Source organism: Vineibacter terrae (assembly GCF_008039615.1).
GTDB classification, from domain to species: Bacteria; Pseudomonadota; Alphaproteobacteria; order Reyranellales; family Reyranellaceae; genus Vineibacter; species Vineibacter terrae.
In genome coordinates, this window is sequence record NZ_VDUZ01000050.1 from 1 (window position 1) to 55797 (window position 55797).

The following is a 55797-nucleotide window of genomic DNA, read 5'->3' on the forward strand; positions in this document are numbered from 1 at the left end:
CGCCGCTCGCCGCGATGCGCCACCGGCTGGCCACGCCCGACGGCAAGCGGCTCTATGCCCTGCGCAAGCAGACCCCTGAGCCGGTGTTCGGCATCATCAAATCGGTCATGGGATTCCGCCAATTCTCGTTGCGTGGCCTCGAAAAGGTCAAAGCCGAGTGGCGCCTCGTCACCATGGCCTGGAACATCAAGCGGATGTTCACCCTCGCACACGCCTGACGGGGAAAGTACCACCAAAAATCGCGACCCATGACCTCGGTGCTTTCAAAATCACTCAATCAACTACCCAATAACCTCAGTCCGACAGGCTGCTAGGCTGATCGCCGCTATGCCTCGGTCGCTCATAGCGACATGAAGCCGCCATCGGCATTCAGGACATGTCCGACGATGAACGGAGCCGCATCCGAGGCGAGCCAGGCCACGGCCTCGGCGACCTCCTCGGGGCGGCCCATGCGCCGCAATGGGAGACCCGCTGCAACCGCGCCCATGTCCATGATCCTGGAGGCCAGCATCATGTCGGTGACGACCCGGCCGGGCGCCACGGCATTGATGCGCACGCCCTTTTCCGCGTATTCCATCGCCGCTGAACGCGTCAGCGAGATCGTGGCGGCCTTGGATGCGGCGTAGAGGGCAAGGCCGGGATTGGGATTGCGCAGGCCGCTGACCGACGCGTTGACAATGATCGCGCCGCTGCCGCGCGCCGCCATGTGACGGATCTGGTGCTGCAGGCAAAGGTAGACCGACCGCACGTTCGTATCGAACACGGTATCGTAGAGGCCGGGATCCTGCTCGGCCACAGGCGCGCGTGGCTCCTGATAGCCGGCATTGTTGAAGGCGACGTCGAGCTTGCCGTGATCCGCGATGATGGTGCGATGCAGCGCCTCGATCTCGACCGGCCGCGTGACGTCGGCTGCGATGAAGCGGCCCGCGGCGCCGATGCCGGTGAGCGCCTTGACCGCCTGTTCGCCTTCGGCGCGGCGGCGGCCGGCGATCACGACCAGCGCGCCGCGGCGCCCGAAGGCAAGCGCGCTGGCGCGGCCGATGCCCGTCGCTCCGCCGGTCACGAGGACCACCTTGCCGGCAAAGTCACGCATCACGAACTCCGGCAGCGCCGGTCAGGCATGCGCGTTCGACGATGGCTCGTTGATCGAGGCCCGCCGGAAGGGATCCGTATACGGAGCCGCCATCGCCCCCAAGACGCGTCGCGCAGAAGGCGTCGGCGAGCGCATGCGGCGATTGGCGAATGAGCAGGCTGGCCTGCAGCGCGATCGCCATGCGCTCGACGAGGCGGCGTGCGCGCGCCTCGTGCTCCTGAGGAGCGCTCAGCTCGTCTTGGAGACGCTCGGTCATCCGGTCGAGATGCTTGTCGCCGCCCTTTGCCTTGCGTACTTCATCGATGAAGACAGGCACGCTGTGCGGCGAGCGCGCTGCGGCGCGCAGCACGTCGAGCGCGATGACGTTGCCGCTGCCCTCCCAGATGCCGTTCAGGGGCGCCTCGCGGTAGAGGCGGGCCATCGGTCCGTCCTCGACGAACCCGTTGCCGCCGTGACATTCCAGCGCTTCATGGACGACACCGACGGCGCGCTTGCAGTTCCAGAACTTGCCGACCGGCGTGCCGATCCGTGCCAGCAGTCCCGCGTCGCTGTCGCCGGCCTGCTCGTCGTCGACCGCTCTGGCCAGCCGAAACGCCAGCAGGGTGGCGGCTTCGACCTCCAGCGCCAGGTCGGCGATCACGTTCTGCATCAGTGGCTGGTCGATCAGCCGCTTCTGAAAGGCACGGCGGGACGTCACGTGATGGATTGCTTCCGACAATGCCCGGCGCATCAGTCCGGCTGACCCTATGGCGAAATCGAGCCGCGTCAGGTGCGTCATGGCCAGCGCCACCTTGATGCCCTGGCCTTCTTCGCCGACCAGCCAGCCAAGGGCGCCGCGATACTCGATCTCGCTCGAGGCGTTGGACCTGTTGCCGCACTTGTCCTTCAAGCGCTGGATCAGCAGGCGATTGCGGGTGCCGTCCGCCAGCCAGCCCGGCAGGAGGAAGCAGGAAAGTCCCCGGTCGGTGCGGGCCAGCGTGACGAAGAGATCGCTTTGCGGGGCCGAGAAGAACCATTTGTGGCCGTCGATGATGTAGGCTTCGCCCGGTCCGCGCCTGGGCCCGGCCGGCCGGGCCGTCGTCTGCGTCGCGCGCAGGTCGGAACCGGCTTGCTTCTCGGTCAATGTCATCCCGACGGTTCCGCCGGTCTTGCGCTGCATCGGAGCGGACGACGCATCATAGCGGCTCGAGACGATGAACGGCTCCCAGACGGCCGCGAGATCCGGCTGCAGCCGCAGAGCCGGGATCGCGGAGTACGTCATGCCCAGAGGGCAGCAGATGCCGCTTTCACCCTGGTTCCAGAGATAGGAGAGGATGCCGCGCGCCACGTGCGCGCCCGGCCTGCCGGCGGTCCATGCCAGCGAATGCGTGCCATGGCCGATCGCCAGCGACATCAGCTCATGCCATGCCGGGTGGAAGGCGATCTCGTCGATGCGATGGCCGAAGCGGTCGTGCGTGCGCAGCTCGGGGGCATGGCGATTCGCATCCCGCGCCAGCGCCGCGACATGGGCGCTCGCCACCGTCGTGCCGGCTTCGGCGAGCAGCGCGGCCGCCCACCCGATCGGCTCGCGCGCGGCGATCTCTGTCAGCAGGCGATCGCCCGTGAAGGCGTTGTGGCCTGTGAGCGGCGTCGCCTGGTTCATCACCTCGTGGGTCGCATAGCCGTCGGCCGGCAGGGACGGCAAGCGGGCGAATGGATCGGTGCCAGTGTCGGCCATCTGTTCGCTCATGCCTTGCCCTCTCCGCCAACGCTGGCGCGCAGGCAAAACGCGGTGATCTGGTCGATGAGGTGGCGATCGGCACGCGCGCCGGTTCCCTTGGAAGGCGCAAGTGGTCCGACCAGGGCTTCCATGAAAGCACCGACGATGCAGGCTGCCGCCACTGCAGGGTCCAGCCGGGGAAACGTGCCGCGCATGATTCCCTCGCGCAGGATGCGTTCGAGGCAGTGCGCGAGCCTCGCGCGATAGTCGAGGCGTACCATCTCGACCTCCGGGTCGACCGGCTCGGCGATGAGGGCGTAGGCGAGCCGACGGCCACGCAGGGCGCGGCTGGCGAACGTGCGGATAGCCGCTTCCAATTTCTCCAGCGGCGAGCCGTCGGCATCGGCCACCGCCTTCACGATTCCCACCTCGCGGGCGGAAACGGTGGCCACGATCTCCGCGCACAGCTCGGCCTTGGCGGCCCAGTGACGGTACACCGTGCCGGTGGCGACACCGGCCCTCTCGGCGACGCTGTCGACCTGGGCGGCCGACCAGCCGCCATCCGCCACAAGCTCCCGCGCTGCCTTCAGGATCCGCGCGCGCTTCTCGGCAAGCCGCTTCGCCGTGTTCTCGGTCTGACGGTAAGCCATGACGGTCGCAGCCCAAGCTATGAACCCAGGTTCATCTATAAGGTATGAACCAGGATTCATATCTTCATGTCAAGCCTCTTCCTGGACTCACACACTGTCATCCCGAGCGCAGCGAGGGATCTCCCGCGAATGGCGCACGGTGCGTCTTTCGCAGGAGATCCCTCGCTGCGCTCGGGATGACAGCCCTGCGCCCCCTGCCGACTTTGTCGCAGGCCGCGCGGCGCCCCATGCCTTGACCTCAACTGGACTTGAAATTCTAGAAGCCACGTCGGCTGGCGACACGGCGTCGCGTGAAGGAGGACCGACATGCAGGGTCAGATCAGAGGAACAATCACCCGAGCCGGCCCGGCGCGCCGACACGCCGCGCACCGTCACCGCCATCCTGGAGGCGCGCGCGTTCGGCATCCTGGCCCGGGTTCTGCTTACCTTCGTCTTCTGGACCAGCGGCCTCGCCAAGCTGCTCGAGTTCACGGCCAACGCCGCCATGATGGCGGAGCTCGACCTTCATCCCGGCTGGGCATTCAATGCCGCGACCCTCGTCGTGCAGATCGGGGCGTCCCTTCTGATCATCATCGGCCACTGGACCTGGCTGGCAGCCGGCGCGCTCGCCGTCTTCACCGTCCTCACCATCCCGATCGCGCATCCATTCTGGATCAAGGAGGGCGAGGCGGCATTCCGCGACATGACCGTCGCCCTGGAGCATGTCTCGGTGATCGGCGGCCTGCTGCTCGCCGCGATCCTGTCGCGACGCAGTCTGCGCTGAATATCGGCGGCGAAACGGTTGAAGCTGTGGCGTGGCCGCAAGTCTCTTGTTGCTTCTCAGAGATCGTCGAGGTGCCCTTGCAGATGCTTTTCAAGCCGGAAGAGCTTCTGATTCTTCAACAGGTCGAGGAAACCTTGAGCAGAAACACCCGACTTCGAGAGATTGCGTCGGGCATTCGCCAGCGATGCTACAACAAGCTGCGGTGCCTGGCCGTAAAGGCCAGTGAGGAAGGCATCCGGTGTCTGGCGCATCAGGCCGTGCCTTTTCAGCGTAGTGGCCGGGAAATCGCGCAGGTTCCAGGTCAGGATGAGGGACGCCTTCGCTTCGATCGCAGCAGCGAGGACATGCCGGTCACCGGGATCGGGCAGGCTCAGCTTGTCGATATGATGATGGAAGTTGGCAACCCGCGCACCTGGGAGCACCGTCTCCATCAACTGCCGGGCGATCTGGAGTCGCCCGGGCGGGATCGCCGGGGCATTGGCGAGGAGATTGCGCGTCCATTCGTCATGAATCTCGTCCGTCCATCGTGCTTCATAGAGGCCATCCACCGATGCCTGGACGAGGATGTTGCGCTGATGGAAGGGGTAGAGAGTGCAGGCGTCGCATATGGCAGCAACTCGCTCAGGCGCCATAGCGAACGCGCAAGTCCTCGGCGTCGTCGGCGAGCGCTTCCATCGCGCGACGTTGGGCGTCGAGCTTGGCCTTCAGTGCCAGGACATCTCTGAGCGACGTACGGCGGTGCTTGCCGACATAGCGGAACGGCAGGTCGCCGCGATCCATCCGCAGCACGACGAGGGGCCGTGAGATGCCGAGGATCCCAGATGCTTCCGCGGGGCTCAGTTCTTGATCCTCTGCCAGGACCGCCACGCGCTCGCCGCTGAGCAAGCGGGTGATGAGCGTCTCGACAATGCTGATCGCCGCCGGGGGGAGCGCAACGGTCTGGTCTTGCCCGTTGCGGCGGCGGACGCGCAGCTCGAAGCGGTCGCCCGCCGCCAGCCTGGGCAGCGACGACACCTTCTTGCGGTCCCGATCCGACAGACCGGCAAACTTCACGGCTTGGCTCGCCATGGCAGGGCTCCTCGCCGGTGAATATGGGTGTAATTTGCGATATCTGCAATAACTGAAAGACCTGTGGCCGTGCCACAGGATCACTGCGCTTGCGCCGCGGCCGCCATTCGTTGCGCCGGCTGGGCCTCGCGCTCGACCAGCTCCGCCAGGATGCGGCGGAACTGGGTCGGGCCGGCATCGAAGCTGGTGGGCAGCATGCGCCTTGTCGGGTCGCGGTCGATCACGACCTGCTGCGCCTCGATGATCGCCTTGTCCTCGTGGAAGGCGGCCTCGACGACGGCGAACATCCGGTCGAGCTGGCGCTGATCGATGTCGGCGGCGCGCGCGCCCGTGGCATAGAAATAGCGTGCGGCGCGCGCCGTCATCGGCGTCACGGCCTGCTCGTCGCAGCGCAGGAAGAGCGGCGCCGCGGTGGGCGGCTTGAGCTGCAGGCCGTCGGCGGTGCCCGGCGGATACCAGGCCGTGCGCAGCAGGAAGATGCCGGGCACCAGGAAATCGTAGGTGCTCCACATGTCGAAGGTCGCGTCGCGGCGCAGATAGCCGCGCACCTGGTTGCGCAGCCAGCGCTGCACGCGCAGGCCGCGCTCCAGGCGGATGATGCGCGGCCGCTCGTCGGCCCATTGCGGCGCGCCCAGCCCCAGCGTCTTCTCGTGCGCGTAGCTGAGATGCGACAGGTCCAGCAGGTTGTCGTCGATGAGCTGGTAGTCGGCGGCGAAGTCGAGCCGGCCGCAGCGCAGGCGGTAGCCGGGATCATCGAGCGCGATCGACGGCGGGACCAGCGCCGGGTCGGCGGCCGCGGCGTCGCCCATCCACACCCACAGCCAGCTGCCGCTCTCGATGGTGGGATAGCGCCGCACCGCGGCGCTGTGCGGGATCAGGGGCTGGCCGGGGATCTCGATACAGCGTCCGTCCGGCGCGAACTTCAGGCCGTGATACATGCAGCGCAGGTCGTCCTGCTCCACCCGGCCCTTGGACAGCGGCGCGAAGCGGTGGCAGCAGCGATCCTCGAAGGCCACCGCCGTGCCGTCCTGCTTGCGATAGAGCGCCAGCGGCTCGTCGATGATGCTGCGCGCCAGGATCTGGCCGGCCTCGAGCTCGTGCGACCAGCAGGCGACATACCACGCGTTGCGCACCCACATCGCTTCCTCCTGCCGTCTGCCGTTTGTGTCCTGCGGCTTGGCCTCCAGGCGCGCACGCCGGGGCATCGGCACACTATGGCATCGCCGCCGGCGCCTGAATGGTAAAAATGTTCCCTCTATGTTCTTGTTCCTGAAGAGAGAATATGATAGGTTGGCGCCAACGTAGCCGAAGTGTGGGGGAAGCCATGGTGGCCTGGTCCAGGTGCGATCCGACAACGCCGTCGAGGCGAGCGGACCGTATCGGCATCGGGCGCCATGATCTTCCACGCACCAATGGTGCCAGCGCAACTTCCGAATATTCCCGTCGTTTTCGACGTTTGCGTCACGCGATTCTGGGACGCGATTTTGCTTTCGCCGAAGATATCGCCCGACCCCGACCCCGACCCCGACCCCGACCCCGGGCCTGCCGGCTGGTGGATCGCGGAACCAGACATGGCGGGCTTTCGCCGTTCGGGGCTATGATGCCGCGGCAAAAACGGGCCGCGGCATCGACCGGCCGGTCCGACAGGGAAGAGGACGTGCCATGGACAACACCGCAGCAGACCCGTCCGCGCCGCGCCAGGCGGTGACCCCGTGCGGGATCAACCATCTCGTGCTCAACGTCCGCGACATCGAGGAGTCGCACCGGTTCTGGACCGAGCTTCTCGGCTTCAGGCAGGTCGGCGAGCTGAAGGCGACGCCGCAGCGTCCCAACCCGCCGAAGATGCGCTTCTACAGCGGCGAGCGCGGCGGCCACACGCACCATCATGACGTCGCCCTGGTCGAGAACCGCGACCTGCCGGCGCCGTCCAGGGAATGGAGCATGTATGGCGGCGCGCCGATGGCCGTGAACCATATCGCCATCACCTTGCCCGACCGCGAGGCCTGGCTGCAGCAGCTGGCGTTCCTGCAGGCGCGCGGCGTGAAGTTCAACCGCCGCGTCGACCACGGCATGACCCACAGCCTCTACATCAACGACCCCAACGGCTACGGCATCGAGCTGCTCTACGAGCTGCCGCGCGAGGTCTGGCAGGGCGACATCGATGCCGCCTTGAACTTCGCCCGCATCCTGCCGACCGAGGGCGCGGATGCGCTGGTCGACGAGGCGGACAAGAACCCGGTCTTCACCCGCCCCGAACCCGCGACACCCTAGTGAAAGGGGGCAGAGCCCCAATAGCCTTCATGGTGAGCTCAGGTGAATGCTCCGCATTCAACGAGTCGAACCATGAAGGCGACGCACGAGCCGCGGTGCGGACCGCTCCATGGTTCGACAAGCTCACCATGAAGCGGTCATCGGCCGTCTTCGTGAAGGCTTTTGACTCGCAACGCTCCACATCTGTTCGGATCGCACCATGGCCAAGCGCAAGAGCATCGAGATCCCGGGGTTCAAGCACCAGAACCCGATCCCCGTCGCCAGCCGGATCGGCAACCTGCTGATGTCGAGCGTCACCAGCGGCGTCGACCCGGGGACCCGCAACCTGCCGCCGGAGCTGCCCCGGCAGATCGCCAACCTGTTCGCGCACATCAAGGCCACGGTCGAGGCGGCTGGCGGCACGCCCGACGACATCATCAAGATCACGTTCTGGATGAAGGATCCCGCCAACGGCCGCGCGGCGATCAACGAGGAATGGGTGAAGATGTTCCCCGATCCCGACTCGCGCCCGGCGCGCCACACCCAGCACCTCGCCGGCGACGGCCCGTCGCAGATTTCCTGCGATTTCGTGGCGGTGCTGGGTTAGTTCTCCTCTCCCCGCGAGAGCGGGAGAGGAAGGGGCCCATGCCGCAGGCATGGGAAGGTGAGGGGTAGGAACGGTCAAATCATGTGCGAGACGCCGAGGCTGGACGTTCGTACCCCTCACCGTCCCATCGCTGCGCGGTGGGCCCCTCCCTCTCCCCGCTCTCGCGGGGAGAGGTGTTAGGGTAGAGAGGACCCACACCATGGCACACGAGAAGATCGAGATCGCCTATGGCCGTGGCGCCCTGCCGCTGGACCTCCCCGAGGCGGCGCAGCCGACCGTGATCCGCAAGGCGCGGCTGCGCAAGCTGCCCGATCAGCACGGCGCCATCCGCCAGGCCTTCGACAACCCGGTCGGGTCGCGGCCGCTGCGCGAGCTTGCGCGCGGCCGCGCCAGCGCCTGCATCCTGATCTGCGACATCACCCGGCCGGTGCCCAACCGGCTGTTCCTGCGGCCGATGATCGAGACCATGGTGCAGGGCGGCATCCCGATCGAGCGCATCGTGGTACTGGTGGCCACCGGCCTGCACCGTCCCAATCTCGGCGACGAGCTCGCGGAGCTGGTGGGCGATCCCTGGGTGATAGAGAACGTGCGGGTCGAGAACCACTACGCCCGCAACACCCAGGACCATGTCGATTTCGGCGTCACGGCCACGCGCGGCACGCCGGTGCGCCTCAACCGGCTGCTCGTCGAGGCCGACCTGCGCATCGCCACCGGCCTGGTCGAGCCGCATTTCATGGCCGGCTGGTCGGGTGGCCGCAAGGTGGTGGCGCCGGGCGTGGCCGGCCACGAGACCATCCGCACCTTCCACTCAGCGCGCTTCATGGAGGATCCGCTGGCGGTGCAGTGCAACCTCACGGGCAATCCGTTGCATGAGGAGCAGCTGCAGATCGTGCGCATGCTGGGCGAGGTCCATGCGCTCAACACCGTGATCGACGACGACCGCGACCTGGTGCACGTCACCTTCGGCGAGATCATCGCCTCGCACCTGGCGGCGGTCGACTTCATCCAGGACGCCACGCGCATCCCGGTCGGGCGCAAATTCAGGACCATCGTGACGTCGTCGGCCGGCTATCCGCTGGACAAGACCTACTACCAGACCATCAAGGGCATGGTGACGCCACTGGACATCCTGGAGCCGGGCGGCACGCTGATCATCGCCTCGCAATGCTCCGAAGGCTTCGGCTCGGCCGAGTTCCGGGAGGCGCAGGCGCGGCTGGTGGCGCTCGGCCCCGAGCGCTTCCTCGCCACCCTGACGGCCAAGTCCCTGGCCGAGATCGACGAGTGGCAGACCGAGATGCAGCTGAAGCCGATGCGCCTGGGCCGCGTGCAGCTCTACACCGAAGGCCTCGATGCCGAGGAACGGCGCATCACCGGTGTCGAGCTCGTCGCCTCGCTCGAGGCGGCGATCGCCCGCAGCGTGGCCGACAGCGGCGATCCCGCGGTCGCAGTGATCCCCGAAGGCCCCTACGTGGTGCCCGTGCACCGGCCTTGAAGACCGCTTCATGGTGAGCTCAGGTGAATGCTTCGCATTCAACGAGTCGAACCATGAAGCGGCCTGCACGATGGCTGTGCGAGGCTTCATGGTTCGACAAGCTCACCATGAAGCACAACTGCAGCATACTGCTTGAGGCAAACTCCCAGGTGACGCACACCATCCATCTTGACGCGGTCGGCGGCGTCGCCGGCGACATGTTCGTGGCGGCCATGCTGGATGCGCGGCCGGACCTGTGCGCGCGCGTGCTGGCCGACGCCGCTGCCGTGCTGCCCGCCTCGGCGGGCCAGCCCGAGCTGGTCGAGGCGGCAAGCGGCGCGCTGCGGGCACGACGCTTCGGGCTCGCTGCGCCGCAGGTCCATCATCACGCCCCGGCCGACGGCCACGGCCATCGCCACGATGGCGACGCCGGCAGCTTCCGTGACATGGTGGCGCGTATCCGGGCGGCGTCCCTGCACGCCGGCACCGCAGAGCACGCCATCGCCATCCTCACCCATCTCGCCGAGGCCGAGGCGGTCCTGCATGGCGTGCCCGTGTCCGACGTGCATTTCCACGAGATCGCCGACTGGGACTCGCTGCTCGATGTGGTCGCGGCCGGCAGCATCGCGGCCGCCCTGGCGGGCGCGCGCTGGACGGCGTCGCCGCTGCCGCGCGGCGGCGGGCTGGTGAAGACAAGGCACGGCCTGCTGCCGGTGCCGGCCCCGGCCACGGCGGCGATCCTGCGCGGGTTCGCCTGGCGCGACGACGGCGTGAGCGGCGAGCGCGTCACGCCCACCGGCGCAGCGATCCTGCGCCACCTCGTCGATCCGGCGGCGCCCGCCGTCGCGTCCGGCCGGCTGGAGGCGGTCGGCACCGGCGCCGGCACCCGCGTCCTGCCCGGGATCCCCAACGTGCTGCGCGCGCTGGTCTTCGATGCCGCCGAGGCCGCGCGGCCGGACCATATCAGCGTGCTCAGCTTCGAGATCGACGACATGACCGGCGAGGAGGTCGCCATGGCGGCCGATCGCCTGCGGGCGGTCGATGGCGTGGTCGACCTGTCCATCGGCCAGCGCCTGGGCAAGAAGGGGCGGGCCATGCAGTCGTTCCGCCTGCTGGTGCGGCCGGACGCGGCCCAGGCTGTGGCCGATCGCTGCTTCGCCGAGACCTCGACCATCGGCCTGCGCCTGCGCGAGGAGCGCCGGCTGGTGCTGCCGCGGCGGCTGTCGCGCACGGCGTGCGAGGGCCAGGACGTGAGCGTGAAGTCGGTGCGGCGTCCGGGCGGCATCGCGACGGCCAAGGCCGAGAGCGACGACCTCGCGGGCGACACCCTGGCCGCGCGCCGCCGCCTCAAGCAGCGCGCCGAGGACGGGAGCGTCTGATGCGCCGGCAGAACACGTTGACTCTTCCCCCGGAGGGGCAGGGCGATCGCATATGGCCCTCCTGTCATCCCGAACGCGGCGAGGGATCTCCTGCGGCAAGACGCACGGTGCGCTATTCGCAGGAGATCCCTCGCTGCGCTCGGGATGACGGGAAGGGCACCAGCGCGGCGTCGCGCCATATGCGATCGCCTTGCCCTCCGGGGGAAGGACACAAGCGGATGCGACGACAGGAACGTCGGACATGATCGCGGCTCATGATCGACTCGCCGACGCCATCGCGCGCCATGACGGGCTTGCCATCGCCGTCAGCGGCGGTGTCGACAGCATGACGCTGGCCACGTTCGCGCATCGTCTGGCGGCGGCGCCGGTTGCCGTCATCCATGCCGTGTCGCCGGCCGTGCCGCCGGCCGCCACGGCGCGGGTGCGGGCGCGTGCCGCGGCCGACGGCTGGGACCTCGTGGTGACCGGCACCGGCGAGTTCGACGATCCGCGCTATCGCGACAACCCCGTCAACCGCTGCTACTTCTGCAAGACCAATCTCTACGACCGCATCCGCACCCTCTCGCCGCATCCCATCGCGTCGGGCGCCAATCTCGACGACCTGGGCGACTACCGGCCCGGCCTGCTGGCGGCGGCCGAGCGCGCCGTGGTCCATCCCTATATCGAGGCCGGCATGGACAAGGCGGCCGTGCGGGCGCTGGCCCGTGACCTGGGTGCCGACGACGTGGCCGAGCTGCCGGCGCAGCCGTGCCTGGCCAGCCGGGTCGAGACCGGCATCGCCATCGACGCCGCCGACCTCGCCTTCGTCGACCGCGTCGAGACCACCCTGGCCCGCGCCCTGCCGCCGGCCGCGACCGTGCGCTGCCGCATCACCAAGACGGGTGTCGCGATCGAGGTCGGCGAGGAGGTCGCGCAGATCGACGGCCTGGCCCAGGCAGCGGCCCGGCTGTGCCGGGACGACGGCCGGGCCTTCGCCGGCGTGCGTCGCTACCGGCGCGGCGCCATGTTCGTCAGGACCTGAGGAGCGCGGGGCATGGACTTCGAGCTCGACCGCGATCGTGAGCGGCGCACCGGCGTGCCGGAGGCGGTGTTCTGCACCCACAAGAGCGCGGCGCAGGTCAACGCCATCCTTGCGGCGGCGCGCGCCGAGGGCCGGCGCCTGCTGCTGACGCGCCTTGATGCCGTCGCGCATGCCGCCCTGGCGGCGGCGGACCTCGACTACGATCCGCTGTCGGGCACGGCAGTGCTGGGGCCGCCGGTCGCGCTGGCGCCGGCCGGCGTCGGCATCGTCGCCGCCGGCACCTCGGATCTGCCGGTGGCGCGCGAGGCGGCGCGGGCGCTGGCGTTCAGCGGCATCGATGCCGCCATCATCGCCGATGTCGGCGTCGCCGGCCTGTGGCGCCTGACCAGCCGCCTGGACGAGCTGCGCCGCTTCAAGGTGGTGATCGCGGTGGCCGGCATGGAAGGTGCGCTGTTCAGCGTCCTGGCCGGCCTGATCGCCGCGCCGGTGATCGCGGTGCCGACCTCGGTCGGCTATGGCGTGGCGCAGGGCGGCATGACGGCGCTGCATGCGGCGCTGGCCAGCTGCGCGCCCGGCGTCGTGGTGGTCAACATCGACAACGGCTTCGGCGCCGCCGCCGCCGCCATCAAGATGCTGAACGCCGCGGCGGCTTCCATGCCAGGAACGCCGGGCAACCTATCCTTCGGGGGGATCGCGCGATGATGAAGTTCGGCGTCGGCCAGCCGGTGCGGCGGTTCGAGGACACACGGCTGCTGCGGGGCAAGGGCCGCTTCCAGGACGACATCCATCTGCCGGGGCAGCTCTACACGGTCTTCGTGCGCTCGCAGCATGCCCATGCCCGCATCCGTTCGATCGACACCGCGGCCGCCCAGGCGATACCCGGCGTCGTCGCCATCTACACCGGCGCCGACTACGCGGCCGACGGGCTGGGCATGCCCAAGGCGACCATGCCGCGCAAGAAGGCCGACGGATCACCAATGTTCGCGCCGCAGCGGCCGGCGCTGGTCGTCGACCGCGCACGCTATGTCGGCGATCCACTGGCAATGGTCATCGCCCAGACGCTGGCGCAGGCGAAGGACGCGGCCGAGCTGGTGGCGGTCGACTACGAGGCGCTGCCGTCGGTCACGTCGACGGCGCTGGCGGCGCAGCCCGATGCGCCGCGCGTGTGGGACGAGAACCCCGACAACATCTCGCACACCTACGAGCGCGGCGACCGCGCCGCCACCGAGGCGGCCTTTGCGCGCGCCCACCGTATCGTGCGCCGGCGCTACGTGATCAGCCGCGTGCATGCGCAGTACATGGAGCCGCGCGGCGCGCTGGGCACCTACGACGCGGGCGAGGACCGCCTGACGCTCTACGCCGACGTGAACTACCCCCACCGCGTGCGCAACATGCTGGCCAACCAGGTGTTCAAGGTGCCGGAAAGCAAGGTGCGGGTGGTCAGCCAGGACGTCGGCGGCGGCTTCGGGCTCAAGGGCTGGCAATATGTCGAGCACCGCCTGACCTTGTGGGCGGCGCGCAAGCTGGAACGCCCGGTGCGCTGGACCTGCGAGCGCTCCGAGACGCTGATGGCCGACGAGCACGGCCGCGACAACATCGGCGATATCGAGCTGGCGCTGGACGCGGACGGCACCATCATCGGCCTGCGGCTGGCCATGCTGGCCAATATCGGCGCCTATATCGGCTCGGACCGCCAGCTGCTGACGCCGTTCGGCATGATCGGCACGGTGGTCGGCGTCTACCGCATCCCCGCCGCCTATGTCCGCATCGATGCGGTGCTGTCGAACACCAACCCGACGGCGCCTTATCGCGGCGCCGGACGGCCGGAGGCGATCTATCTCATCGAGCGCGCCATGGAAGCGGCGGCGGCCGAGATGGGCATCGATCCCATCGCGCTGCGCCGGCGCAACATCATCCCGCCGGCGATGATGCCGTACAAGAACCCGCTCGGTCCGCTCTACGACTGCGGCGCGTTCGAGAAGAACATGGACATGGCGCTGCAGGCCGCCGACCAGGCCGGCTTCGCGGCCCGGCGCGCTGAGGCCGCGCGGCGCGGCCGGTTGCGCGGCTTCGGCCTCGCCAACGCCATCGAGCAGGCGGCCGGCCCGCAACCCGAGTACGCCGAGATCCGCTTCAATCCCGGCGGCACGGCGATGCTGATGCTGGGCACCAAGACGCACGGGCAGGGGCATGAGACGGCGTTCAAGCAGATCCTGCACGAGCGGCTGGGCATCGATCCGCGCGACGTGCAGTACATCGAGGGCGACACCGACCGGGTCGCCTTCGGCATGGGCTCGGCCGGCTCGCGCTCGATGGTGATCGGCGGCGCGGCGCTGGTGCTGGCGTCGGACAAGATCGTGGCCAAGGGCAAGACCATCGCGGCCCACATGCTGGAGGCCGCGGTCGCCGACATCGTCTTCGCCGAGAACAAGTTCACGGTCGCCGGCACCGACCGCGCCGTCAGCCTCAAGCAGGTGGCGATGGCGGCGTTCCAGCCGGCCCGCCTGCCGACGGGCACCGAGCCCGGCTTCTACGAGCACGCCACGTTCTCGCCCACGCACGACACCTATCCCAACAGCTGCCATGTCTGCGAGGTCGAGGTCGACCCCGAGACCGGGAATGTGCAGCTGATGTCCTATGCCGTGGTCGACGATGTCGGCACGGTCATCAACCCGCTGACGCTGAAGGGCCAGATCCATGGCGGCGTCGCGCAGGGCGTCGGCCAGGTGCTGATGGAGCAGGTGGTCTTCGATCCCGACTCGGGACAGCTGCTCACCGGCAGCTTCATGGACTACGCCATGCCGCGCGCCGACACGATGTGCGACATCGCCGTGACCAGCCAGCCGGTGCCGACCAGGCACAACCCGCTGGGCGCCAAGGGCGCGGGCGAGGCGGGCTGCGTCGGCGCCCTGCCGGCGGTGATGATCGCGGTCATGAACGCGCTGGCGCCGCTGGGGGTGACCGAGCTCGACATGCCGGCCACGGGCGACCGGGTCTGGCAGGCGATCCGGGCGGCGCGGGCGGGCGCCGCGCCGCCGGCATGACGGGCTGACGCCAGCGCGGTATGATCCATCCAAAGGGCGCCGTTCCAGAGCGCCCCGGGAGGAGCGACCATGGCGCGCATGCTTTGCTGTGCGGCCGCGGTGCTTGGGCTCATCGCCATGGCGGCGGGTTCGGCGAGCGGCAAGGAGTATGGTCCCGGCGTCAGCGATACCGAGATCAAGATCGGCCAGACGGCGCCGCTGAGCGGTCCCGGCTCCGCCTTCAGCGTCTTTCCCAAGGCCGCGTCGGCCTATTTCCGCATGCTCAACGAGCAGGGCGGCGTCAACGGCCGCAAGATCAACCTGATCATCGCCGATGACGGCTACAGCCCGCCCAAGACGGTCGACCAGACGCGGCGGCTGGTGGAGGACGAGAACGTCTTCGCCGTGTTCATGGCCGTGGGCACCGCCAACAGCATCGCGGTGCGCAAGTACATGAACCTCAGGAAGGTGCCGCAGCTCTTCGTGACCAGCGGCGCCTCGGCCTTCGGCAACTACAAGGAGTATCCCTGGTCGATCGGCTGGGGGCCGACCTTCATGATCGAGGGCACGGCGTTCGCGACCTACATCCTGAAGCACACGCCCAACGCCAGGATCGCGCTGCTCTACCAGAACGACGACTTCGGCAAGGAGTACCTGATGGGCCTGCAGAAGGGCCTGGGCGATCGGGCCGGCAGCATGATCATCAAGACGCAGTCCTATGAGCTCACGGATCCGACCATCGATTCGCAGATCATCGCGCTCAAGGCATCCGGCGCCGACACGCTGGTCCTGGCCACGACGCCCAAGTTCGGCGCCCAGGCCATCCGCCAGGTGAGCGATATCGGCTGGAAGCCGGCGACCTACATGTCCTACGCGTCGGCGTCGGTGACGCAGGTGATGCAGCCGGCCGGAGTCGAGCGCGGCATCGGCGTGGTCTCGTCGGTGTTCCACAAGGATCCGTCCGATCCGCTGTGGCACGACGACAAGGGCTACAAGGACTGGATCGCCTTCATGGACAAGTACTATCCCGAGGGCAGCAAGGTCGATGTGCTGAATGTCGTCGGCTACAACATGGCCATGACCCTGGTGCAGGTGCTGCGCCAGTGCGGCGACATCCTGACGCGCGAGAACGTCATGCGCGAGGCGGCGCGGCTGGACGTGCAGCTGCCGATGGTCGTCGATGGCATCCGGGTGCGGACCAGCCCCACCAACTTCTATCCGATCCGCTCGCTGCGGCTGGCGCGCTTCGACGGCAAGTCGTTCCGCCTGTTCGGCGAGATGGTGAGCGTGCCGGAGGACAAGTAGAACGCAACCGGCCGCGCGGCGGTGCCGCGCGGCCGGCAATCACACTGCCGTAGGATCGGCCGGCGCTACATCGGCGACTGCACCACGCATGGCGCGTTGTCGACGAAGGTGGTGACCGGCGGGCCGCTGACGGTGGCGCCGACCCGGTCGCCGGGTCCGACACCGCGCATCAGCACGATGACATCGGCCGTGACGCGTTCGCCATTGCGGAAGGTGCACATGACCTGCGGGTCGAGCACGCGCGGGCTGTTGTTGGCCAGCGTCAGCATCAGCTGCCAGCGGCCGCCGGGCTGCGGCGTCAGCGACGCCACGTTGATCGCCACGAGCGGGATGGTCGAGCCGGGGCCGGCGGTGATGGGAACGGTGCCGACCCGGTTCAGCGGTGGTGTCACCTGGCCGATATGCTCGACCGGCACCTGCTGGGCATAGGGATCAAACGCGCGGTCGCTGGCTGGCACCGGCGCCTGGGCATAGGCGACGCCTGCGCTCAGGGCGGCGATTGCGATACCAGCGGTAGTCAATAGACGAATCATCGGACCCTCTCTCCCGAACGAACGGCGCCTGGCGCCGAACAACGGCCTTGGCCCATCGCCGCGATGACCGGCGGGACCTGTTGAATGACCCCGTGGCGCTGGTGCCAACCGGGGCGTGCATAGCGTGACATGTCGCGCTCTGTTTATTCAAGCGGTGACAATACCCGGCACGGGGTGCTGTCGACGAAGTCGGTGACCGGCGGGCCGGCAACGTCCGTGGCGACCTTCTCGCCTGGCCGTATGTCGCGCATCAGCACTGCGACGTCGCCGACATGGCGGTTGCCGTTGCGGAAGGTGCAGAGGACCCGCGCACTGATGTCGCGTGCGCTGTTGTTGGCCAGCGTCAGCGTCAGCATCCAGCGATCGCCCGGCACCGGCCGCAGCGACGTCGCGTCCAGCGACACGACCGGGACGCTGGAACCCGGGCCGGACCGGACGGGCACGATGCCGACCCGGCGCAGCGGCGGCACGACCAGCCCGAGGTTGTTCGGCGCCACGTGCTGCGCGCCGGGATCGAATGCCCGATCCTCCGGTGGCACCGGGACCTGATCCTTGCCCACGGTCGCCGGATCCGGCAGGCGGGGAGCGGGAGCGGGAGGCGGTGCCGCCTTCGGGCGAGGGGCGCCGAGGCGGTCGTAGCAGATCAATCGTGCTGCCGGGTCGGCGATATCGGCACAGTTCTGCGCATAGGCCGCGCCGGCGGCGCCCATGACCATCAGAACAGCACCTGTTTTCTTTAGGATCCGCATCTCGAGCCTTCCCGTTAGGACATTGACAACGCGGTAGCCGGGGGCGGGGTTCCGTATCGCGGACCTGGCGCGCCGCATGCATAGCTCAGCGGCGCGGATGGCCTACCAGGCCTGTGAACAGCGGTTTATCGTTGCTACGACGAGACATGAGGAGATTGCCTGATGGCGAAGACCGCCACCGCAGCCGAGGTTCTGGCGCCGGACGCGCCGGCGCTGAAGGTCGGCCAGGAGCGTCCGGTCGACGCGACCTATGACGGGCAGAAGGCACCGGCGATGAAGCCGCGGGATGCGGCCACGCTGATCATCGTGCGCAAGCCGCAGAACCCCGACGGCATGCCCGAGGTGCTGCTGGGCTGCCGCGACGCCGGCCATGCCTTCATGCCCAACCGCTATGTGTTCCCCGGCGGCCGGGTCGATCCAGCCGACGCGCGGGTGCCGGTGGCGACGCCGCTGCGCTCGGAGGTCGATGAGCGCCTGCGCCGGGCGGCAAGCGCGCAGAAGGCGCGCGCGCTGGCCATCGCCGCCATCCGCGAGACGTTCGAGGAGACCGGCCTGATCATCGGCGAGCCGTGGGACGGCAAGGCCGGCGAGGTCGCGGGTCACTGGCACGGCTTCCTGGACCAGGGTCTGGCGCCGGCTCTGCACCACCTCGACTACATCGCGCGCGCCGTGACGCCGCCGGGGCGGCCGCGCCGGTTCAACGCCCGCTTCCTGATGACCGATGCCGAGGTGCTGAAGGGCTCGATCAAGGACAGCAGCGAGCTGGGCGACATCCGTTGGGTGAGGCTGGACGAGGCGCAGAAGCTGCCGCTGCCGACCATCACAGGCCTGATCCTGGGCGAGGTCGGCCGCCTGCTGCGCGAGCCGCCGATCTCGGGCGTGCCGCGCAAGATCCCGCTGTTCAAGACCGTCCACCGCAAGCACATGCTGCTGGAGGAATAGCGCCGCGGCACCTTCCCTGCGAGCAGGTAAGGGAATACAACGCCGCCGATGCCGCCCGCCCCGAATTCGGTCCTGTTGTTGACCCTGCCGCCGATTCTGGGTGGCGTCACGTCCCAAGGACGGCTGGTCGCCGACCTGCTGCAGCGGGAGGGCCACGACGTCACGATCGCCTGGCGTGCGTACTATCAGGACCAGCCCGAGCTGTCGGCGCCAAGCTGGACAGTGCCGGTCGGCCGCAGGCCTGCGGCCCGCGATGTGTCCGGCTGGCCGTGGCGGCGGGTGGCGGTAGGAACCTGGCTGCCCGAGCTCGAATGGGCGCATCACCAGCCATGGGCGCCGTGGCGGGTGCTGCTGGAGAGCCATGCCCGTCACGTCGTGGTGTCGGGCAACAACCTCGCCGGATGGGGACCGACGTCCCTGGGCCTGCCCTCGCTGCAGTGGATCGCGACGCCGTACATGGCCGATCGCATCGATCGCACCCGGAAGTGGCCGGCGTGGCGGCGCACCTACGATTCGGTGCTCAATGCCTGGATGGGCCGCGCGCATGAGCGGCGCAGCCTGGAGCAGGCCGACACGGTCGCGATCAGCCGCTACACGCTCGACGGTCTGGCGGCGTTGACGCCCAAGGCGCGGCTGTTCGGCGTGGTGCCGATCCCGGTCGACACCGGCCGGTTCACGCCTGACGGACGCGAGCGCGGCCCCAAGCGCACGCTCCGTATCGGGTTCAACGGGCGCATCGATGATCCGCGCAAGAACATGGAGCTCCTGGTCCAGGCCGTCGCGCTGGCCGCCAATGTCTGCCCCGATATCGAGCTGCATGTTCGTGGCCCGCTCGGGCGGGAAGACTTCATCACGCGCTATGGCGCGGCAGGCATTGCCGAGCGCCTGGTGGTCGGACCGCCCGTGAAGCACGACGAGTTTCCGGACTGGTACCGGTCGCTGGACATCTTCGCGATACCCTCGCACCAGGAGGGCCTGTCGATCGTCGGCACCGAGGCCATGGCCAGCGGCTGCGCCGTGTTGTCGACGCGCTGCGGCGGGCCGCAGGATTTCGTGCTCGACGGCGAGACCGGTCTGTTGTCCGGCTTCGCGCCGCGCGAATTCGCCGACCGGCTGATTGCTTTGCTGAGTGACGCGGCCCTGCGCCGGCGCCTCGCCGATTCAGGCGTGGCGCTGATCCGTGAACGCTACGCGCAGGCGACCTTCGAGCAGCGCTACATGGAAGCGTTCACCCGCACGTTCGGCGGGTGAGCGCGCCGGCCGCGCGTCACGCCGCCTTGAATCGCGAGGCCACTGTCGGTGGTCCGTCGCTCTGGACCCGGCCGTCGGCGACGAACTGGATCAGGTGGGCCAGGACCGAGCGGCCGGCTGCAGGGTGCAGGATCGCCGGCACGTCCTTGTACATGCGGCCCACCATCGCCGGCACGGTGTCCAGCCCGTCGCGCAGGCAGCCCAGGATCTGCCGCTCGCGCTCGATCCGGTGATCGATATAGGCCTGCACGAACGGCCGCGGGTCGCGGATCTCGGCCCCATGGGTCGGGATGTAGATGCTCTCCGGGCGCGGCAGCAGCTTGCGCAGCGACTCGAAATAGGACCGCATGTTGCCGTCGGGCGGCGAGATCACGGCCGTCGACCAGCCCATCACATGGTCGCCGCTCAGCAGCACGTTGTCCTCGCGCAGGGCAAAGCAGAGGTGGTTGGAGATGTGCCCGGGCGTGTGGACGGCCTCGACGGTCCAGTCCTTGCCGTTGACGACCTCGCCATCGCGCAGCGTGACGTCGGGCGTGAAGCCATGATCGCCGCCCTGCTCGGTGGCCACGCCTTCCGGCGGCTTGGGATGCGGCCCGAACGCATAGACCGTTGCGCCCGTCGCCGCCTTCAGCGCCGCCGTTGCCGGCGAATGGTCGACATGCGTGTGCGTCACCAGGATGTGGGTCACGGTCTCGCCGCGCACGGCATTGAGAACCGCATCGACATGGTCCTGCATCTCGGGGCCCGGATCGACGATGGCGACGTTGCCGTGGCCGATGGCATAGGTGCCGGTGCCTTTGAAGGTGAAGGCATTGGGATTGTGGGCAACGATGCGCCGCACGTTGGGCGTCACCGTTTTCGGCGCGCCGTACTGGAAGTCGAATTCCTTGATGAAGGGAATGGCCATGGCTGGTGCTCCGAACGCCACTCAGTGCTGCGGGATCAGCTTGTAGATGGCATTGCGCTTGTCGGATGTCACGTAGACGGTGCCCGACCGGCCGACCGCGACGCCGGTCACGACATAGGCCGGCGGCAGGCCCGGTGTCGGCTTCAGCCCCATCCTGATGTTGCGCGCCACTTCGGTGCGGGAGCCGTCCTTGGGATCGATGGCCAGCACCATCTCGGTGCCGACCTCGGCGACATAGAGCCGGCCGTCGGGGCCGAGCGCGATGCCTTCCGGCCCCTTGAGGTTGTCGGCCACGATGATGCGCGCGCCGGTGCCCAGATCGATACGCACGATCGTGCCGGTGGCATTCTCGGTGACGTAGACGATATTGTCGGGGCCTTCGGCCATCGCTGTCGGCGCCGCCATGTCCTTGGCCAGCACGGTGCGCTCCTGGCCCTGCTCGCCGGTGACCTTCACCAGGTTGCCGCCCGCCTCGATCACGAAGAGCTCGCCTTTCGCCGTCTCGATGGCGTCCATCGGCGCCTTGAAGTCATGCAGGATCTGGACGCTCTTGCCGGTGACCCTGTCGACACGCTGCACGGTATTGGTGAACCAGCTCGCCAGTATCACATGTCTGGCGTTGACCGAGGCACCCAGCGGGTACTCCAGGGCATCACCGTGCATGCGCAGCCGGGTGTCGATCGCGCCCGTCGCGCCGTCGATGGTGCGATAGGAGAACACGTCGGCCAGGTGCAGGGTCTCCTTGCCGCCTTCGCTGAAGACCGCGACCCCGCTGGGAATGGCCAGCTTGCCTTCGACGACAGTGCGATACGATCCGGTCGTGGTGTCGACCAGGTAGATGCCGTTGTCGACCATGCTGGTCACGAACACGCGGTCGCGACCGTCGATCGCAAGATTGTCCAGCCCGGGCTTCAGGGTCGCGACCAAGGTCTTGTCGCCGCTGGCGGCATTGACCTGCACGATCTGGCCCAGGGCCGTGTCGACCACGAAAAGGTTGCCGCGGCGGTCGAAGTTGACCGCAGCCGGTGTCTTGAAGCCGTCGGCCACCACCGTCATGGTGGCCTTGTCGACGTCGACGCGGACCACCTGGCCGCGGAACCACAGTGGTCCGTAGAGCTGGCCGTCAGGGCCGAAGTCGAAGCCGTTCAGGCCGCCCATATCGCTCATGATCGGCTTGCGCTGGCCATCGCCGTAGTTGATCGGCTTGAAGTCCGGCCGGTCGACGTTCTTCAGCTCCTTGATATCGATCTCCCACAGCGCGTCGCCCAGGAAGACCTGGGTTGCGAACAGGCGCGGCTCCTTGTCCTTCTCGACCTTGAAGGCGAGCGAGTTGATGCCGGGCAGGCCGGTGGCGATCGCGCGTGCTTCCTTCTGGCCTGGCCGCTGCACATAGATCGTGCCGGTGAGGAAGGCCGTCCAGGCCATGGTGCCATCGGGCGCGATGGCGATGTCGTCGGCCATGCCGGCCGGCGCGTCGACCACGATGTCGACATCGCCGCTGTCCACGTTGACGCGGTAGATCGTCTGGCCCACCACGCTGCCGGCGAAGAGCTGGTCGTCCTTGTTGAAGGCCAGGCCGTGCACGCCATGGAAATAGGAGCCCGGCACCAGGATCTGCTGAACGAACGACTTGGGCGGTGGCATCGGCTGCGTCGGTGCCGGCGTGGCGCCGGCCGAGGCCGATCCCGGCGCCTTCGGCGCGGGAGCCTTCGGTGCCTGCGCGAGCGCCGGTGCGGCGATCAGCGCCAACGCCGCGGCGCCTGCCAGAGAACGAAGAACAGTCGAGAAACGAGGCATGCGCGGCGACCTCTGCGCAGCGAAAGGGGAGGGCGGCCGGACTGTAGACTGTCGTTCCGCCGGGTGGAAGCGTTGCGACATCATGGCCGCAGCAGGCTTTCCAAGGCCGCGCCATCGGCTAACATCCGCCTGCTTCGAGATCAGCAGGACGCAAGGAGACGACCATGTCCGGACCGCTCACGGGTTTCACATTGATCGAGGTGGCGGGTATCGGCCCGGGGCCGATGGCGGCCATGATGCTGGGTGACATGGGGGCCAATGTCATCCGCGTCGATCGCACCAAGGCGCACGTCATGGATCGTTTCGCGGATCAGAAATTCAATGTGCATGGCCGCAGCCGGCGCTCGATCTCGGTCGACCTGCAGAAGCCGGAGGGCGCCGAGGTGGTGCTGCGTCTGTGCGCCAAGGCCGACGGGTTGATGGAGCCGTTCCGCCCCGGTGTCGCCGAGCGCCTGGGCATCGGCCCCGAGGTGTGCCTCAAGCGCAATCCCAAGCTGGTCTATGGCCGCATGACGGGCTGGGGCCAGAGCGGTCCGCTGGCCAAGGCGGCCGGCCATGACCAGAACTACATCGCGCTCACCGGCGCGCTGCATGCCATCGGCCGCAAGGGCCAGAAGCCGGTGCCGCCGCTGAACCTCGTGGGCGATTTCGGCGGCGGCGGCATGCTGCTGGCCTTCGGCATGGTGTGCGGCCTGCTCGAGGCGCAGAAGTCGGGCAAGGGCCAGGTGGTCGACGCCGCCATGGTCGATGGCGCGGCGCTGCTGCTGGGCGCGCTCTATGGCATGAACGGCGCCGGCCTCTGGAACGACAAGGAGCGTGAGGTCAACATGCTCGATGGCGGCGCGCACTTCTATGACACCTACGAGACCAAGGACGGCAAGTACGTCTCGATCGGCTCGATCGAGCCGCAGTTCTACGAGCTGCTGCTGGAGAAGACCGGCCTGAAGGGGCAGGAGCTGCCGGCGCAGCACGACCGTGCGGCCTGGCCGCAGATGAAGTCGCGGCTGGAGGCGATCTTCAAGACCAAGACGCGCGACGAGTGGTGCGCGATCATGGAGGGCAGCGACATCTGCTTCGCGCCGGTGCTGACGATGAGCGAGGCGCCGCATCATCCGGCGGCCAAGGCGCGCAACGCCTATGTCGATGTCGCCGGCTTCATGCAGCCGGCGCCGGCGCCGCGCTTCAGCCGCACCAAGGAGGAAGTGCAGGGCGCCGCCCCCAAGCGCGGCGGCGACACCGACGCGGTGCTGGCCGAGCACGGCTTCTCGTCGGCCGAGATCGCCGAGCTGACCAAGGCGGGGATCATCGGCGCGCAGGGGTGACGCTGCGGCGCACCGTGCGAGCGGCCACGCGTATCGACGACGTGGCCGCACGTAGCCGCAAGCACGCCAGCCGGCCGCAGATCGCCGCCTCACGGGCGCACGCATGGCGCTGACCTTCACCCGGCGCACCATCAGGCTCTTCACGCGTGTCGGGCTGGTGGTGGCGCTGGCGGCTTGGCCGGTCGTCTGGGGCACGTCACACTATCTCTTCGTGACTCGCACCGCCTTCCTGGAGCGCATGCGCAGCGAAGGCATTGTGGTCGACGCGCGCCCCGTCGCGATCGACGGCACGCTCGGATGGCAGCGGCGCGACTTCCACTACGACGTCACGTACCGTTTCGAGGACAAGCAAGGACGCGCCTTCACGGGCAAGGACTCAGTGACGGTGTCGCCCAACAGCGCCGCGCGCAACGCGTTCGAAGCGCTGCGCGATCCGCGGAACCCGGGCGCGTTCCGGCCGGACGCGCGCGTGCCGGTGGTATACCTGCCGGATGATCCGCGTGTGAGTGGCCTGAAGCTGCGGTTCGACATTGCCCGCGTGCCGGAAGGCTCGTGGGGATTCATGGCCGGCTTCGCCTCGGCCGTGCTTCTCGGTGCGCTGGTGATTGGCATCGGCACGCTGATGGAGAAGCGCTTCCGCCCTGAGTGACTGGCTACATCGGCACCGTGGTTGGGCCTGGCGCCGTTGCTGTTCGTCGCTTCCAGCAATGCGATACTGCCTGGGCTTGGCGCTTGACATCGGGCCGTGATCGAGTCCGCACATCTTGTTGCATACGAAAATTTCTTCGCGATCGCTCTTGATCCAATCGCAGCAGCGCGTCCTAATTGCAGCAATCAAGAGCGCGGTTGCACCGCGCGAGGAAACGGCCAGGGGGCAGGCATGGACACCCAGGCGGATCGCGCAACCACCGCGCATAGGTCGGCTCGCGATGAACGGCGCGTGGTGCGGCCTCCCATCGATCTGGGTGAGCAGAGGTATCGTGTGGAGCGGCAGATCGGATACCTGCTGCGGCGCGCGCATCAGCGCGCGTCGGCGATCTTCCAGGAACAGATCGGCGATCCCAACATCACGCCCACGCAGTTCTCCAGCCTGGTGAAGCTGCACGAGGATGGCGAGGTCTCGCAGAACCAGCTCGGCCGCCTCGTCGGCATGGACAAGGCCACCACCCAGGGCGTGATGCGGCGCCTGAAGACGCGCAACCTGGTTTCGGCGCGCGCCGATCCCGGCGACGCGCGGCGCACATTGCTGCGCCTCACCGCCGAGGGCGACCGGCTGGTGCAGCGGCTGATCATCGCCGGTCCGCGCGTCACCACCGAGACTCTGAAGCCGCTCAACCCGGACGAGCAACGCCAGCTGGTCAACCTGCTGGCGCGCATCGCCTGAAGCAGGTCTCAAGATCCCGCTTCTGGGCAAGCCTCCTGTCTTCCCAAGCACCATCGCGGCGTTCTAGAATCGCCTGATTGTTCGCTTACGAACAATATCGCTGCGGGCGCGCCATGGGTCTCTATCTGCGTCCCCAAACCGTCGAGGAAGCCGTCGCGGCGCTGGCCGCGCACGCCCCGGCAGTGCTGGCGGGCGGCACCGATTTCTATCCGGCCCGTGTCGGGCGGGCGCCGGACGACGACGTGCTCGACATCACGGCCATCGACGGCCTGCGTGGCATCGATGACGATGGCGACTACTGGCGCATCGGCGCCGCGACCACATGGCGCGACATCATCGACGCTCCCCTGCCGCCGCTGCTCGACGGCTTGAAGCTGGCGGCGCGCGAGATCGGCGGTGCCCAGATCCAGAATGCCGGGACCGTGGCCGGCAATCTGTGCAACGCCTCGCCGGCTGCCGACGGCGTGCCGGCGCTGCTGGCCCTGGACGCGCAGGTCATCCTGCAAAGCGCCACGGCGGCGCGCGTGCTGCCGCTGGCGAAGTTCATCATCGGCAACCGGCGCACGGCCCTGCGCACCGGCGAGATCATGACCGCGATCCTGGTGCCGAAGCGGTCATCGCGCGCCGTCGGCGATTTCCTGAAGCTAGGCGCGCGGCGCTACCTGGTGATCTCCATCGCCATGGTGGCAGGCGTGATGGATGTCGATGACGACGGCCGCATCACGTCGGCTGCAATCGCGGTCGGCGCATGCGCTGAGGTCGCGCGGCGCCTGCCGGCGCTGGAGCAGGCGCTGCTGGGCCGGCGGGCCGACGGCGCGCTTCAGGACATCGTCGCCGAGCCGCAATTCGCGCCGTTGCAGCCGATCGACGATGTCCGCGGCAGCGCCGCCTATCGGCTCGCCGCCGCCGCGACGTTGACCCGGCGCCTGCTGGTGACGCTGAGCCGCAAGGCCGCAGGACCCCACGCATGACACCGCATGATGCCGCCATTCGCCATGATTCGGCGCCGGACCTCGCGGCCGCATCGGGCGTGCGGTTCACGGTCAACGGCGCATCGGTTGCTGTCGTCGCCCCGCCGCTCAAGCGTCTGGCGCAGGTGCTGCGCGACGATCTTGGTCTGACCGGCACCAAGGTCGGGTGCGATGCCGGTGATTGCGGCGCCTGCACCGTGCTGCTCGATGGCCGGCAGGTCTGCGCCTGCCTGACGCCGCTGGGGCAGGCCGAAGGCCGCAGCGTCGAGACCGTCGAGGGGCTGGCGGCGGGCGATGGCGCCCTGTCCCGCCTGCAGCAAGCCTTTCTCGCTCACGGCGCCGCGCAGTGCGGCGCCTGCACGCCGGGCATGCTGGTGTCGGCTACCGACCTGCTGCGCCGCTGCAGCGCGCCCTCCCGCCAGGACGTTCTGGACGCGATCGGCGGCACGCTGTGCCGATGCACCGGCTATCAGAAGATCGTCGATGCGGTGCTCGCCGCGGCCGACGCGCCCGCGGCATCGGCATCGCCGCCGGCCGGTGCCGCCGTCGGCGCGCGCGTCAGGCGCGTCGACGGCGTGCCGCGCGTGGATGGCACGGCGTCCTACGGCGCCGACGCGGTTCCTGCCGATGCCCTGTGGCTGCGCGTCGTGCGTTCGCCCCATGCGCATGCGCGCTTCACGGTGGGCGATCTCACGCCGCTGCGGCAAGCGCATCCTGGCCTGGTGCGGGTTCTGTGCGCTGGCGACGTGCCGTTCAACGGCTTCGGCATCTACCCCGACATCAAGGACCAGCCGGTCCTGGCCGACGGCCTGGTGCGGTATCGTGGCGAGGCCGTGCTGGCTCTCGTCGGCACGCGCGAGGCGGTGCTGCGCCTGCGCGACGATGCGCTGCCGATCACCTGGACGCCGCTGCCGCCGATCGTCGATATCGACGCAGCCCGCGCCGACGGCGCGGCGCTGGTGCAGGCGGCCAAGCCGGGCAACCTGCTGATCGACGGCGGCGTGCGCCGTGGCGATATGGCTGCGGCATTCCGGCAGGCTGCGGCCGTGGCCGAGGTGGTGGTCGAGACGCCTTTCGTCGAGCACGCCTATATCGAGCCCGAAGCTGGCTGGGCGCGCCGGGTAGACGATCGGCTGGAGATCACCGTCACCACGCAGACGCCCTACATGGACCGTGACGAGGTCGCCAGCGTCATGCGGCTGCAGCCGACGCAGGTGCGGATCATCCCGACGGCCTGCGGCGGCGGCTTCGGCGGCAAGCTCGACCAGTCGGTCCAGCCGCTGGTGGCGCTCGCGGCCTGGCTGCTCGACCGGCCGGTCGCCTGTGTCTACACCCGGCCCGAGAGCATGGCCGCGACCACCAAGCGCCATCCGGCCCATATCCGGGCGCGGTTCGCCGCGACCGCGCAAGGACTTCTGGCGGGCTGCGAGGTGGATGCCGCCTTCGACACCGGTGCCTATGCCTCGTGGGGGCCGACCGTGGCCAATCGCGTGCCGGTGCATGCCATGGGCCCGTACGGCGTGCCCGCCGTCCGCACCTGGGGCGCGGCGATCTTCACCCACAATCCGCCATCCGGCGCCTTCCGTGGCTTCGGCGTGCCGCAGGCGGCGATCGCGCATGAAGCGGCCATGGATTCGCTGGCCGATCAGCTCGGCATCGACCGGCTCGAGTTCCGGCATCGCAACGCGCTGCGTGTCGGCGATGCGACCGCGACCGGCCAGGTGCTGACCCATTCCACCGGGCTCGCCGCCTGCCTCGACGCGCTGCGGCCGGGCTGGTCCCGGGCGCATGAAGCGGCGGCGCGGTTCAACGCCGAGGCCCAGGCGCAGGGCACGCATCGCCGTCGCGGCGTGGGCATCGGCTGCATGTGGTACGGCATCGGCAACACGTCGATGTCGAACCCGTCGACCATGCGTGTCGGCCTGGGCCGCGACGGCACGCTGACGCTCTATAGCGGCGCCGTCGACATCGGGCAGGGCAGCAACACCATCATGACCCAGATCGCCGCCGATGCGCTGGGCGTGGAGATGAACCGCTTCCGCCTGGTTGCCGGCGACACCGATCGCACCGCCGATGCCGGCAAGACTTCGGCCTCGCGCCAGACCTTCGTGTCGGGCAAGGCTGCCGAGTTGGCCGGCGCCGATCTGCGCCGCCAGATCCTGCGCCTCACCAATGCCGGCGCCGAGGCGACGCTGGCGCTGGACGGCGCGGTGCTCACCGTCCGGGACGGCGGCACGGTGCGGCGCATCGACCTTGCCGGCCTGCCCGTCATTGCCGGAGACGACGTGCTGGTCGGCGTCGGCACGTTCGACCCGCCCACCACGCCGCTGGATGCCGATGGGCAAGGCGTGCCCTATGCCAGCTACGCCTTTGCCGCGCAGATGGCCGAGGTCGAGGTCGACATCGAGCTCGGCACCACCCGGGTGCTGCGCATCGTGGCGGCGCACGATGTCGGACGCGCCATCAATCCGATGCAGGTCGAAGGGCAGATCGAGGGCGGCATCGCGCAGGGCCTGGGGCTGGCGCTGATGGAGGAATATCTGCCCGGCCGCACCGAGAACCTGCACGACTATCTCATCCCCACCGCCGGCGACATGCCGGTCATCGAGACGATCCTGGTCGAAGACCGCGATCCGCTGGGGCCGTCCGGCGCCAAGGGCGTCGGCGAGCCCGGCCTGGTGCCCACCGCGCCGGCGATCCTGGGCGCGATCGATCATGCCGTCGGCGTGCGCCTGGCCCGCGTGCCGGTGCTGCCGCACCGGCTGTTGGCAGCGCTGAGGGGGAAGGAGGGACGATGACGGGGGCAAGGATCCCTTCCCCGCTTGCGGGGAAGGTGGCCGAAGGCCGGATGGGGAGCCGACGTGGTCTCGATAACAAAGATCACGTCGTGTCCCCTCCGGCCCTCCGGGCCACCTCCCCACTGCGTGGGGAGGAACACAAATGACCGACGACATCACCCTCTCCAAGGCCGAGGTCGAGGCCGGCATCGTGCGCTGCGATGCCTGTCCCGTGCTGTGCCGCATACGGCCTGGCCGCGCCGGCGCCTGCGACCGCTATACCAACGACGCCGGCACGCTGGTGCGCGTCGATCCGCTGGTGCTGCTGGAGCGCAGCGAGGCGCCGCGCGTGCCGTTCGCGCAGGGAGACGAGGCCTGGGACGGCACATTGGGGCGCGGCGCGTTCGTGACCGGCATCGGCGCCACCACCACCTATCCCGACTACAAGCCGGCGCCCTTCATCGTCGCCAGCCGCGCCGACGACATCGACATGGTCACGGTCGTGACTGAGGGCATCTTCAGCTACTGCGGTGTGAAGGTGAAGATCGACACCGATCGCTTCCTGGGCCCCGAGCAGGCGGCGGTGCGGGTGAAGGGCGAGCAGGTGGGCCATGTCACTACGGCCGAGTATGGCTCGCAGATGCTGTCGCTGGGCGGCGTGCGGCACCTCACGGGCGGCAGCAAGAAGGAGGGCGTGGCGACCTGCGATGCGCTGCTGGCGCTGTGCAACCGCGAGCCCGTCGCGCTGGCCATCGACGAGGGCGCCACGGTCGTCGTGCAGGCGGGCCGGGCGCCGATCGTCAACAATGCGCGCGAGGCGCGCATGCGCGTGGGCTGCGGCTCGGCCGCCATCGGCATGTTCGCGCCGCAATGGCACGGCCATGTCGACGAGGTGATCGTGGTCGACGACCACATCACGGGCGTGCTGAGCGAGCATCAGGGCGGGCGCTTCCTCGACATGAAGGCGGCCGGCATCCGCGTGCGCGGCCGCAAATCGACGCCGGGCCGCTATTTCCAGGTGGCCGAGCCGGGGCTGGGCTGGGGCGGCACCGACGTGAAGGATCCGCTGGAGATCATCGACCGCATCGACCCGCTTGTGGCGTGGCCCGGACTGAAGCTGCTGATGGTCTCGACCACCGGCGAGCATGCGGCGTGGTACGTGCTCGACGATGCGCTCAAGCCGGTCGAGGCCGACATGCCGGCGGCGGTGCGCAAGGTGGTCGAGCGCATCGCCGAGAACTGCGAGCCGGCGCTGTGCACGGTGATGTTCATGGCCGGCGCCGGCGGCTCGCTGCGCGCCGGCGTCACCGAGAACCCGGTGCGTCTCACGCGCTCGGTGAAGGATGCGCTGACCCGCGTCACCTGCGGCGGCGCGCCGGCCTATATCTGGCCCGGCGGCGGCATCACCCTGATGGTCGACGTCACGCGCATGCCCGAGAAGTCGTTCGGCTACGTGCCGACACCGGCGCTGGTGGCGCCGATCGAGTTCACCCTGCGCCGCGACGACTATGTGGCGCTGGGCGGCTACGCCGATCGCGCCGTTGCGCTGCAGGACGTGCTGAAGTCGAGCAAGCTCGAGACGCGCGCCTGGCCCGTGTCGCCGGCCGCCGGTGGCTGAGCCCGCGTGCCGCAGGGACCACAGGTCGCCCACTTGGCCGATGGCCGTCTGCACCTGCAGCACGGCCCCATCGACCTGATCATCCAGGCGTGGGGAGCGGCAGACGAGGTCGATGCCGCTTATCGCCAGGCCATCGCACGCTTCGCCGACGTGCTGGAGGCCCTGGTGCGCGAGCTTGCGATCCTGCGCGCGCCTGTTGGCGATGCGTTTCCGATGGTGGCCGACCCCGTCGCGCGACGCATGGCGGAGGCGGTGTGGCCGTATCGTGACGTCTATATCACCCCGATGGCCGCGGTCGCCGGCGCGGTCGCCGACGAGATGCTGGCGGCCATGGTGCAGGGCCGCGACCTCGCCAAGGCCTATGTGAACAACGGCGGCGATATCGCCTTCCATCTGGCGCAGGGCGAAAGCCTGAGTACGGCCGTGGTGGCCAACATCGCGGTGCCGTCGCGCGATGCCGTCGCCACCTTGGCCGCGGACATGCCGGTGCGCGGTCTTGCCACGTCGGGCTGGCGTGGACGATCGTTCTCGCTGGGCATCGCCGACTCGGCGACGATCCTGGCCGGAACGGCTGCGGTTGCCGACGCCGCCGCGACGATCGTGGGCAACGCGATCCTGGTCGATCACCCGGCGGTCGAGCGTCGGCCCGCGTCATCGCTGCGCGACGATACCGACCTGGGTGCGCTGCTGGTGACGACAGCGGTCGGGCCATTGCCGGCGCACGCCGTCGCGGCGGCGCTCGACGCCGGTGCGGCCCAGGCGCGCCGGCTGCAGGCACGTGGCCTGATCGTCGGTGCCGCGCTCAGCCTGCAGGGCGCATGGCGTCTGGTGACGCCGGAGGGGCCTCGGTAGAGATCGTCCATCGAGCCGGTGTGGTGAGCGTGGAGCAGGAACCGCCTGAGCCGCAGCAAGCAGAGCCCGGTCGGGTGTGGCGCTACACGCCGGCCGGCTTGCGCGGCGGCCACATGCGGGCAAGATCGCCGGTAGGGTTGCTGAAGGTCGCGAATTCGCTGATGCCGCGCGTCTGGTGGAAGTGCGCCAGCGCCCAGACCACGGTCGGGAAGGCCAGGTTCTCCCAAGGGATCTCGTCCCAGCGGAACAAGCCGACCTCGGCGCTTTCCGGTCCGCACGCGATGTCGGGCGAGGCCAGCCGCGCGCGGTACATGATCTGCACCTGGCCGATGCGCGCGATGCTGTAGACCGCCAGCAGCCGGTCGATCTCGATCGTGGCACAGGCTTCCTCGATGGCTTCGCGCTGCGCGGCCTGCTCCGCGGTCTCGCCGATCTCCATGTAGCCGGCCGGCAACGTCCAGTATCCCTTGCGCGGCTCGATGGCGCGCCGCGCCAGCAGGATCTTGTCCTCCCAGGTCACGACCGAGCCGGCCACGATCTTGGGATTCTGGTAGAGCACGAACTGGCAGTCGTCGCACACCAGCCGCTCGCGGTTGTCGCCGTCGGGCACGCGCTTCTTGAAGTTGTCGGGCGGATCCCACGGCAGGCGCGGCGGCGGACGCTCAACTTCGCTCATCGGACTCCTCCGGCGCTGGAACCTGCAAGCCGCGCCGACACTACGCCGCCCGGACCAGGGCCGCCACGCCGGGCAGCTCCTTGCCTTCCATCCATTCCAGGAATGCGCCGCCGGCGGTCGACACGTAGCTGAACTTGTCCTCGACGCCGGCATGGGCCAGCGCCGCCACCGTATCGCCGCCGCCGGCCACCGACAGCAGCTTGCCGGCGCCGGTGAGGGAGGCGGCCTCGCGCGCGATCGCGACCGTTCCGGCGTCGAACGGCGCCACCTCGAACGCGCCCAGCGGTCCGTTCCAGACCAGGGTGGCGCACTCCGCCAGGTCCGACTTCAGCATCGCGATCGACTTGGGGCCGATATCGAGGATCATCTGGTCGTCGGGCACGGCAGCGATATCGACGGTGAGGCTGGCGGCGCCGGCCTTGAACGCGCCCGCGACGACGGCGTCGACCGGCAGCAGCACCTTGCACTTGGCCGCCGCGGCCTTGGCCAGGATGTCGCGCGCGGTGCCGGCGAGGTCCTTCTCGCACAGCGATTTACCGACGTTGATCCCCTGCGCATGCAGGAAGGTGTTGGCCATGCCGCCGCCGATCACCAGCCGATCGACCTTGCCGACAAGGTTGCCCAGCAGCTCCAGCTTGGTCGACACCTTGGCGCCGCCGACCAGCGCCGCCACCGGCCGCCGCGGCGTGCCCAGGGCCTTGTCGAGCGCGACCAGCTCGGCCTGCATCAGCCGGCCGGCCACGGCCGGCATGCGGTTGGCGATGCCTTCGGTCGAGGCGTGCGCCCGGTGCGCGCAGGAGAAGGCGTCGTTGACGTAGATGTCGCCCAGGGCCGCGAGCTGGTCGATGAACCCGGTCTCGTTCTTCTCTTCCTCCTTGTGGAACCGCAGGTTCTCCAGCAGCACGATGTCGCCGTTCTTCAGCGCCGCCACGGCCTGCTGGGCCAGCGGCCCGATGCAGTTCTCGGCGAAGGCGACGGGCTTCTTCAGCGTCGCCGCCAGCGGCTCCACCAGCGTCTTCAGCGACATCTCCGGCACCACCTTGCCGCCGGGCCGGCCGAAATGGCTCAGGACCACCACCTTGGCGCCCTTGTCTGCCAGCTCGGCGATGGTCGGCGCCACGCGTTCGATGCGCGTCATGTCGGTGACCTTGCCATCCTCCATCGGCACGTTCAGATCGACCCGGATCAGCACCCGCTTGCCAGCCGGCGCGATGTCGTCGAGAGTCTTGAAGGAGGGCATGAAAACCTCGCTGGAACGGACAGATGGCTCGATTGCCGCATGGCTAGCGGGCGCCGCTGCCGCGCGCAAGGGCATGCAGTGACGCGCTCAGGCGTCCTTCTTGCGGATCAGGAACACCAGCACGGCGCCCTCGCGGCCGGTGCCGACCAGCGTATGGCCGGTTTGCCGGCAGTAGGCCGGGAAATCAGCCTCGGCCGCCGGGTCCGTCGCCAGCACCTTCAGCGTCTGCCCGGGCGCCAGCTCGCGCAGCATGCGGTTGGCCCGCAGCACCGGCAGCGGGCACAAAAGCCCGCTGGCGTCGTAGGTCCGGTCAGCCACGAGCGAATCAGCCATGATCACCTGTCCTGGCCCTGATAATACTGCAGCGCCTCCGGCAGATGGCGGCGAATCTCGGCAATACGTGTTTCTTCCGCAGGGTGTGTCGACAAGAACTCGGGCGGGCGCCCGCCGCGGCTGTTGCTGGCGCTTCGCATCCGCTCCCACAGGCCCACGGCGGCGCGCGGATCGTACCCGGCGTGCGCGGCGAGGATCAATCCGACGCGATCCGCTTCGGATTCCTGGGTGCGCGAGAAGTTGAGGAGCACCAGGTTGCCGGCGATCGCCAGGCCCGCGCCGGCAGCCGCGCCGGAGGCGCGGTCGTCGCGCCCGCCGATGATTGCGCCCAGTATCGCGCCGCCGAGCGTCGATGCCGTCCCGACCGCCATCTGGTCGGCGATTCGCTCGCCATGATGCCGCATCAGCGCATGCGCCACCTCGTGACCCATCACGATCGCCAGCCCGTTCTCATCCTGGCTGACCGGGAACAGGCCGGTGTAGACCGCGATCTTGCCGCCGGGCAGGCAGTACGCGTTGACCACGCCGGGTTCGTCGATGACGTTGAACTCCCACTGGAAGCCGGGCGCCCGCCACAGGCCTTCGGGCGGCATTTCCGCGGCCTGGGCGATGCGCCGGCCGACACGCTCGACCAGCGCCTTGTGCTCGGTGTCATTCGAGAGCCGATGTTTCGACAGCTCGTCGCGGTAGAGCTGGCTCGCCTGCGCGCGCAGCTCCTGGTCGCCGATGGGCGCCAGACGGCTGCGTCCTGTGATCGGCGCCGACTCGCAAGCCGCCAGCGCCGCTGCGAGCACAGACAGTGCAACGACGGATCGTACGATACGCGCCACCGCGCTACTCCACTCCTGCTGCGTTTGCGGGCGTCCGGTCCTGGGTTATCTAGGGCGCGCACTGCGGCACTGCAACGCCGTGTCCGTCAGGCGCGCTCCAGCCCGCACCACTGGGCGATGAACAGCGCCGTGGCCTGCGTGATCTTGCGCACCGATTCGAGGTTCACCCGCTCGTCGAAGCCGTGGATGTCGTCGGATTGCGGGCCGTACACCAGGGCCGGGATGCCGGCGTAGAGGCCGAAGAAGCGGTTGTCGGCGGTGCCGGTCGAGGTGCGGTCCTGCAGCGCCTCGCCGAACACGCTCTGGTGCGACGCCGCCAGCACGGCGCGCACCTGCTCGTGGTTCTTGAGCACGAATGGCTCGGCCTGGAAGCCCTCCCAGGTCACTGTCGGCGGGGTATTGCCCAGGAACGGATCGTTGGCCGCGGCGCGGCGCACGCAGTCCTCGACCTCGCGCCGCGCCTCGGCCAGGGTCTGCGACGGCAGCACGCCCACGCGCATGTCGAAGGTGCACCACGCCGGCACCGAGCTTGCCCAGTCGCCGCCCTCGATGCGCCCGACATTGAAGTTCACCGGATGGTGATGGTCGTGGAAGTGCGGATCGTCGACCTTGCGCGCATTCCATTCCGTCTCCAGCCCGCGCAGCGCCTGGATCAGGCGATAGGCCGACTCGATGGCGTTCGAGCCGGCATCGGCCTTGTAGACGTGCACGGGATGGCCGGTGACCTTGACCTGGAACCACATCACGCCGACCTGGGCGATGGTCATGACGCCGCCCGACGGCTCGGGGATCAGTGCCGCGTCGGCCCGGTAGCCGCGCTGCAGGCAGGCCAGTGCGCCGTTGCCGGTGCATTCCTCCTCGACCACCGACTGCATGTAGACGTCGGCGGCCGGACGCCAGCCCAGGCGCCTGAGCGCGATCAGCGCGAAATGGTTGAGGATCAGGCCGGCCTTCATGTCGCCCGAGCCACGGCCGTGCATCCAGCCGTCCTTGATGCGCGGCTCGAACGGCGGCGCCGTCCACATGTCGTGCGGGCCTTCCGGCACCACGTCGATATGCCCGTTGAGGATCAGCGAGCGGCCCTTGGGGCTGTTGGGCCGCCAGGCGCCGACCACGTTCCAGGCGTCGTCGTAGTCGACATGCTTGGGCGAGTAGCCGGGCAGGTGCTTGATGTCGTCGATGCGGATCTGCCAGCGGTCGACGCCCAGCCCTTCCTCCTTGAAGAGCCGCGCCATCATGTCCTGCGCCGGCGCCTCCTTGTAGCGCACTGAGGGGATGCGCACGAGATCGGCCAGCACCGATGTCTGGCGGTCGAACGTCTCGTCGACCGCGGTCATGATCTGGGTGGTGAGCGTGGCGTCGAGCATGGTCAGCCTCGAAAGGAAATCGTCGGGCCGAGCCTAGCGTCTAATCGCGCCCGGACAAGCGCAGTCTATCGCGGGTCCTCGGCCGTCGAATGGTCGGTCGGCTGCGGCGTCATGGTGAGCACCGTGACGCCGGTGGGCGCATGGAAGCGGTGCCAGCTGCCCTGCGGCACGATGGTGAGCATGCCGGCCTTCAGGGTGAGCACGCAGGCGCCGACCGGCGTCAGGATCGTGAGCTGCGTCTCGCCCGCCAGGACCTGCACCAGCTCGTCACCGTTGCGATGGCGCTCCCAGGGGCTCTGGCCCTCGAACGAGCCGGCGAAGACGGCGCCATCGCGCGTCTCGGCGAGCCGGGCGAAGGCGGCTGCCGACTCCGGGCCGGGTGTGTCCGGACGGCGGTTGCGCAGCACCGGCAGCGGCGCGAGGGCCGCCTGGATATCGACCGCCTTCGGCTGGCTGTGGCTCATATGGGTGCTCTCCGTGCTGACCGCATGCCGTCATTCTCGGTGACAGCGATGTATCATCGAGCGGCAAGATCGGCGTATGGCGTCATGCGCATCTTCGCCGGCGCGCGATCGGGCCCGTTCCGGGACCGCGCCCCTGCCTTGAGCGCGCCCGGTCAGGCCGCCGCCAGGCCGGCCAGCGCCTGCTTCTGGATCTCGACGGCGCGCGGGTAGCAGGCGTCACGCCAATCGTCGCGATCGCAATAGAAGGCGTCGCGCACGCGCTGCCTGATGGCGCGGCCCTGCTCGGACTGCGGGTCGCCATGGATGTGCAGCCAGTTGTCCGCGATCAGCGCCATGTTGACCTCGTCGGCCGGCAGCGTGCCGACCTCGATCGCCGAGGCCACGACCACGGCTTCGGGCAGCAGCCGCACGAAGGCCATGCGCAGGTTGCCTTCGATGACCGGCGACTCGCTTTCGCCGGCGGCGGGCGAGGTGACGGCATCGCCGAACCAGCGCCGCGCCAGCGCCAGCGGCGGCGAGCCGGGCGGATGGCGGCAGATCATCTCGGAGTAGCCGAACGGCCCCAGGCCGGTATGGAAGTCGAGCACGCAGACATGGCTGGCGTCTTCCAGGTAGTGCGGCACGATCTTGCCGATGGTGCGGTTCGACCAGCAGGGGCTGGTGCCGCCGAAGAACAGGCCGTTGGGGTGCGTGCGCTGGCCGGCGACGACCGCCTTGCCGAAGCCGGCGACGCCTGCTTTCGCCACGAACGCCGCCAGGCCGGCGCGCGTGCGCGCCTCGACCTCGGCGTTCCAGGCTTCGGGCGCCAGCAGGTCGGCGACCTGCAGGTACAGGCCGTTCTCGAACACCGGCCGGCCGAAATCGATGAAGTTGCGGTTGATGTCGATGTTGTCTTCGTTGACGCGGCGGGTCCAGGAGAAGCCGTAGGGATTGGTGGCATGGACCAGCAGCACGGCGGTATCGGCCGGCAGGTCCCGGTAGTGGCCCTCGCGCAGGAAGCCGACCTGGCAGCCGCTGCCGTAGTGGCCTTCGACCCCATGGGTGCCCGAGCACGTGACCAGCACGCGGCTGGCATCCTTGGGCCCGATCCAGGCCGTGTCCGTTGCCAGCGCCTCGCCCTGCATGCCGCGCAGGTCGTGCGGCCAGCTCTTCACCGCAATGCCGGCCTCGCCGCAGGCGGCGCGGAAGGTGTCGCGCGCGCTCTGGTAGTCGGGCGAGAAATGATCGTGATGCGACATCGACCCTCACTGCCGGCGGCCGCCAGCCCTGCGCCGGGACACGAAGATTAACCACAGAGACGCGGGCGGCACAGAGAAGAAAAGCCTCATCCGTCGTTGAGGTGGCAGGCGCTCAGCCGGCCGGGCGCGATCGCGCGCAGGGCCGGGCGCTCGGTGCGGCAGCGTGCGCCGGCATGCGGGCAGCGGGGGTGGAAGGCGCAGCCCGGCGGCGGGTCGATCGGCGACGGCAGCTCGCCCTCGATCGGCCGGTAGGCACGGCGCCTGGCCTCCAGCTTGGGAACCTCGCTCAGCAAGGCCTGGGTGTAGGGATGGTTGGGCGCGTCGAACAGCGCCTCGGTGGGCGCGATCTCGACGATCCGCCCCAGATACATGATCGCGACCCGGTCGCTCAGGTGCTCGACCACGGCCAGGTTGTGGCTGACGAACAGATAGGTGAGCCCCAGCGACTGGCGCAGCTCCATGAACAGGTTCAGCACCTGGGCCTGGATCGAGACGTCGAGCGCCGCCGTCGCCTCGTCGCAGACCAGGAACGCCGGCTTCACCGCCAGCGCCCGTGCGATACCGATGCGCTGGCGCTGGCCGCCCGAGAACTGGTGCGGGTAGCGCCGCGCATACGCCGGGTCGAGCCCGACGCGGCGCATCAGCTCCGCGACATAGTCGGCGGCCTGGCCCTTGTCGACCAGGCCGTGCACGACGGGCGCCTCGCCGATCGTCTCGCCCACGCGCAGGCGCGGGTTGAGCGATGCGAACGGATCCTGGAAGATCATCTGGACGCCCAGCGCCCAGGCCCGCTTCTGCGCCGACGTCATCGCCTCGAGCGCCACGCCGCGGTAGCGGATCGCGCCGTCCGAAGGCTCCAGGATGCCGGCGACCATGCGGCCCAGCGTGCTCTTGCCGCAACCCGATTCGCCCACCAGCCCGACCACCTCGCCCTCGCCGATGGCAAGGTCGATATCCGACACCGCCTGCACCACGGTCTCGTGCAGCCCGGCGCCGAAGACGTTGGCGATGCGGCCCGCGAGGTCGACGCGCTGGGTGAAGCGCTTGGTGATGCCGGTCAGGTCGACGATGGGTGAGGCCATGAGGGGATCGGGCCATGCGGGGCGGCGCGGTTCGACGGAACCCGACCCTTCCATGTTCAGCCGGCGATGTCGAGACGGGCGCTGCCGGTCATGGCGCGCGCTTGTGGTAGCGCCATACGCCCATGGGCGGCAGGTTGCGCCATTCGCGGCCGACAAAGCTGGCGCGCAGGTCGAGCGCCGCCAGCGCGGCGGGAGCCAGCGGCGAGCGCAGCCCGTAGGTGTACTGGATCACGGCGCCGTCCGCGGGCATCAGCGTGAAGGCATCGCCATAGCAGCGCTCGGCCGCTTCCGGCGGCACGACGCGCATCGGCAGGCCGCACACGGTGACGCAGGTCGACGTCACGCCGCCGCGCGCCAGCGTCTCGCGCAGCCGCAGCGCGTCGCCTTGCAGCACGCGCAGGCCGGGAAAGCGTGTCTCGAGGAAGCCGCACATCTCTGCATCGCGCTCGACCACCACGAGCTGGTCGAGCGGACAGCCCAGCTGCAGCAGCGCTTCGGTGACCGGCCCGGTGCCGGCGCCGAGCTCGACGACCGGGCCGCTCGTGCTGCGGGCGGCGCGCAGCGCCGCCGCTGCGATAAGCTGCGCGCTCCACCAGCTGCTGGCGAGCGGCCATCCGACCGCCACGGGCGAGCGGCACCAGCCACGCAGGAAGGGCCAGGGGTCGGCGAAGATCGGCTTGCGGCTGGTGATGCTTCGCATGATGGGCCCCATCCCCGTTGTTCCTCTTGGAAACGCCCGTCACGACGATCCGTTGCGGCGATGGGTTGTCCATCGCGGGGCGCGTGAGGACATCGCACAGCACACGCGCGCCACAAACGCCTGTCAACCGCATGATGGTGCAGCTGCGAATGGTAGCAACGCCGATCGCCTGCTCGCGTTGCGCGGCGCATGGTTTCGTCGCAACGACGAATCTATCGCTTCGCGAAATCGTCGACCGCCACTGTCATGCCGAGCGCGACGAGGGATCTCCCGCGAACAGCGCACTGTGCGCCTTGCCGCAGAAGATCCCTCGCTGCGCTCGGGATGACGGTGGTCCTCAGGGCACGGGATTCCAGCACCGCGCCTGGTGGGCCGGCGCGATCTCCTGCAGGTCCGGCATGGCAGCGCAGGCCGCGACGGCGCGCGTGCAGCGCGGCTGGAAGGCGCAGCCCTGCGGCAGGCGCAGCGGCGACGGCGCCATGCCGGGGATCTGGAACAGCGCCTGGCCGCGATGGCCGCGTGTCGGCACCGATCCGATCAGGCCGTGCGTGTAGGGATGGCGCGGACGCTCGAGGATCTCGGCGGTGGCGCCGTGCTCGACGACGCGGCCGGCATACATCACGGCGATGCGGTCGGCCAGGCCGGCGACCACGGCCAGGTCGTGCGTGATCCAGATCAGCGCCGTGCCGGTCTCCTGGCAGAGCTTGCGCATCTCGAACAGGATCTGGCCCTGGATGGTGACGTCGAGCGCGGTGGTGGGCTCGTCGGCGATGATCAGGTCGGGCTTGTTCAGCAGCGCGATGGCGATGGCGACGCGCTGGCGCATGCCGCCGGAGAACTGATGCGGATAGCTACGCAGCCGCGCCTCGGGCGAGGGGATGCCGACCTGCGTCAGCGCCGCGACGGCGCGGCGTCGGGCGGTGGCGTCGTCGACAGCCTCGTGGGCGCGGATCGCCTCGATCATCTGCGTGTCGACCCGCAGCACCGGGTTCAGCGTCATCATCGGGTCCTGGAACACCATGGCGATGTTGCGGCCGCGCAGCGCCCGCAATCGCGCCGACGATGCCTGGACGAGATCCTCGCCGCGATAGAGGACCTGTCCGCCCACGATGCGGCCCGGCGGATCGATCAGGCCCAGGATCGAGAAGCCGGTGACGCTCTTGCCCGAGCCCGACTCGCCCACCAGCCCCAGCACCTCGCCGGCGCCGACCTGCAGGTCGACCCCGTCGACCGACCTCACCACGCCGTCGCGCGTGAAGAAGTGCGTCTTGAGGTCCGCGAGCTCGAGGGTGGGGCTTGCGGCGTCGCTCATGGCGCACGTCCGAATGCGCACCGAGTCACCGCGCGTTCCTCGGATTGAGGATGTCGCGCAGATGGTCGCCGACCAGGTTGATGCCGATCAGCGCCATCGCCAGCGCCAGCCCCGGAAACAGCGCGATCCAGTACTTGCCCGCCATCAGGAACTCGAAGCCGTTGGCGATCAGCTTGCCCAGCGACGGCTCGGTGACCGGCACGCCCAGGCCGAGGAACGACAGCGTCGCCTCCAGCGCGATCGCATGCGCCACCTCGACCGTGGCGATCACGATCAGCGGCGGCAGGCAGTTGGGCAGCAGGTGGCGCCACAGGATGCGCCGCCGCGGCAGCGCCAGGCAGCGCGCCGCCTCGACATACTCCTTCTCGCGCTCGACCAGGGCGGCGGCGCGGGCGGCGCGCGCGAAATAGGCCCATTGCACCGCGATCAGGGCATAGAGCACCTTGTCGACGCCCTGGCCGAGCACGGCCAGCAGGATCAGCGCCACCAGGATGGCGGGGAACGACAGCTGGATGTCGACGCAGCGCATCAGGAAGGCATCGACCCGGCCGCCGAAGAACGCCGCCGTCAGGCCGACCACGGTGCCGATCGCCAGCGCCACCACCACCGACACGGCGCCCACCAGCAGCGACACGCGCATGCCGTACATCATGGCCGAGAGCATGTCGCGCGCCTGGCCGTCGGTGCCCAGCCAGTAGGTCAGCGTGCCGTCGCTGCTCGCCGAGCCTGGCGGCATCTTGGAGTCGAAGATGTCGAGCTTGGCGATGTCGTAGGGGTTCTGCGGCGCCAGCCATGGGGCCAGCAGGGCGGCGGCGGCCACCACGATCACCAGCACCAGGCCGAACAGGGCCAGCCGGTTGGCGCAGAAATCGGCCATGAAGCGCCGCCACGGCGTCTCGACGGCGGGCGCGGCGCGGCCGGCGCCGGGCGGCATGTTGTCGGCGGCGGCGTCGGTCATCGTCCCTGCGCCTCCAGGCGCACGCGCGGGTCGAGCACGGAATAGAGGATGTCGACGACCAGGTTCAGCATCACCAGGAAGAAGACGATGACCACCAGGTAGGCCACCACCACCGGCCGGTCGAGCAGCAGGATGGAATCGATCAGCAGCTTGCCCATGCCCGGCCACGAGAAGATCGTCTCGGTCACCACGGCGAAGGCGATGACCTGGCCCAGCTCGAGTCCGGTGACGGTGGCGATCGGGATGGCGATATTCTTCAGCACGTGCACGCCCACGATGCGCCGCTCGCTCAGGCCCTTGGCGCGCGCGAACTTCACGTAGTCCATGGGCAGCACCTCGCGCGTGGCGGCGCGCGTCAGCCGGATGATCAGCGCGCCCTTGGCCAGCGCCAGCGTCGCCGCCGGCAGCAGCAGGTGCAGCCAGCCCTGGGCCGTGAAGATGCTGAGCTTCAGGCCCAGGATGTCGACCGTCGGGCCGCGGCCCGACGAGGGCAGGCGCGGCCAGCCCGGGATCCATTCCGGCAGCGCCACGGCGAACAGCATGATCAGCATCAGCCCGACCCAGAAGGTCGGCAGGCTGAAGCCCAGGATCGACACCGTCATGATGCCGCGCGCCCGCAGGCTGTCGGGCCGCAGGCCGGCGTACATGCCCAGCGGCACGCCGACCAGCACCGCCAGCAGCATCGCCACCAGCGCCAGCTCGATGGTGGCCGGCATGTGCTGGAAGATCAGCTGCATCGCCGGCTCGCCGGCCCGGAACGACTTGCCGAACTCGCCGACCACGGCCTTGCCGACGAAGGTGAGGTATTGCTGCCAGACCGGCTGGTCCAGGCCCAGGTCGCGGATCACCGCCAGCCGCTCGGCCTCGCTGGCCTGGTCGCTGATCAGCATCGTGACCGGATTGCCGACCAGGTAGATGCCGCCGAACACCAGCGCCGACATCACCACCATCACGACGACGGCCTGCATCAGACGGCGGATGATGAAGACGAGCATCGGTTCAGGCTTCGGTTTCCCTCCCCCAACGCAGTTGGGGGAGGTGCCCGAAGGGCGGAGGGGGAGCCGACGGAGTCTCAGTTACCAAAATCACGTCGGCTCCCCTCCGCCCCTTCGGGGCACCTCCCCAGCTGCGCTGGGGAGGACAATGAAAACCTCATCACTGCGCCGGAGCGACGAGGTAGGCGAGCGTGTACTGGTCGGCGCGGCCGGTATAGGTCAGGCCCTTCTTCATAGCCCACACCGAGACCTCGAAGTGCAGCGGCAGGATGCCGTAATCGTCCATCGCCAGCTTGCTCGCCTCCTGCAGCAGCGTGCGCCGCTTCTCGTCGTCGACCGTGCGCATCGCCTCGACCAGCTTGGCGTCCACCGCCGGGTTCGAGTAGCGGCCCTTGTTGGTGCCGCCCATGCCGCGCTCGCGGTTGGGCGTCGCCACCAGGGCGCGCAGCGGGTCGGACATCTCGCCCGTGGTGGCGCCCCAGCCGGCGAGGTAGGCGCTGTACTTGTGCTCGTCGCGGTTCTTGAAGAACACCGGCGGCGCCGACGCCTCGATCTGCGTCTTCACCCCGGCCCGCGTCCACAGCGCCGCGATGGTCTCCGCCACCTTGGCGTCGTTGATGTAGCGGCCGTTGGGCGTGCCCAGCGTGATCGAGAAGCCGTTGGGGTAGCCGGCATCGGCCAGCAGCTTCTTGGCGCGCGCCACGTCGACCTTCTCGACCGGCGTGTCCTTGCGCGTGCCGAACATCGGCGATGGCAGCAGGTCGGCGGCGGGCACGGCGAAGCCCTCCATGATGCGCTGCACGATCGCGGTGCGGTCAAGCGCCAGCGACAGCGCGTGGCGCACGTTCTTGTCCTTGAGCGGATTCTTGCCGTTGGTGTCGGGGATGCCCGGTGTCGGCTCGGCGAACTGGTCGAGGTGGATGTAGATGACGCGATTCGACAGGGCCCGCGCCAGGGTGACGCGCTCGTTGCTCGCCAGCTTGGGCAGGTCGACCGTGGGCGGATTCTCAATGAAGTCGACGTCGCCCGACAGCAGGCCGGCGACACGGGTGGCGGCGTTGGGCAGCGGCCGGAAGATCACCTTCTTCCAGGCCGGCTTGGGCCCCCAATAGGCATCGTTGCGTTCCAGCACCAGCTGGTTGCCGCGCGACCATTCGACGAACTTGAACGGGCCGGTGCCGACCAGCCCCTCGCCGCGGTTGAGCTGCTCCGTGGTCTTGCCTTCCGGCGCCGGGCCGGAGGCGGCCTTCTTCGACATGATGCGGATGCCGGTCATGTCGACCGGCAGCAGCGGCGCCGGGGCCGCGGTGCGCAGCCGCACGGTCATCGGGTCGACCACGTCGATGCCGACGATCTGCTTGGTGAACTGGGTGAAGGGCGAGGGGGCGTTGGGCACCTTGGCGGCGCGGTCGATGGTGAAGACCACGTCCTCGGCCGTGAACGGCGAGCCGTCGTGGAACGTCACGCCCTCGCGCAGCTTGAACTCCCAGGTCGTGTCGTCGATCGCCTTCCACGACACCGCCAGCGCCGGCTGCAGGTTCTGGGCCGGGTCCTGCGCCACCAGCGCTTCAAACAGGTGCAGTGCGATTTGATTGTTGGGTGACAGGTTGTGGTATTGCGGGTCGAGCGAGCTGGGCTCGGTCGAGAGCCCCACCTTCAGCTCCTGCGCCGCCAGCGGCAGCGGCGCGGCCGCGAGCGACAAAGCGAGGGCCAGCGCGGCGCCGGCCTTGCGACAAATCATGATAAGCCCCCCTGGATACGGCACTCTATGCCGTGCGAGCATGGTTCGTGTCGCGATTCCTATGCAGGCGGCGCGCCATTGGCAAGGCGGTCAGCCGGCACGCCGGAGGTGACGGCGATGAATACCGACAACGTGTCGACGGCGTCGGCGACGAAGGCGCTGCCCTTGCCGGCGGAGCGTTCGGAGCTGACGCTCAAGGCGATCCTGGTGGGCGAGCGCATCGATACCCGTGGCCTGGGCGCGGCGAGCGGCGCCACGACCACGCCGGTGACCCTGCAGCCGGAAGCGGGCGGCATCGCCTTCGTGTTCCGCTACGGCGTCGTCGTGCTGGGCGGCATCGACGCGGCGGCCGAGCGCGTGCTGCTCGACTCCCTGCGCGGGCGTGTCGTCGCGCCTGAAGGGGCGCCGGCGACGGAGGAGGCGAAGATCGTCCTGGGCGGCGAGGTCAACGAGGCTGCGGTCGCGTCCGAGGCGGTCGTGCTGCAGGACGCGACGCTGGAGCATCTGCAGGTCGTGGCCAGCGTGCTGTCCAAGAGCGTCGTGCTGGCGCACCAGGAGACGGCGATCGCCTCGGCGCTGGACCGCATCGAGCCGTTCGTGTTCCAGCTCCGTGACCGCGGCGGGGTGGTGACGAAGGGACCGGCGCTGCTGCGGCAGATCGGCCACGTGCTGTCGGCCATGCAGCGCATGGCGGTGCGGGTCGAGGCCGAGGACAAGCCCGACCTGTTGTGGGACTACCCGCAGCTCGAGCGTCTCTATGCGCGGCTGGCCGACGAGTACGAGATCGTCGAGCGCAGCCGGGCGCTGGGCCGCAAGCTCACCTTGATCAACGAATCGGTCACGTCGCTGCTGCAGGTCGTCGACACGCGACGGGCGGTGCGGCTCGAATGGGCCATCATCCTGCTGATCGCCTTCGAGATCCTGCTCAGCCTGTACGACATGTTCGTGCGCGGCGCCCACTGACCTCCCTCTCCCGCAAGCGGGAGAGGGAGGGGCCCATCGTGCGCCAGCACGATGGGAGGGTGAGGGACCGCGCACGCGATGCCGGGTCCTGAAGCCCTCACCCGACGGACGCTTCGCGTCCGTCGACCTCTCCCGCTCGCGGGAGAGGCGGACACCCGGACGATCACGCCGCCGTCGCGTCGTCCGCGGCCGATGCCGGCGCTGCGGATGGTGCCGCCAGCTTCTTGTCCTTGCTGTCCCTGGCCCGCGCCATCATGCCCAGCGCGATCTCGCGCTCGCCCATCACGGTGGCCGTGGCGCCGCAGTCATGCAGGTGCTCGACCTCGGCGTCGGAATGGGCGCGGGCGAAGATGTCGAGGTCGGCCCGTGCGGCGCGCGCCTGCTGCACGATCTGGCCGGCCTCGAAGGCGTTGGGGATGGCGACGAAGAGGCGGCGCGCGGCGCCGATATTGGCCGCCGCCAGCACCCGCGGCGTGGCGGCATTGCCGCGGATCACCTCGATGCCGCGCTCGCGCAAGCCCTCGACGACGTCGCGCCGGTCCTCGATCACCAGGATCGGCCAGCCTTCCTGCCGGGCTGCTTCGCTGATCACGCTGCCGACCCGGCCGTGGCCGACGATGACGGCATGATCGGTGAGGCTGGTGGTCGGCAGGTCGTCTTCGGGCGGCGGCGCGGCCGGCTCGGCTGGCGCCGGCTCGGCGCGCCGCTCCAGGCGCGGCCCGAGCCGGTCGGCGGCGATGAAGATCAAGGGATTGGCGAGGATCGACAGGATGGCGCCGGCGAGGATCAGGTCCTGGCCCTCCTTGGGCAGCAGCTTCAGGCTCACACCCAGTCCGGCCAGGATGAAGGAGAACTCGCCGATCTGCGCCAGGCTGGCGGCGATGGTGAGCGCCGTGCCCATGGGGTGGCGGAACGCCAGCACGATCAGCAGCGCCGCGGCCGACTTGCCCACCAGGATGATCAGCAGCACCGCCAGCATCGGCAACGGGTTCTGCAGCACGATCATGGGGTCGAACAGCATGCCGACCGAGACGAAGAACAGGACCGCGAAGGCGTCGCGCAGCGGCATCGCCTCGGCGGCGGCCTGCTGGCTGAGGTCCGATTCGCTCATCACCATGCCGGCGAAGAAGGCGCCGAGCGCGAAGGAGACGCCGAACAGCACCGCGGCGCCGTAGGCGACCCCCAGCGCGATCGCCAGCACCGACAGCCGGAACAGCTCGCGCGATCCGGTGTGCGCGATGTGATGCAATATCCAGGGCACCAGCCGGCGGCCGACCACCAGCATCACGGCCACGAAGCCGGCGACCTTGGCCAGGGTGATGCCCAACGCCAGCAGAATCGCCTGGCTGCCCGCGGACGTGGCGCCGGCGCCCCGGTCGTCCAGCAGGCCTGACACGGCCGGCAGCAGCACCAGGGCCAGCACCATCGCCAGGTCCTCGACGATCAGCCAGCCGACCGCGATGCGGCCGCGCCCGGTCTCGATCATGCGCCGCTCTTCCATTGCGCGCAGCAGCACCACGGTGCTGGCGACCGACAGCGCCAGCCCGAATACCAGGCCGGCGCCGGCCGGCCAGCCCATGGCCCAGGCGAGCGCCATGCCCAGCGCGGTGGCGAACGCGATCTGGACCAGCGCGCCGGGAATGGCGATCGCCTTCACCGACATCAGGTCCTTGATCGAGAAGTGCAGCCCGACGCCGAACATCAGCAGGATGACGCCGATCTCGGCCAGCTCCGGCGCCAGCGTCTGGTCGGCCACGAAGCCGGGCGTGTGGGGGCCCACCAGCACGCCGGCGATCAGGTAGCCGACCAGGGGCGACAGGCGCAGCCGGTTGGCGAGCGCGCCCAGCAGGAAGGCCAGCCCGATGCCGGCGACGATGGTTTCGATCAGCGGGGTGTGATGCGGCATGTGTCGGCGACGTGCTGCCCGTGTGCGTGTGGCGATGGGGAAGCGGACAAGGGCCGCAGCCGGCAGCGTGCCAGATCAGCAATTTCCGTGCGAGCGCGGAAATTGCAGGTCGGCCTCCATCTGGTGCCGATGACAGTCACGGTGCTGGTCTAAAGGTAGACGACACAGCCCCGGTGCTCGAGCTCAGCGAACCAGGCGGGTGCGTTCAATGTGGTCACCCAGCGCAGGTCGAGCTTTTCGAGACGGGGCAGCTTCAGCAGGGCGTCGGGCAGTCGGGCGACGGGGTTCCCTCTGAGGTCGATCTGGCGGAGCTCGAGCAGCGATCCGATCGCTGCCGGCAGCTCCGTGAGCCGGTTGTTGCGCAGGTGCAGCTCGCGCAGCCGCGTGAGGCGGGCGATGGAAGGCGGCAGGTGGGTGAGGTGATTGTCGGTGACGCGCAGCTCGATCAGGCCCGACATTTCGGTGACAGCCTCGGGCAGGACCTCGAAAGCATTCTCGCTGATGTTGAGGTAGCGCAGGGAGGTCAGGCGTCCGAGGGTCGCGGGCAGTGCCGAGAGCCTGTTGTCGTGCAGGTAGAGGAAATCGCTCAGGCCTTCGAGGTGCCCCAGCTCGGGTGGAAGATCGTGAAGCGCGTTGTGACCGAGATCGAGCATGCGCAGATTGCGCAGCGCGCCGACGCGTCCGGATATCCGGGTCAGGCCGTTGTCCGCCAGGACCAGGCTGCGCAGCTCCGTTCGATCCCAGACCTCATCGGGAACCGCGCCGAGGCCCTGCTTCCAGAGCGAGAGATGTGGTCCTGTCGCGCTAGCCATCGGCCGGCCGCCGGCCGGATAAGCGCCGGGCGGTCATGATCCGGTCCTGCCATTCCGCCATGTTGCTCATCATGGCGCGACCGTGAGCCGGCCAGGCACCGTTTTCAAGAGGGCGCCATCCACGTGCGGGAAAAGGGTGACGGCGGGGCCGATAGCGCCACCCCATACCTTTGGAGGATGGCCCAAAGTGCGCCAGTAGCGCATAGTGAGTGAGTGATTGCTATTACGTTCGTCGTTGGCTTTGTCCGATCGGAGAGGGAAGGCACTCATGACCGAGCCCGTGCCGATGGTCGATAGAGCACTTGCCGCATTGCAGCGCGAGATCGCGCGCAAGATTGAGTTTTCTCTCGTGATCACGGGACCACCGCCAAGCGGCTACGTCGACCTGTTTGTCTATCAATACAACCCGCCCCCCGGACCGAAGCCGGCGGATCCCAAGGATTGGCCAAAGTGGGAACGCCTGAAGGAGAAGTATGAGAAGGACTATTTTGTGCTACCCAGCAACATCAGGCCGATCACCTCGATTGCGGAACTTCTCCTGATCGTGGCGGGCGTCTGTTCCGGCGGCAAACGGCTGCGCCAGCTCCGCATCATGGGACATGGTGCTCCCGGACAGATCAGAATAGGCACCTATGAGATCGTATACGGCTCGAGCCTCTATGACCCCGTCACCAAGCAAAAGACCAAACAGGCGGCGACCCTCGAGGTGCTGAAGCAGTGGCTCGATCCCGACGTCTCTCTCGTCATCCTGGATCATTGCAACGCCGGCGAGATCGACGAGTTTCTCGTCACGCTGTCCAATCTATGGGGTGGTGTCGCCGTGCGAGCATTCCACCATTTCCAGGGGTGGGAGCACGGCGAAATCCAGGTCGGCAACGGCCCCTTCCGGCAATGCAAAGGCAACAGCTGCCATTGGGGGTTTGAATATCACCCGGATCAGGCAGCCAATGACCCTGGGCAATGACGGGCTCAGGGCTTGCCTCAGCCGAATTGTTGCAGGCTGGCCAGCACGCTTGGATATTGAATTTTCTTTACGTAAATACTAGTGTGTCTACACGTATATGCTATCGAGCTGTGCGATGCCGTTGAACATCCGCAACGAGACCGTCAACCAGCTGGTCAATGAGCTGGCAGCCCGCACGGGCATGACCAAGACCGAAGTCGTTCATCAGGCTCTCAAGAACGAGCTTCGGCGGCTCGAAGATGCGGTGCCCCTCAGGCTGCGGTTGCAGCCTCTGAAGCGGCGGATCCTTGCCCGGCCGGCAACCGGACTTGAAGCCGACAAGACGTTCTATGATGAGCTTTCCGGGGATCCCTGATGTTCGTCGACGCGTCGGCGATCGTTGCCATTCTGACAGATGAGCCGGGAGCCGAGGAGCTGGCCGATGCTCTGGACAAGGCTGCGAGCCCGGTTACCTCGGCGATCGCTGTGTTCGAGGCGGCGTTGGGGCTCAGGAGAAGGCGCCATGCCAGCGTTGAGGAAGCGCGGGAGGATGTCGGCGAGTTCCTCCGCTTGGCGCGAATTGAGATCGTGGAGTTGTCGGGTGCGGAAGCCGATGCGGCGCTAATGGCCTTTTCCAGGTACGGCAAGGGTACTGGCCATCCGGCACAACTGAATCTTGGCGACTGCTTTGCCTATGCTGTCGCTCATATACGCAACATCCCACTGCTCTTCGTGGGGCAGGACTTTGCCAACACGGATGTTGATGCCGCGTTATGACGTTCCGAAGGTAACCCGACTTCGTCACTGGCGTGCGTCAGGCCGATCGCCGCAACATGCATCGATCCCGGAAACACTTCTGCCAAGCGTCGGGGAAGGGCAGGCGAAAGATTATGATCGAAGAGCAGCTTCACGCTGCGAGAATGCGCGTGCGCCGCTCGCGCTCGGCTGCGTAAGCCAGTGCCGCCTGGAGATCTTCTCTCTCCAGGTACGGGAACTCCGCCAGCATCTCATCCATCGTCATGCCGCCAGCAAGATAGTCGAGCACGTCCTGCACGCTGAAGCGCATGCCCCGGATACAGGCCTTGCCGCTCATCTTGCCAGGGTCGATGGTGATGCGATTCCGCCAATCCGACATGATCGCCTCCTGTCCCGACGATATCTCATTCGTGCGCCAAGCACCACTGGCAGGCCCAGGCTCAGGAATTGGCGTTCCAAAAAAATCCCTATATTCCAATGACATAGGGTTGACGCTTGGGGTCCGGCCCGGCATACTCACAACCTGTTGTTGTTGAGATCCAGGCGAGGAGCATTCGGGGTGAAAGCGCCGTCGTCCATGACCAAGTCGGAACTCATCGCCAAGCTTGCTGCGTTGAATCCCCATTTGTACCAGCGGGATGTCGAGCGCATCGTGGCGACGATCTTCGACGAGATCACCAATGCGCTGGCGCGTGGCGACAGGGTCGAGCTGCGCGGCTTCGGCGCCTTCTCGGTGAAGCAGCGTGATTCGCGCACCGGCCGCAACCCGCGCACCGGCGAGGCCGTTTCGGTCACCGAAAAGCGCGTGCCTTACTTCAAGACCGGCAAGGATCTGCGGGACCGCATCAACCGGGAATTCGCCGCCCAGCTGGCGGCGCAGGAGCAGCCCGGCAGCGACCCGGATGCCGGCAAGGACGCCGGCTGACGTGCACCAGCCGTTGTTTTGCCGGCCGCCACCCGGGTAGGGTGCTGGCATGAAAGTCCTGTCTCGCATCGCCCTCGGCATCGTCCTGCTGCTGGGGACGCTGATTGCCGTCAGCAATACCGCGCCGGTCGAGCTGCACCTGTGGCCGTTCTCCGACTTCGTGGTCATGCCGCTCTACCTCGCGGTCGTGCTGCTGCTGCTGCTGGGCGTGCTGGTCGGCCTGACCATGGGCTGGGTCGCCGGCCGCGGCCATCGCCGGCTGGCGCGTGAGCGCCGGCGCGAGGCCGACCGCCTGGGCCGCGAGGTGAGCCAGCTCAAGGCCGACATCGCCGCCCGCGACAAGGCCGCCCGGAAGGATGCGCCACCCAAGGAGCCGCCGGCGGCGGAGGTCCGGGCGCTGGAGCGGCAGCGCGCCCTGGCCGATCCCGAGGGGATGGACCCGACCCGGGCCCGCGCCTGATGCGCCTGCTCGACGCCGCGCAGGTGGATGCCGCGCTCGACGACCTGGTCCTGGTCGACCGGCTCGCGGCCACCTTCCGGGCCGACGTCGAGATGCCGGTGCGGCACCACCACCCGATCCCGGCCCCGACCGGCCCCGGCTCGGCCGACGCGATGCTGCTGCTGATGCCGGCCTGGACCACCCCACCCGTATCGCGCGGCCAGCCGGCCGGCCGCATCGGCGTCAAGGTCGTCACCGTCTTCCCCGACAACGGGCTTGCCGGCCTGCCGGCGATCTACGGCCAGTACCTGCTGCTCGACGGCGCCACGGGCGCGCCGCTGGCGCTGCTCGACGGCACCATGCTGACCAAGCGCCGCACCGCCTGCGCCTCGGGGCTGGCGTCGCGCTTCCTGTCGCGGCCCGACAGCCGCCGCCTGCTGATGATCGGCACCGGCGCGCTGGCGCCCGAGCTGATCCGGGTCCATAGCCGGATCCGCCCGATCGAGGAGGTCATGATCTGGGGCCGCACCGCGGCCCATGCCGAGGCGCTGGCCGCGCGCCTGTCCGCCGCGCTGCCCGCTGCCGTCGGCCGCGCCGTGCGGGTGCGCGCCGTGCCGGACCGCGCCGCCGCGGTCCAGGCCGCCGACATCATCTCCTGCGCCACCTTGAGCAGGACGCCCCTGGTCGAGGGCGCCTGGCTGCGGCCGGGCCAGCATGTCGACCTGGTCGGCGCCTATCAGCCGACCATGCGCGAGAGCGATGACGCCGCGGTGCGGGCCGCTCAGGTGTTCGTCGACACCCGTGCCGGCGCGCTGAAGGAGGCGGGCGACATCGTGCAGCCGTTGCAGGCCGGCGAGATCGAGGAGGACGACGTGCTGGCCGACCTGTTCGCGCTCTGCCGCGGCGAGCACCGCGGCCGCGAGCCGGGCGACGGCCGGTCGATCACGTTGTTCAAATCGGTCGGCGCCGCGCTGGAGGACCTCGCGGCGGCCGAGCTGGCCGTCGGGCAGGCGGCGCCGTGACAACGGCAGCGTGCCGGCTGCGCGATGCGATGCCGGACGACGCCGATGCCATGGCGGACCTGTTTCTCGCCGCGCGGCGCACGGCCATGCCGTGGCTGGCTGTCGTGCACACCGACGACGAAACGCGCGGTTGGATCGCTCATGTCCTGCTGCGCCAGCGGCGCGTGCGGATCGCCCAGGCCGATGGCCTGGTCGCGGGTTTCGCCGTGGTCCATGACGGCTGGCTCGACCATCTCTACGTCGCGCCGGCGCATCAAGGCGCCGGCGCCGGCTCGCGGCTGCTGGAAGACGCCAAGCGCCTGTCGGGCGGGGCGCTGCAGCTTTACGTCTTCCAGCGCAACCAGCGCGCCCGCGCCTTCTACCTGAACCGCGGCTTTGTCGAGGCCACGTTCAGCGACGGCGCGAGCAACGAGGAGCGTGAGCCTGATCTCGTGATGCGATGGGTGGCAAGGTCATGCACATCCTGATCATCGGCGCTGGCATCGCCGGCCTGGGCGCGGCGTGGGCGCTGGTGCGCGATGGCCATCGCGTGACGGTGCTGGAGCGGGGGCCGATCCCCAATCCGCGCGGCGCCTCGGTCGACAGCCATCGCCTGATCCGCCGCGCCTATGGCAGCGAGGACGGCTACATGCGCCTGATCACGCATGCGTGCGCCGCCTGGGACCGCATGTGGGCCGACCTGGGCGTGAAGCTCTGCGTCGATACCGGCGCGCTCTCGACCAGCGCCCGCACCGACGACTGGGTGGCGATGTCCCTGCAGGCGCTCAAGACAGGCGGGTTCCCCGTCGACGAGCTGGATGCGAAGCGCCTGGCGGAACGCTTTCCGCTGGTCGAGCCGCGCGGCATCGAGGTCGCGTTCTTCTCCCCGGAGGGTGGCGTGCTGCTGGCCGACCGCATTGTCGCGGCCCTGGCCCGCTGGCTGGCGGCGACAGGTACGCAGCTGCGGCCCGGGACGCAGGTGGTCGACATCGATGCCGATGCCGGTGCCGTGACCCTGGCCGATGGCGAGCGTCTGGCGGCTGACCTCGTGCTGGTGGCCGCCGGCGCCTGGGTGGCGATGCTGGCGCCCGGGCTGGCGGCGAAGGTCGAGCCGTCGCGCCAGGTGCTGGCCTATGTCGACCTGCCCGACGACCTGGCGCGGGCCTGGGCCACGCATCCGTCGCTGCTCTGCGTCGAGCGTGCGGAGGGCTTCTACCTCGTGCCGCCGGTCGTGGCGCCGGACGGCACCCGGACCCGGCTCAAGATCGGCGATCATCTCTTCAGCCGGACGGGCGATCCCGAGGCGGATCCGCGCGTCGCCGGCGCCGAGGAGACCCGGGCCGTGCTCGAGCAGGCACGCGGCCGGCTGCGCCATCTGGAGCGCTACCGCCTGGCCGAGGGCAAGGTCTGCTACTACACCGTCGACCGCCGGCCGGGGCATGAGACCTTCCAGTCGCTGCCCTTGGGCCGGTCGGCCTGGGCGATGTCGAACTGCTCCGGCCACGGCTTCAAGTTCGGCGCCTGCCTCGGCGAGGCCTTCGCTGACATGGTGGCGGGACGATCCAGCCCCGACGCCTTCACGAAGTACGCCGCCGGCGCAGCATCTGTCGTTCCGAGCGAAGCGAGGAATCTTTAAGAGCCTGGGCCAGCGCGAAGTCTGGCACCGGGGCGGCGCACCGTCACGGCAGCGTTGCGCATCCTCAGAATGCGCTTGACGTGCCCGCTCAGCGCAGGCACGATAAAATCATAACTGTTTCGCGGCTAGGTTAAGTTGATCCCAGGCGACATAGTGTCTGGCAAGCATACACGCGAACATTCTTACTAGTTATTCCAGGTTGTCACCGCTGCCGTTCGAAATGGCTTCGAGCACGTGCCGGATAGGCACGTGAGGGCACGGAAGTAACAAACTAGACGCTGTGTGACAGGAGCGGGTTTGGCTTGCTGCTGGGCATGGAACCTGCAGCAACGACGCTCGCGTTCTATCGATCCTGTTGTTGGGTGGTACGACAAGCGTGCCGCAGGGGTGATCGTGCGACCATCGCAATCCGCTGGCGGATGAAGCACCCGGCGGGATTCCGCCCGATCATGCGAACCTGATTGGGAGCGCATCATGGCAACCAGGAAGCGCGGCGGCACCGGGCCCGTGGCGGAGCCAATAATTCCACCGGGCGAAGCCACGCCTCCCGACGAATTCCGTTCGTTCATGGTCGCCTTGGCCACCGACCCCGCCAAACTTGGCGCGTTCATAAAGGATCCCGACGGCACGATGCAGGCAGCCGGCATCAGCGACGTCGATCAGGTGATTTTGAAGAGTGGCCACCCCTGGGCAATCCATGGGCGCCTTAGCGGGCAGAAATATACTTTTACCCCGCCGTCGCCGGCGACCCCGGTGACGGTTCTCGTTGTCGACATGACCAAGCCACCGGGCGCCGACCAGGCCGCCGCTGCAGACGAGCCGGCCGTGCGCGCTCAACCTGCTTTCACAACACCGCCGAGCCAAGGGAGTGCGGCCATGTTTCCTAACATTCCGCAGCAGATCTTCCCGCAAGTGCATCCGCAGATTTTCCCGCAGGTGCATCCACAGATTTGGCCGCAGGTCCACCCACAGGTGGTGGTCCACCCGCAGGTCTGGCCGCAGGTGCACCCGCAGCTGGTGGTCCATCCGCAGGTCTGGCCGCAGGTGCACCCGCAGCTGGTGGTCCATCCGCAGGTCTGGCCGCAGGTGCACCCGCAGCTGGTGGTCCATCCGCAGATCTGGCCGCAGGTGCACCCGCAGCTGGTGGTCCATCCGCAGATCTGGCCGCAGATCCACCCGCAGCTGGTCGTCCATCCTCAAGTGCATCCGCAGCTAGTCCAGCCGAATGCCGCCTTGCCTCAGTTCCCGCAACTGGTCCTGCATCCGCAGGTCCATCCGCAGATCTGGCCGCAAGTGCATCCGCAGGTGGTGGTGCATCCGCAGATCTGGCCGCAAGTGCACCCGCAGCTGGTGGTGCATCCGCAGATCTGGCCGCAGGTGCATCCGCAGGTGGTGGTGCATCCGCAGATCTGGCCGCAGGTGCATCCGCAGGTGGTGGTGCATCCGCAGATCTGGCCGCAGGTGCATCCGCAGGTGGTGGTGCATCCGCAGATCTGGCCGCAGGTGCACCCGCAGCTGGTGGTCCACCCGCAGATCTGGCCGCAGGTGCATCCGCAGCTGGTCACGCCGCCACCGGCGACCCCGGGAACGCCGGGTTAGCACAAACCGGATCGCTTGGTTTGCCAACGCCATCCGAGGCCATGCCAGCCGCGGATGGACAGGTCGGAGCGACAGCGCCCGAGGCATTCGAGCACCGAACAGCGGAGCTACCATGGCAGTCGAGACGAACGGCAGCAGCAACGAACCGGCGCCACCGGGGCTCGCAGGAATCCCAGGCCCGCCCCACGGCAACGGCGCCAACGAGAAGCGGAATGGCTCGCTCATCGTTGTCGGCACGGGCATCCGTACCGTCGGCCATCTGACGGTGGAGGCCGTCGCCTGGATCAAGCGGGCGGACAAGGTGCTGTACGTCGTCGGCGACCCTGTGGCCGAATTGATGCTCAAGGAGCTCAATCCCGCGGGCGCCGAGTCGATGACCGGCATGTATGCCGAAGGCAAACCGCGGATCGATACCTACAACGAAATGGTGGAACGCACGCTTGCATGCG

The 55797-nt window shown here is 68.8% G+C and carries 57 protein-coding genes (1 of these 57 only partly in view); 30 read left to right on the forward strand and 27 right to left on the reverse strand.

Annotation, left to right across the window (positions count from 1 at the left end):
• On the forward strand, positions 1-218 hold a 218-nt coding region (locus FHP25_RS32000), incomplete at its 5' end, for a transposase (protein WP_147847546.1).
• Between the two features lie 122 nt (positions 219-340).
• Here FHP25_RS32000 and FHP25_RS32005 read toward each other — a convergent pair.
• Genes FHP25_RS32005 through FHP25_RS32015 form a run of 3 tightly spaced genes read right to left on the reverse strand, consistent with a single transcriptional unit; the run spans position 341 to position 3442 of the window.
• Complete coding sequence (locus tag FHP25_RS32005; protein WP_147851062.1) at positions 341-1093, reverse strand: SDR family NAD(P)-dependent oxidoreductase; 753 nt, start codon at positions 1091-1093, stop codon at positions 341-343.
• The gene (locus FHP25_RS32010; RefSeq protein ID WP_231712556.1) at positions 1086-2822 is read right to left on the reverse strand and encodes an acyl-CoA dehydrogenase family protein; all 1737 of its coding nucleotides are present in this window, start codon (positions 2820-2822) and stop codon (positions 1086-1088) included. Before FHP25_RS32010 ends, FHP25_RS32005 begins: the two co-directional genes overlap by 8 nt.
• Positions 2819-3442 carry a TetR/AcrR family transcriptional regulator gene (locus FHP25_RS32015; protein ID WP_178133939.1) on the reverse strand — a complete coding sequence of 208 codons (624 nt, stop codon included), beginning with the start codon at positions 3440-3442 and terminating at the stop codon, positions 2819-2821. The genes FHP25_RS32010 and FHP25_RS32015 overlap by 4 nt, the downstream gene beginning before the upstream one ends.
• A gap of 232 nt (positions 3443-3674) precedes the next feature.
• Between FHP25_RS32015 and FHP25_RS32020 the strand changes: the two genes are divergently transcribed.
• Positions 3675-4205, forward strand: a complete 531-nt coding sequence (locus FHP25_RS32020) for a DoxX family protein (RefSeq protein WP_231712557.1) — start codon at positions 3675-3677, stop codon at positions 4203-4205.
• Between the two features lie 56 nt (positions 4206-4261).
• Here the strand turns inward: FHP25_RS32020 and FHP25_RS32025 are convergent, their stop codons facing one another.
• From FHP25_RS32025 to FHP25_RS32035, 3 genes are all read right to left on the reverse strand, one after another.
• A complete protein-coding gene (locus tag FHP25_RS32025) occupies positions 4262-4837 on the reverse strand; it encodes a PIN domain-containing protein (protein ID WP_147851065.1) in 576 nt (191 codons plus the stop codon).
• On the reverse strand, positions 4827-5273 hold the full coding sequence (locus FHP25_RS32030) for a MerR family transcriptional regulator (protein WP_147851066.1): 447 nt from the start codon (positions 5271-5273) through the stop codon (positions 4827-4829). Before FHP25_RS32030 ends, FHP25_RS32025 begins: the two co-directional genes overlap by 11 nt.
• Before the next feature lie 80 nt (positions 5274-5353).
• Positions 5354-6412 (reverse strand): aromatic ring-hydroxylating dioxygenase subunit alpha, encoded by a 1059-nt coding sequence (locus FHP25_RS32035; protein WP_178133940.1) that lies wholly within the window; start codon positions 6410-6412, stop codon positions 5354-5356.
• 523 nt (positions 6413-6935) lie between these two features.
• Between FHP25_RS32035 and FHP25_RS32040 the strand changes: the two genes are divergently transcribed.
• The 8 genes from FHP25_RS32040 (at position 6936) to FHP25_RS32075 (ending at position 16329) form a co-directional block, all read left to right on the forward strand.
• Positions 6936-7544: a VOC family protein gene (locus FHP25_RS32040; protein ID WP_147851068.1), complete on the forward strand. Its 609-nt coding sequence runs from the start codon at positions 6936-6938 to the stop codon at positions 7542-7544.
• A gap of 199 nt (positions 7545-7743) precedes the next feature.
• Positions 7744-8130, forward strand: coding sequence for a RidA family protein (locus FHP25_RS32045; protein ID WP_147851069.1), 387 nt, complete (start codon positions 7744-7746; stop codon positions 8128-8130).
• 199 nt (positions 8131-8329) lie between these two features.
• On the forward strand, positions 8330-9622 hold the full coding sequence (locus FHP25_RS32050; protein ID WP_147851070.1) for a nickel-dependent lactate racemase family protein: 1293 nt from the start codon (positions 8330-8332) through the stop codon (positions 9620-9622).
• A 53-nt stretch (positions 9623-9675) separates the two neighbouring features.
• Complete coding sequence (gene larC, locus FHP25_RS32055; protein ID WP_218578756.1) at positions 9676-10980, forward strand: nickel pincer cofactor biosynthesis protein LarC; 1305 nt, start codon at positions 9676-9678, stop codon at positions 10978-10980.
• 241 nt (positions 10981-11221) lie between these two features.
• Positions 11222-12001 carry an adenine nucleotide alpha-hydrolase family protein gene (locus FHP25_RS32060; protein WP_147851071.1) on the forward strand — a complete coding sequence of 260 codons (780 nt, stop codon included), beginning with the start codon at positions 11222-11224 and terminating at the stop codon, positions 11999-12001.
• 12 nt (positions 12002-12013) lie between these two features.
• The gene (gene larB / locus FHP25_RS32065) at positions 12014-12703 is read left to right on the forward strand and encodes a nickel pincer cofactor biosynthesis protein LarB (RefSeq protein ID WP_147851072.1); all 690 of its coding nucleotides are present in this window, start codon (positions 12014-12016) and stop codon (positions 12701-12703) included.
• Complete coding sequence (locus FHP25_RS32070) at positions 12700-15045, forward strand: xanthine dehydrogenase family protein molybdopterin-binding subunit (protein WP_231712559.1); 2346 nt, start codon at positions 12700-12702, stop codon at positions 15043-15045. The genes larB and FHP25_RS32070 overlap by 4 nt, the downstream gene beginning before the upstream one ends.
• A 69-nt stretch (positions 15046-15114) precedes the next feature.
• Positions 15115-16329, forward strand: coding sequence for an ABC transporter substrate-binding protein (locus tag FHP25_RS32075; RefSeq protein WP_147851073.1), 1215 nt, complete (start codon positions 15115-15117; stop codon positions 16327-16329).
• A 65-nt stretch (positions 16330-16394) separates the two neighbouring features.
• Here FHP25_RS32075 and FHP25_RS32080 read toward each other — a convergent pair whose 3' ends face one another.
• Complete coding sequence (locus FHP25_RS32080; protein WP_178133941.1) at positions 16395-16850, reverse strand: hypothetical protein; 456 nt, start codon at positions 16848-16850, stop codon at positions 16395-16397.
• A 155-nt stretch (positions 16851-17005) separates the two neighbouring features.
• Complete coding sequence (locus FHP25_RS32085) at positions 17006-17578, reverse strand: hypothetical protein (RefSeq protein WP_178133942.1); 573 nt, start codon at positions 17576-17578, stop codon at positions 17006-17008.
• A gap of 195 nt (positions 17579-17773) precedes the next feature.
• Between FHP25_RS32085 and FHP25_RS32090 the strand changes: the two genes are divergently transcribed.
• Both FHP25_RS32090 and FHP25_RS32095 read left to right on the forward strand, forming a co-directional pair.
• Entirely contained in the window at positions 17774-18553 is a 780-nt protein-coding gene (locus tag FHP25_RS32090) for an NUDIX hydrolase (protein ID WP_147851076.1), read from the forward strand.
• 48 nt (positions 18554-18601) lie between these two features.
• Positions 18602-19804 (forward strand): glycosyltransferase family 4 protein, encoded by a 1203-nt coding sequence (locus FHP25_RS32095; RefSeq protein ID WP_147851077.1) that lies wholly within the window; start codon positions 18602-18604, stop codon positions 19802-19804.
• A 16-nt stretch (positions 19805-19820) separates the two neighbouring features.
• Here FHP25_RS32095 and FHP25_RS32100 read toward each other — a convergent pair whose 3' ends face one another.
• Both FHP25_RS32100 and FHP25_RS32105 read right to left on the reverse strand, forming a co-directional pair.
• On the reverse strand, positions 19821-20711 hold the full coding sequence (locus FHP25_RS32100) for an MBL fold metallo-hydrolase (RefSeq protein WP_147851078.1): 891 nt from the start codon (positions 20709-20711) through the stop codon (positions 19821-19823).
• A 21-nt stretch (positions 20712-20732) separates the two neighbouring features.
• Positions 20733-22460 carry an NHL repeat-containing protein gene (locus FHP25_RS32105; RefSeq protein WP_178133943.1) on the reverse strand — a complete coding sequence of 576 codons (1728 nt, stop codon included), beginning with the start codon at positions 22458-22460 and terminating at the stop codon, positions 20733-20735.
• A gap of 212 nt (positions 22461-22672) precedes the next feature.
• Here FHP25_RS32105 and FHP25_RS32110 point away from each other — a divergent pair, with 212 nt between their 5' ends.
• The 7 genes from FHP25_RS32110 to FHP25_RS32140 all read left to right on the forward strand — a co-directional run bounded on the left by FHP25_RS32110 (position 22673) and on the right by FHP25_RS32140 (position 31432).
• A complete protein-coding gene (locus FHP25_RS32110) occupies positions 22673-23830 on the forward strand; it encodes a CaiB/BaiF CoA transferase family protein (RefSeq protein ID WP_147851080.1) in 1158 nt (385 codons plus the stop codon).
• A gap of 103 nt (positions 23831-23933) precedes the next feature.
• Positions 23934-24479: a DUF3592 domain-containing protein gene (locus tag FHP25_RS32115; protein WP_147851081.1), complete on the forward strand. Its 546-nt coding sequence runs from the start codon at positions 23934-23936 to the stop codon at positions 24477-24479.
• Positions 24480-24575: 96 nt separating this feature from the next.
• On the forward strand, positions 24576-25214 hold the full coding sequence (locus tag FHP25_RS32120; protein ID WP_231712560.1) for a MarR family winged helix-turn-helix transcriptional regulator: 639 nt from the start codon (positions 24576-24578) through the stop codon (positions 25212-25214).
• A 113-nt stretch (positions 25215-25327) separates the two neighbouring features.
• Positions 25328-26185, forward strand: a complete 858-nt coding sequence (locus tag FHP25_RS32125; RefSeq protein WP_147851082.1) for an FAD binding domain-containing protein — start codon at positions 25328-25330, stop codon at positions 26183-26185.
• Positions 26182-28983 (forward strand): molybdopterin-dependent oxidoreductase, encoded by a 2802-nt coding sequence (locus FHP25_RS32130; RefSeq protein WP_147851083.1) that lies wholly within the window; start codon positions 26182-26184, stop codon positions 28981-28983. The genes FHP25_RS32125 and FHP25_RS32130 overlap by 4 nt, the downstream gene beginning before the upstream one ends.
• A 142-nt stretch (positions 28984-29125) precedes the next feature.
• Positions 29126-30580: a 6-hydroxynicotinate reductase gene (locus FHP25_RS32135; protein ID WP_147851084.1), complete on the forward strand. Its 1455-nt coding sequence runs from the start codon at positions 29126-29128 to the stop codon at positions 30578-30580.
• Positions 30581-30586: 6 nt separating this feature from the next.
• Positions 30587-31432 (forward strand): UPF0280 family protein, encoded by an 846-nt coding sequence (locus FHP25_RS32140; protein ID WP_147851085.1) that lies wholly within the window; start codon positions 30587-30589, stop codon positions 31430-31432.
• Positions 31433-31514: 82 nt separating this feature from the next.
• On the opposite strand, the gene FHP25_RS32145 is transcribed toward FHP25_RS32140, so the two are convergent.
• The 13 genes from FHP25_RS32145 to FHP25_RS32205 form a co-directional block, all read right to left on the reverse strand.
• A complete protein-coding gene (locus tag FHP25_RS32145) occupies positions 31515-32108 on the reverse strand; it encodes an NUDIX hydrolase (RefSeq protein ID WP_147851086.1) in 594 nt (197 codons plus the stop codon).
• Between the two features lie 40 nt (positions 32109-32148).
• On the reverse strand, positions 32149-33348 hold the full coding sequence (locus tag FHP25_RS32150; protein ID WP_147851087.1) for a phosphoglycerate kinase: 1200 nt from the start codon (positions 33346-33348) through the stop codon (positions 32149-32151).
• An 87-nt stretch (positions 33349-33435) separates the two neighbouring features.
• On the reverse strand, positions 33436-33681 hold the full coding sequence (locus FHP25_RS32155; protein WP_147851088.1) for a sulfurtransferase TusA family protein: 246 nt from the start codon (positions 33679-33681) through the stop codon (positions 33436-33438).
• A 2-nt stretch (positions 33682-33683) separates the two neighbouring features.
• Positions 33684-34511 carry a M48 family metallopeptidase gene (locus FHP25_RS32160; protein ID WP_147851089.1) on the reverse strand — a complete coding sequence of 276 codons (828 nt, stop codon included), beginning with the start codon at positions 34509-34511 and terminating at the stop codon, positions 33684-33686.
• 86 nt (positions 34512-34597) lie between these two features.
• Positions 34598-35878, reverse strand: a complete 1281-nt coding sequence (locus tag FHP25_RS32165; RefSeq protein ID WP_147851090.1) for an ArgE/DapE family deacylase — start codon at positions 35876-35878, stop codon at positions 34598-34600.
• A 65-nt stretch (positions 35879-35943) separates the two neighbouring features.
• On the reverse strand, positions 35944-36342 hold the full coding sequence (locus FHP25_RS32170; protein WP_147851091.1) for a cupin domain-containing protein: 399 nt from the start codon (positions 36340-36342) through the stop codon (positions 35944-35946).
• Positions 36343-36494: 152 nt separating this feature from the next.
• On the reverse strand, positions 36495-37580 hold the full coding sequence (locus FHP25_RS32175) for a M14 family metallopeptidase (protein WP_147851092.1): 1086 nt from the start codon (positions 37578-37580) through the stop codon (positions 36495-36497).
• Between the two features lie 86 nt (positions 37581-37666).
• On the reverse strand, positions 37667-38662 hold the full coding sequence (locus tag FHP25_RS32180) for an ABC transporter ATP-binding protein (RefSeq protein ID WP_218578757.1): 996 nt from the start codon (positions 38660-38662) through the stop codon (positions 37667-37669).
• An 88-nt stretch (positions 38663-38750) separates the two neighbouring features.
• Positions 38751-39362 (reverse strand): class I SAM-dependent methyltransferase, encoded by a 612-nt coding sequence (locus FHP25_RS32185; RefSeq protein WP_178133944.1) that lies wholly within the window; start codon positions 39360-39362, stop codon positions 38751-38753.
• Positions 39363-39699: 337 nt separating this feature from the next.
• A complete protein-coding gene (locus FHP25_RS32190; RefSeq protein WP_147851095.1) occupies positions 39700-40674 on the reverse strand; it encodes an ABC transporter ATP-binding protein in 975 nt (324 codons plus the stop codon).
• Between the two features lie 25 nt (positions 40675-40699).
• The gene (locus FHP25_RS32195) at positions 40700-41632 is read right to left on the reverse strand and encodes an ABC transporter permease (RefSeq protein ID WP_147851096.1); all 933 of its coding nucleotides are present in this window, start codon (positions 41630-41632) and stop codon (positions 40700-40702) included.
• Entirely contained in the window at positions 41629-42627 is a 999-nt protein-coding gene (locus tag FHP25_RS32200; protein ID WP_147851097.1) for an ABC transporter permease, read from the reverse strand. Before FHP25_RS32200 ends, FHP25_RS32195 begins: the two co-directional genes overlap by 4 nt.
• A gap of 160 nt (positions 42628-42787) precedes the next feature.
• The gene (locus tag FHP25_RS32205; protein WP_147851098.1) at positions 42788-44368 is read right to left on the reverse strand and encodes an ABC transporter substrate-binding protein; all 1581 of its coding nucleotides are present in this window, start codon (positions 44366-44368) and stop codon (positions 42788-42790) included.
• A 117-nt stretch (positions 44369-44485) separates the two neighbouring features.
• Here FHP25_RS32205 and FHP25_RS32210 point away from each other — a divergent pair, with 117 nt between their 5' ends.
• Entirely contained in the window at positions 44486-45331 is an 846-nt protein-coding gene (locus FHP25_RS32210; RefSeq protein WP_147851099.1) for an RMD1 family protein, read from the forward strand.
• A gap of 163 nt (positions 45332-45494) precedes the next feature.
• Here FHP25_RS32210 and ybaL read toward each other — a convergent pair whose 3' ends face one another.
• Positions 45495-47237: a YbaL family putative K(+) efflux transporter gene (ybaL, locus tag FHP25_RS32215; protein WP_147851100.1), complete on the reverse strand. Its 1743-nt coding sequence runs from the start codon at positions 47235-47237 to the stop codon at positions 45495-45497.
• 149 nt (positions 47238-47386) lie between these two features.
• Positions 47387-48049, reverse strand: coding sequence for a leucine-rich repeat domain-containing protein (locus tag FHP25_RS32220; RefSeq protein ID WP_147851101.1), 663 nt, complete (start codon positions 48047-48049; stop codon positions 47387-47389).
• A 268-nt stretch (positions 48050-48317) separates the two neighbouring features.
• On the opposite strand from FHP25_RS32220, the gene FHP25_RS32225 reads away from it, so the two are divergent.
• From FHP25_RS32225 to FHP25_RS32235, 3 genes are all read left to right on the forward strand, one after another.
• A complete protein-coding gene (locus FHP25_RS32225; protein WP_147851102.1) occupies positions 48318-49013 on the forward strand; it encodes a hypothetical protein in 696 nt (231 codons plus the stop codon).
• 115 nt (positions 49014-49128) lie between these two features.
• Positions 49129-49368, forward strand: a complete 240-nt coding sequence (locus FHP25_RS32230) for a type II toxin-antitoxin system VapB family antitoxin (RefSeq protein WP_147851103.1) — start codon at positions 49129-49131, stop codon at positions 49366-49368.
• The gene (locus tag FHP25_RS32235; RefSeq protein WP_147851104.1) at positions 49368-49769 is read left to right on the forward strand and encodes a type II toxin-antitoxin system VapC family toxin; all 402 of its coding nucleotides are present in this window, start codon (positions 49368-49370) and stop codon (positions 49767-49769) included. The genes FHP25_RS32230 and FHP25_RS32235 overlap by 1 nt, the downstream gene beginning before the upstream one ends.
• Here FHP25_RS32235 and FHP25_RS42745 read toward each other — a convergent pair.
• Together FHP25_RS42745 and FHP25_RS32245 are read right to left on the reverse strand one after the other, a co-directional pair.
• Positions 49697-49903 carry a DUF5615 family PIN-like protein gene (locus FHP25_RS42745; RefSeq protein WP_147851105.1) on the reverse strand — a complete coding sequence of 69 codons (207 nt, stop codon included), beginning with the start codon at positions 49901-49903 and terminating at the stop codon, positions 49697-49699. The two genes, FHP25_RS32235 and FHP25_RS42745, sit on opposite strands and share 73 nt — an antisense overlap.
• Positions 49900-50127 (reverse strand): DUF433 domain-containing protein, encoded by a 228-nt coding sequence (locus tag FHP25_RS32245; RefSeq protein ID WP_147851106.1) that lies wholly within the window; start codon positions 50125-50127, stop codon positions 49900-49902. The genes FHP25_RS42745 and FHP25_RS32245 overlap by 4 nt, the downstream gene beginning before the upstream one ends.
• Positions 50128-50325: 198 nt before the next feature.
• Between FHP25_RS32245 and ihfB the strand changes: the two genes are divergently transcribed.
• The 7 genes from ihfB to FHP25_RS32275 form a co-directional block, all read left to right on the forward strand.
• Positions 50326-50673: an integration host factor subunit beta gene (ihfB, locus tag FHP25_RS32250; protein ID WP_147851107.1), complete on the forward strand. Its 348-nt coding sequence runs from the start codon at positions 50326-50328 to the stop codon at positions 50671-50673.
• A 49-nt stretch (positions 50674-50722) separates the two neighbouring features.
• On the forward strand, positions 50723-51133 hold the full coding sequence (locus tag FHP25_RS32255; protein WP_147851108.1) for a lipopolysaccharide assembly protein LapA domain-containing protein: 411 nt from the start codon (positions 50723-50725) through the stop codon (positions 51131-51133).
• Entirely contained in the window at positions 51133-52134 is a 1002-nt protein-coding gene (gene lhpI, locus FHP25_RS32260) for a bifunctional Delta(1)-pyrroline-2-carboxylate/Delta(1)-piperideine-2-carboxylate reductase (RefSeq protein ID WP_147851109.1), read from the forward strand. Before FHP25_RS32255 ends, lhpI begins: the two co-directional genes overlap by 1 nt.
• Positions 52131-52601 (forward strand): GNAT family N-acetyltransferase, encoded by a 471-nt coding sequence (locus FHP25_RS32265; RefSeq protein ID WP_218578758.1) that lies wholly within the window; start codon positions 52131-52133, stop codon positions 52599-52601. Before lhpI ends, FHP25_RS32265 begins: the two co-directional genes overlap by 4 nt.
• Positions 52589-53749: an FAD-dependent oxidoreductase gene (locus FHP25_RS32270; protein WP_178133945.1), complete on the forward strand. Its 1161-nt coding sequence runs from the start codon at positions 52589-52591 to the stop codon at positions 53747-53749. Before FHP25_RS32265 ends, FHP25_RS32270 begins: the two co-directional genes overlap by 13 nt.
• A 474-nt stretch (positions 53750-54223) precedes the next feature.
• Complete coding sequence (locus tag FHP25_RS41045; protein ID WP_178133946.1) at positions 54224-55348, forward strand: hypothetical protein; 1125 nt, start codon at positions 54224-54226, stop codon at positions 55346-55348.
• A gap of 112 nt (positions 55349-55460) precedes the next feature.
• Positions 55461-55797: the start of an SAM-dependent methyltransferase gene (locus FHP25_RS32275; protein ID WP_178133947.1), read on the forward strand. 575 nt of this gene lie beyond the right edge of the window; only the first 337 of its 912 coding nucleotides appear in the window; it begins with the start codon at positions 55461-55463; its stop codon lies beyond the right edge, outside the window.

Bases quoted from the DNA above. Each gene is read 5' to 3' on its own strand.
- FHP25_RS32005 (WP_147851062.1), bottom strand. From the start codon at position 1,093: ATGCGTGACTTTGCCGGCAAGGTGGTCCTCGTGACCGGCGGAGCGACG.
- FHP25_RS32010 (WP_231712556.1), bottom strand. From the start codon at position 2,822: ATGAGCGAACAGATGGCCGACACTGGCACCGATCCATTCGCCCGCTTG.
- FHP25_RS32015 (WP_178133939.1), bottom strand. From the start codon at position 3,442: ATGGCTTACCGTCAGACCGAGAACACGGCGAAGCGGCTTGCCGAGAAG.
- FHP25_RS32025 (WP_147851065.1), bottom strand. From the start codon at position 4,837: ATGGCGCCTGAGCGAGTTGCTGCCATATGCGACGCCTGCACTCTCTAC.
- FHP25_RS32030 (WP_147851066.1), bottom strand. From the start codon at position 5,273: ATGGCGAGCCAAGCCGTGAAGTTTGCCGGTCTGTCGGATCGGGACCGC.
- FHP25_RS32035 (WP_178133940.1), bottom strand. From the start codon at position 6,412: ATGTGGGTGCGCAACGCGTGGTATGTCGCCTGCTGGTCGCACGAGCTC.
- FHP25_RS32040 (WP_147851068.1), top strand. From the start codon at position 6,936: ATGGACAACACCGCAGCAGACCCGTCCGCGCCGCGCCAGGCGGTGACC.
- FHP25_RS32045 (WP_147851069.1), top strand. From the start codon at position 7,744: ATGGCCAAGCGCAAGAGCATCGAGATCCCGGGGTTCAAGCACCAGAAC.
- FHP25_RS32050 (WP_147851070.1), top strand. From the start codon at position 8,330: ATGGCACACGAGAAGATCGAGATCGCCTATGGCCGTGGCGCCCTGCCG.
- larC (WP_218578756.1), top strand. From the start codon at position 9,676: ATGAAGCGGCCTGCACGATGGCTGTGCGAGGCTTCATGGTTCGACAAG.
- FHP25_RS32060 (WP_147851071.1), top strand. From the start codon at position 11,222: ATGATCGCGGCTCATGATCGACTCGCCGACGCCATCGCGCGCCATGAC.
- larB (WP_147851072.1), top strand. From the start codon at position 12,014: ATGGACTTCGAGCTCGACCGCGATCGTGAGCGGCGCACCGGCGTGCCG.
- FHP25_RS32070 (WP_231712559.1), top strand. From the start codon at position 12,700: ATGATGAAGTTCGGCGTCGGCCAGCCGGTGCGGCGGTTCGAGGACACA.
- FHP25_RS32075 (WP_147851073.1), top strand. From the start codon at position 15,115: ATGGCGCGCATGCTTTGCTGTGCGGCCGCGGTGCTTGGGCTCATCGCC.
- FHP25_RS32085 (WP_178133942.1), bottom strand. From the start codon at position 17,578: ATGGTCATGGGCGCCGCCGGCGCGGCCTATGCGCAGAACTGTGCCGAT.
- FHP25_RS32090 (WP_147851076.1), top strand. From the start codon at position 17,774: ATGGCGAAGACCGCCACCGCAGCCGAGGTTCTGGCGCCGGACGCGCCG.
- FHP25_RS32095 (WP_147851077.1), top strand. From the start codon at position 18,602: ATGCCGCCCGCCCCGAATTCGGTCCTGTTGTTGACCCTGCCGCCGATT.
- FHP25_RS32100 (WP_147851078.1), bottom strand. From the start codon at position 20,711: ATGGCCATTCCCTTCATCAAGGAATTCGACTTCCAGTACGGCGCGCCG.
- FHP25_RS32110 (WP_147851080.1), top strand. From the start codon at position 22,673: ATGTCCGGACCGCTCACGGGTTTCACATTGATCGAGGTGGCGGGTATC.
- FHP25_RS32115 (WP_147851081.1), top strand. From the start codon at position 23,934: ATGGCGCTGACCTTCACCCGGCGCACCATCAGGCTCTTCACGCGTGTC.
- FHP25_RS32125 (WP_147851082.1), top strand. From the start codon at position 25,328: ATGGGTCTCTATCTGCGTCCCCAAACCGTCGAGGAAGCCGTCGCGGCG.
- FHP25_RS32130 (WP_147851083.1), top strand. From the start codon at position 26,182: ATGACACCGCATGATGCCGCCATTCGCCATGATTCGGCGCCGGACCTC.
- FHP25_RS32135 (WP_147851084.1), top strand. From the start codon at position 29,126: ATGACCGACGACATCACCCTCTCCAAGGCCGAGGTCGAGGCCGGCATC.
- FHP25_RS32145 (WP_147851086.1), bottom strand. From the start codon at position 32,108: ATGAGCGAAGTTGAGCGTCCGCCGCCGCGCCTGCCGTGGGATCCGCCC.
- FHP25_RS32150 (WP_147851087.1), bottom strand. From the start codon at position 33,348: ATGCCCTCCTTCAAGACTCTCGACGACATCGCGCCGGCTGGCAAGCGG.
- FHP25_RS32155 (WP_147851088.1), bottom strand. From the start codon at position 33,681: ATGGCTGATTCGCTCGTGGCTGACCGGACCTACGACGCCAGCGGGCTT.
- FHP25_RS32165 (WP_147851090.1), bottom strand. From the start codon at position 35,878: ATGCTCGACGCCACGCTCACCACCCAGATCATGACCGCGGTCGACGAG.
- FHP25_RS32170 (WP_147851091.1), bottom strand. From the start codon at position 36,342: ATGAGCCACAGCCAGCCGAAGGCGGTCGATATCCAGGCGGCCCTCGCG.
- FHP25_RS32175 (WP_147851092.1), bottom strand. From the start codon at position 37,580: ATGTCGCATCACGATCATTTCTCGCCCGACTACCAGAGCGCGCGCGAC.
- FHP25_RS32180 (WP_218578757.1), bottom strand. From the start codon at position 38,662: ATGGCCTCACCCATCGTCGACCTGACCGGCATCACCAAGCGCTTCACC.
- FHP25_RS32185 (WP_178133944.1), bottom strand. From the start codon at position 39,362: ATGCGAAGCATCACCAGCCGCAAGCCGATCTTCGCCGACCCCTGGCCC.
- FHP25_RS32190 (WP_147851095.1), bottom strand. From the start codon at position 40,674: ATGAGCGACGCCGCAAGCCCCACCCTCGAGCTCGCGGACCTCAAGACG.
- FHP25_RS32195 (WP_147851096.1), bottom strand. From the start codon at position 41,632: ATGACCGACGCCGCCGCCGACAACATGCCGCCCGGCGCCGGCCGCGCC.
- FHP25_RS32200 (WP_147851097.1), bottom strand. From the start codon at position 42,627: ATGCTCGTCTTCATCATCCGCCGTCTGATGCAGGCCGTCGTCGTGATG.
- FHP25_RS32205 (WP_147851098.1), bottom strand. From the start codon at position 44,368: ATGATTTGTCGCAAGGCCGGCGCCGCGCTGGCCCTCGCTTTGTCGCTC.
- FHP25_RS32210 (WP_147851099.1), top strand. From the start codon at position 44,486: ATGAATACCGACAACGTGTCGACGGCGTCGGCGACGAAGGCGCTGCCC.
- ybaL (WP_147851100.1), bottom strand. From the start codon at position 47,237: ATGCCGCATCACACCCCGCTGATCGAAACCATCGTCGCCGGCATCGGG.
- FHP25_RS32220 (WP_147851101.1), bottom strand. From the start codon at position 48,049: ATGGCTAGCGCGACAGGACCACATCTCTCGCTCTGGAAGCAGGGCCTC.
- FHP25_RS32225 (WP_147851102.1), top strand. From the start codon at position 48,318: ATGACCGAGCCCGTGCCGATGGTCGATAGAGCACTTGCCGCATTGCAG.
- FHP25_RS32230 (WP_147851103.1), top strand. From the start codon at position 49,129: ATGCCGTTGAACATCCGCAACGAGACCGTCAACCAGCTGGTCAATGAG.
- FHP25_RS32235 (WP_147851104.1), top strand. From the start codon at position 49,368: ATGTTCGTCGACGCGTCGGCGATCGTTGCCATTCTGACAGATGAGCCG.
- FHP25_RS32245 (WP_147851106.1), bottom strand. From the start codon at position 50,127: ATGTCGGATTGGCGGAATCGCATCACCATCGACCCTGGCAAGATGAGC.
- ihfB (WP_147851107.1), top strand. From the start codon at position 50,326: ATGACCAAGTCGGAACTCATCGCCAAGCTTGCTGCGTTGAATCCCCAT.
- FHP25_RS32255 (WP_147851108.1), top strand. From the start codon at position 50,723: ATGAAAGTCCTGTCTCGCATCGCCCTCGGCATCGTCCTGCTGCTGGGG.
- lhpI (WP_147851109.1), top strand. From the start codon at position 51,133: ATGCGCCTGCTCGACGCCGCGCAGGTGGATGCCGCGCTCGACGACCTG.
- FHP25_RS32270 (WP_178133945.1), top strand. From the start codon at position 52,589: ATGCACATCCTGATCATCGGCGCTGGCATCGCCGGCCTGGGCGCGGCG.
- FHP25_RS41045 (WP_178133946.1), top strand. From the start codon at position 54,224: ATGGCAACCAGGAAGCGCGGCGGCACCGGGCCCGTGGCGGAGCCAATA.